This window comes from Geofilum sp. OHC36d9 (assembly GCF_052400685.1).
In the GTDB taxonomy this organism is placed as follows: Bacteria; Bacteroidota; Bacteroidia; order Bacteroidales; family Marinilabiliaceae; genus CAZHHH01.
On the sequence record NZ_JBQTGJ010000025.1, the window covers coordinates 1 to 52,766 of the forward strand.

38 protein-coding genes and 1 tRNA gene are annotated in these 52,766 nt (G+C 39.9%); 18 read left to right on the top strand and 21 right to left on the bottom strand.

The genetic code is table 11. The annotated features are described in order from the left end of the window. Positions 1-837: 837 nt before the first annotated feature. From ACT3CD_RS15885 to ACT3CD_RS15910, 6 genes are all read right to left on the bottom strand, one after another. Positions 838-1,017, bottom strand: a complete 180-nt coding sequence (locus ACT3CD_RS15885) for a hypothetical protein (protein ID WP_444646643.1) — start codon at positions 1,015-1,017, stop codon at positions 838-840. Positions 1,018-1,041: 24 nt separating this feature from the next. After that, entirely contained in the window at positions 1,042-1,218 is a 177-nt protein-coding gene (locus ACT3CD_RS15890; RefSeq protein ID WP_444646644.1) for a hypothetical protein, read from the bottom strand. Positions 1,219-1,371: 153 nt separating this feature from the next. Then, positions 1,372-3,534: a peptidase domain-containing ABC transporter gene (locus tag ACT3CD_RS15895; protein WP_444646645.1), complete on the bottom strand. Its 2,163-nt coding sequence runs from the start codon at positions 3,532-3,534 to the stop codon at positions 1,372-1,374. Position 3,535: 1 nt separating this feature from the next. Continuing rightward, on the bottom strand, positions 3,536-4,267 hold the full coding sequence (locus ACT3CD_RS15900; RefSeq protein ID WP_444646680.1) for an HlyD family secretion protein: 732 nt from the start codon (positions 4,265-4,267) through the stop codon (positions 3,536-3,538). Next, positions 4,215-4,679, bottom strand: coding sequence for a hypothetical protein (locus ACT3CD_RS15905; protein WP_444646646.1), 465 nt, complete (start codon positions 4,677-4,679; stop codon positions 4,215-4,217). Before ACT3CD_RS15905 ends, ACT3CD_RS15900 begins: the two co-directional genes overlap by 53 nt. A 96-nt stretch (positions 4,680-4,775) precedes the next feature. Beyond that, positions 4,776-5,096, bottom strand: coding sequence for a hypothetical protein (locus ACT3CD_RS15910; RefSeq protein WP_444646647.1), 321 nt, complete (start codon positions 5,094-5,096; stop codon positions 4,776-4,778). Positions 5,097-5,693: 597 nt separating this feature from the next. On the opposite strand from ACT3CD_RS15910, the gene ACT3CD_RS15915 reads away from it, so the two are divergent. The 3 genes from ACT3CD_RS15915 (at position 5,694) to ACT3CD_RS15925 (ending at position 6,633) form a co-directional block, all read left to right on the top strand. Beyond that, positions 5,694-5,873, top strand: coding sequence for a class IIb bacteriocin, lactobin A/cerein 7B family (locus ACT3CD_RS15915; protein WP_444646648.1), 180 nt, complete (start codon positions 5,694-5,696; stop codon positions 5,871-5,873). Positions 5,874-5,891: 18 nt separating this feature from the next. Beyond that, positions 5,892-6,059 (top strand): hypothetical protein, encoded by a 168-nt coding sequence (locus tag ACT3CD_RS15920; protein WP_444646649.1) that lies wholly within the window; start codon positions 5,892-5,894, stop codon positions 6,057-6,059. 394 nt (positions 6,060-6,453) lie between these two features. Further along, positions 6,454-6,633: a hypothetical protein gene (locus ACT3CD_RS15925; protein WP_444646650.1), complete on the top strand. Its 180-nt coding sequence runs from the start codon at positions 6,454-6,456 to the stop codon at positions 6,631-6,633. A gap of 269 nt (positions 6,634-6,902) precedes the next feature. On the opposite strand, the gene ACT3CD_RS15930 is transcribed toward ACT3CD_RS15925, so the two are convergent. From ACT3CD_RS15930 to ACT3CD_RS15975, 10 genes are all read right to left on the bottom strand, one after another. Beyond that, positions 6,903-7,571 (bottom strand): 3-keto-disaccharide hydrolase, encoded by a 669-nt coding sequence (locus tag ACT3CD_RS15930; protein WP_444646651.1) that lies wholly within the window; start codon positions 7,569-7,571, stop codon positions 6,903-6,905. Between the two features lie 205 nt (positions 7,572-7,776). Continuing rightward, complete coding sequence (gene xseB / locus ACT3CD_RS15935) at positions 7,777-7,977, bottom strand: exodeoxyribonuclease VII small subunit (RefSeq protein WP_444646652.1); 201 nt, start codon at positions 7,975-7,977, stop codon at positions 7,777-7,779. Between the two features lie 2 nt (positions 7,978-7,979). Then, positions 7,980-9,356, bottom strand: a complete 1,377-nt coding sequence (xseA, locus tag ACT3CD_RS15940; protein ID WP_444646653.1) for an exodeoxyribonuclease VII large subunit — start codon at positions 9,354-9,356, stop codon at positions 7,980-7,982. A 28-nt stretch (positions 9,357-9,384) separates the two neighbouring features. Next, positions 9,385-10,224 carry a toxin-antitoxin system YwqK family antitoxin gene (locus ACT3CD_RS15945; protein ID WP_444646654.1) on the bottom strand — a complete coding sequence of 280 codons (840 nt, stop codon included), beginning with the start codon at positions 10,222-10,224 and terminating at the stop codon, positions 9,385-9,387. Between the two features lie 777 nt (positions 10,225-11,001). Beyond that, positions 11,002-12,057 (bottom strand): ribosome small subunit-dependent GTPase A, encoded by a 1,056-nt coding sequence (gene rsgA / locus ACT3CD_RS15950; RefSeq protein WP_444646655.1) that lies wholly within the window; start codon positions 12,055-12,057, stop codon positions 11,002-11,004. Next, positions 12,054-12,833 carry a class I SAM-dependent methyltransferase gene (locus ACT3CD_RS15955; RefSeq protein WP_444646656.1) on the bottom strand — a complete coding sequence of 260 codons (780 nt, stop codon included), beginning with the start codon at positions 12,831-12,833 and terminating at the stop codon, positions 12,054-12,056. Before ACT3CD_RS15955 ends, rsgA begins: the two co-directional genes overlap by 4 nt. A 402-nt stretch (positions 12,834-13,235) precedes the next feature. Then, positions 13,236-15,146, bottom strand: coding sequence for a molecular chaperone DnaK (dnaK, locus tag ACT3CD_RS15960; RefSeq protein WP_444646657.1), 1,911 nt, complete (start codon positions 15,144-15,146; stop codon positions 13,236-13,238). 295 nt (positions 15,147-15,441) lie between these two features. After that, positions 15,442-16,692, bottom strand: a complete 1,251-nt coding sequence (locus ACT3CD_RS15965) for a bifunctional 3,4-dihydroxy-2-butanone-4-phosphate synthase/GTP cyclohydrolase II (RefSeq protein WP_444646658.1) — start codon at positions 16,690-16,692, stop codon at positions 15,442-15,444. A gap of 42 nt (positions 16,693-16,734) precedes the next feature. Then, a complete protein-coding gene (locus ACT3CD_RS15970) occupies positions 16,735-18,201 on the bottom strand; it encodes an LptF/LptG family permease (protein ID WP_444646659.1) in 1,467 nt (488 codons plus the stop codon). A 110-nt stretch (positions 18,202-18,311) separates the two neighbouring features. Further along, a complete protein-coding gene (locus ACT3CD_RS15975) occupies positions 18,312-18,704 on the bottom strand; it encodes an START-like domain-containing protein (RefSeq protein ID WP_444646660.1) in 393 nt (130 codons plus the stop codon). A gap of 384 nt (positions 18,705-19,088) precedes the next feature. Here ACT3CD_RS15975 and ACT3CD_RS15980 point away from each other — a divergent pair, with 384 nt between their 5' ends. The 6 genes from ACT3CD_RS15980 (at position 19,089) to ACT3CD_RS16005 (ending at position 29,674) form a co-directional block, all read left to right on the top strand. Further along, entirely contained in the window at positions 19,089-19,736 is a 648-nt protein-coding gene (locus ACT3CD_RS15980) for an HAD family hydrolase (RefSeq protein ID WP_444646661.1), read from the top strand. A 333-nt stretch (positions 19,737-20,069) separates the two neighbouring features. After that, a complete protein-coding gene (locus ACT3CD_RS15985) occupies positions 20,070-23,339 on the top strand; it encodes a SusC/RagA family TonB-linked outer membrane protein (RefSeq protein WP_444646662.1) in 3,270 nt (1,089 codons plus the stop codon). Between the two features lie 140 nt (positions 23,340-23,479). Further along, the gene (locus tag ACT3CD_RS15990; RefSeq protein WP_444646663.1) at positions 23,480-25,447 is read left to right on the top strand and encodes a RagB/SusD family nutrient uptake outer membrane protein; all 1,968 of its coding nucleotides are present in this window, start codon (positions 23,480-23,482) and stop codon (positions 25,445-25,447) included. A gap of 94 nt (positions 25,448-25,541) precedes the next feature. Beyond that, positions 25,542-27,155, top strand: a complete 1,614-nt coding sequence (locus ACT3CD_RS15995; RefSeq protein ID WP_444646664.1) for a DUF5123 domain-containing protein — start codon at positions 25,542-25,544, stop codon at positions 27,153-27,155. A 365-nt stretch (positions 27,156-27,520) separates the two neighbouring features. Then, on the top strand, positions 27,521-27,727 hold the full coding sequence (locus ACT3CD_RS16000; protein WP_444646665.1) for a hypothetical protein: 207 nt from the start codon (positions 27,521-27,523) through the stop codon (positions 27,725-27,727). A 195-nt stretch (positions 27,728-27,922) separates the two neighbouring features. Then, on the top strand, positions 27,923-29,674 hold the full coding sequence (locus ACT3CD_RS16005; RefSeq protein WP_444646666.1) for a pectate lyase family protein: 1,752 nt from the start codon (positions 27,923-27,925) through the stop codon (positions 29,672-29,674). 64 nt (positions 29,675-29,738) lie between these two features. On the opposite strand, the gene ACT3CD_RS16010 is transcribed toward ACT3CD_RS16005, so the two are convergent. After that, positions 29,739-29,812: transfer RNA gene (locus ACT3CD_RS16010), tRNA-Met, on the bottom strand. Positions 29,813-30,535: 723 nt separating this feature from the next. On the opposite strand from ACT3CD_RS16010, the gene galE reads away from it, so the two are divergent. Next, positions 30,536-31,564: a UDP-glucose 4-epimerase GalE gene (gene galE, locus ACT3CD_RS16015; protein ID WP_444646667.1), complete on the top strand. Its 1,029-nt coding sequence runs from the start codon at positions 30,536-30,538 to the stop codon at positions 31,562-31,564. Positions 31,565-31,969: 405 nt separating this feature from the next. Next, a complete protein-coding gene (rfbB, locus tag ACT3CD_RS16020; RefSeq protein ID WP_444646668.1) occupies positions 31,970-33,019 on the top strand; it encodes a dTDP-glucose 4,6-dehydratase in 1,050 nt (349 codons plus the stop codon). 126 nt (positions 33,020-33,145) lie between these two features. Here the strand turns inward: rfbB and glmS are convergent, their stop codons facing one another. The 3 genes from glmS to ACT3CD_RS16035 all read right to left on the bottom strand — a co-directional run bounded on the left by glmS (position 33,146) and on the right by ACT3CD_RS16035 (position 38,053). After that, the gene (glmS, locus tag ACT3CD_RS16025) at positions 33,146-34,981 is read right to left on the bottom strand and encodes a glutamine--fructose-6-phosphate transaminase (isomerizing) (RefSeq protein WP_444646669.1); all 1,836 of its coding nucleotides are present in this window, start codon (positions 34,979-34,981) and stop codon (positions 33,146-33,148) included. Between the two features lie 201 nt (positions 34,982-35,182). Continuing rightward, on the bottom strand, positions 35,183-37,171 hold the full coding sequence (locus tag ACT3CD_RS16030; RefSeq protein WP_444646670.1) for a DUF4954 family protein: 1,989 nt from the start codon (positions 37,169-37,171) through the stop codon (positions 35,183-35,185). Between the two features lie 429 nt (positions 37,172-37,600). Next, positions 37,601-38,053 carry a GNAT family N-acetyltransferase gene (locus tag ACT3CD_RS16035; RefSeq protein ID WP_444646671.1) on the bottom strand — a complete coding sequence of 151 codons (453 nt, stop codon included), beginning with the start codon at positions 38,051-38,053 and terminating at the stop codon, positions 37,601-37,603. A 318-nt stretch (positions 38,054-38,371) separates the two neighbouring features. Here ACT3CD_RS16035 and ACT3CD_RS16040 point away from each other — a divergent pair, with 318 nt between their 5' ends. Beyond that, positions 38,372-38,719 (top strand): DUF5684 domain-containing protein, encoded by a 348-nt coding sequence (locus tag ACT3CD_RS16040; RefSeq protein WP_444646672.1) that lies wholly within the window; start codon positions 38,372-38,374, stop codon positions 38,717-38,719. A 135-nt stretch (positions 38,720-38,854) separates the two neighbouring features. On the opposite strand, the gene ACT3CD_RS16045 is transcribed toward ACT3CD_RS16040, so the two are convergent. Beyond that, the gene (locus ACT3CD_RS16045) at positions 38,855-40,864 is read right to left on the bottom strand and encodes a cation:proton antiporter domain-containing protein (protein WP_444646673.1); all 2,010 of its coding nucleotides are present in this window, start codon (positions 40,862-40,864) and stop codon (positions 38,855-38,857) included. A gap of 580 nt (positions 40,865-41,444) precedes the next feature. Between ACT3CD_RS16045 and ACT3CD_RS16050 the strand changes: the two genes are divergently transcribed. From ACT3CD_RS16050 to ACT3CD_RS16075, 6 genes are all read left to right on the top strand, one after another. Beyond that, the gene (locus ACT3CD_RS16050) at positions 41,445-45,887 is read left to right on the top strand and encodes a two-component regulator propeller domain-containing protein (protein ID WP_444646674.1); all 4,443 of its coding nucleotides are present in this window, start codon (positions 41,445-41,447) and stop codon (positions 45,885-45,887) included. Positions 45,888-45,926: 39 nt separating this feature from the next. After that, the gene (locus tag ACT3CD_RS16055) at positions 45,927-47,534 is read left to right on the top strand and encodes a glycoside hydrolase family 43 protein (protein ID WP_444646675.1); all 1,608 of its coding nucleotides are present in this window, start codon (positions 45,927-45,929) and stop codon (positions 47,532-47,534) included. Between the two features lie 602 nt (positions 47,535-48,136). Continuing rightward, positions 48,137-49,054 (top strand): HU domain-containing protein, encoded by a 918-nt coding sequence (locus ACT3CD_RS16060; protein ID WP_444646676.1) that lies wholly within the window; start codon positions 48,137-48,139, stop codon positions 49,052-49,054. Positions 49,055-49,849: 795 nt separating this feature from the next. Continuing rightward, on the top strand, positions 49,850-50,548 hold the full coding sequence (locus ACT3CD_RS16065; protein ID WP_444646677.1) for a type 1 glutamine amidotransferase: 699 nt from the start codon (positions 49,850-49,852) through the stop codon (positions 50,546-50,548). Between the two features lie 69 nt (positions 50,549-50,617). After that, positions 50,618-51,943: a cysteate synthase gene (locus ACT3CD_RS16070; RefSeq protein WP_444646678.1), complete on the top strand. Its 1,326-nt coding sequence runs from the start codon at positions 50,618-50,620 to the stop codon at positions 51,941-51,943. 511 nt (positions 51,944-52,454) lie between these two features. Continuing rightward, a complete protein-coding gene (locus tag ACT3CD_RS16075) occupies positions 52,455-52,610 on the top strand; it encodes a hypothetical protein (protein ID WP_444646679.1) in 156 nt (51 codons plus the stop codon). Positions 52,611-52,766 lie beyond the last annotated feature (156 nt).

Here is a 52,766-nt window from a genome sequence, read left to right on the forward strand (position 1 = left end):
TCTTGCTCATGTTTTTTTTGATGCAAAAATATTCCCGATCATCTAATTATGAAATATGCACGCAATGGGGTGGATACATTTTTCTCTTTAAATTTGCGATACTAAAGGAATAGTGTGAACCATCCCTTTAGTATTGTTATTGGAACTAAATTTAGACGGCAACCCCAATTATTATACACAATAGAAAACTTATTCCTAATAAAACATAATTTAGAAATGGTTTTTTAATGAAATTTGACTGAGAACCCCAACAATTGTCAGTATTAATCCGTCTACTGTAAGAATATGTTTTTTTTATCTCATAAATTTTAAATGTATTCAATATATTCGTTTCCAATCTGTTTCGTCATATAAGTAAGAAGGAAATTTTAAGAAGCAGGCGATTTTTAAAAAACAGGTGTAGTGACTTATACAACACAATAGAAATAAATATTCCAATACAAATCCCTACAATATCATAAATATCTATAGGTATATCTTTAGCATAAAATCTATAGAATTCATTGAATATATTGGAAAAAAATGAAATAAAGATTGTTGCTGTATATTTACTTGTTGATTTTTTAAAACAAGCTAAAAGGAAAGTACTACCTATTGCTGCTAATAAGCTGGGAAGATTCTGTAAAATTACTAAACTACTATGAGGTCTAATCTCGTCTTGTATTTGCACGGTATATTTGATACACAAATAATTTATAAAAATGCATACGGCAAGTAAACACACCTTCACTACTGCATTTGATTTCTTTTTCATGCAAATAAGTTATTGACACAATTTACTACAATTTTATGCTAAAAGAGGTCACTTTATAAATTATAGAGTGACCTCTGAATTATTTAACCTGCACTATATCCTTTTTTAAAGCCCTCCACAAATCCATCCCTGTCATCCCAACAGCATATTAGAAGAGCAATGGCAGCCCCAATTAAAACTCCATGAGCACCACCATTCGTTTCTTTTAATTCAGTGTCTTCCAAACATACTACATTACATCTGTTTAATGCAAAATTTTTCATAATGTATATTTTTAGTTACTATAATTACCCAGCAGCCCAAGGATTATTAAGTTCGCTTGTAGAATTCATAAATTTGACAAATTTTTTCACTACAAATCCAACAGCATAACCTATATCTTCAGCTACTTGTCCTCCTCCATTTTTTTTTAGTGATTCTTCAAAGCTCAATTCTGTTACATCAAATTCAATTAAATTTACCATAGTGTTACAATTTAAAAAATTTGCAGATGTCAACCTTTCCCGGGCGTTGACTACCTCCCAATCATAGAAAGATTCTATTAGCCGGCATGTTGAATATATCTAATCATATTGCTAAAATAGTCCTGTCCCGTGCATAAAAAAAGCACGGAAAAATTAAATTTCAGAAAAAACGGGCGGTATTTGTTTTTGCCACATTTGATAATATTTCCCCTGACTTTTATACAGATCAAAGTGGGAGCCCTCCTCTATCAACTGGCCATTTTCGAGTACCACAATTTTATCCGCCTCCATGACAGTACTCAATCGGTGGGCAATGACTATGATGGTTTTTCCTTCGGATTTCAACTGTTCGATGGTACTTTGTACAAAACTTTCTGATTTCGAATCAAGAGAGGAAGTGGCCTCGTCGAGCAACAGAATTTCCGGGTTTTTGTAAAGTGCTCTGGCTATCGCAAGACGCTGTTTCTGTCCGCCGGAGACAGAGGCCCCGTTTTCTCCCAAATAGGATTCAAATCCGGCAGGGAGTTTTTCAATAAAACTCAGTATCCCCAATTGTTTGCAAATTGATAAGATTCGTTCCATATCGGGATGGAACTCTCCAACAGCAATGTTTTCAACCACATTCCCGGCAAACAAATCCAGTTTTTGTGGTACGCTGGCAACCAGACTTCGTAAACTGTGATTGGTAAAATAATTAATATTGTGCTCTCCAATGTAGATGCTTCCATCACTTATGGGATACAATTTTTGTAATAAGGAAGCCAGGGTCGTTTTCCCCGAGCCACTCTCCCCAATAACAGCTGTGATTTTTCCTTTGGGGATCAACAGACTGAAATTATCAAAGACATCCACCCGGGTACCATAGCTGAATTTTATTTTTTCAAAACGTATGTCTCCAATTAAATCTTTCCTAAGTTCAATTTTGTCATTATCGGCTTCTCTTTCCAGATCCATTATCTCAAATAGACGATCGGAAGCTATGAGCGCATTCTGAATAGTTTTATTCATCCCCACTAACTGCGCTGCCGGTGAGGTAAAATAGCCCAGAATAGCATAAAAGGAAAGTAATTCTCCAGGTGTAATAGATTGATCTAATACAAAATAAGAGCCGGTCCACAGCAAAATGATTACAAACGCTCTGTTCAGCAACTCAGATGAATTTCCAGCAAAAATCGAGTTAATTCCAGACTTATATACTGTTTTCAGGAGCGTAATAAAACGCGTTTCAGTTTTGATATTAGCAAAATTCTCCAGCCCAAATTGCTTTATGGTTTTAACCGAATTAAGCGACTCCACCAGCTGACTTTCAAGATCAGCAGCATGTTCCATCAGCTTACGTTCTTGTTTTTTATTCAAATAATTCACGAGAAAGTAAATTACAGAATACAGTGGAATTACAATAGCCATAATCAATGCCAATTTCCAGCTATAAATGAACATGAGTGTAAAAGAGAAAAAAACAATAAAAACATTTACCACTAAATTAACAGCTGTATCATTGATAAAAGCACGGATTTTAACAGCATCGTTAATTCGTGAAACAATTTCCCCCACCCTCATGGTATCAAAAAAACGTTGAGGTAATCTTAATAAGTGTTTGTAATATCCAAGAATCAGTTGGGCATCTATCTTTTGCCCTGTTCGAAGCATTAAAATACTTTTGGATATCCCAATAAATAATTGGAAAATTAGCAACACAACCATTCCTATACTTAGGATATTCAGCAAATTTACATTACCATTAATTAGAACATTATCTGTAATTTTTTGAATATAGACCGACGTGGACAACCCTAATATTGTATAAATAACAGCTCCTAAAAGAGCCTGAATCAAAATGCTTTTATGAGGTTTTAGTAAAAAGACAAATCTCTTTAGGTTAGAAATTTTTTCATTAGCTTCAATGAAATCAGCCCCGGGCGCCATCAATAATAAAACACCTGTCCATATTTCGGCAAATTCAGTGACTGATACTTTATGCATTTGCCCATCTCCCGGATCCATGTATTCCACCTGACTATTTTTGACTTTATAGATCACTACAAAATGATGTAATACTTTATTTACCACTACGTGGGCAATGGATGGTAAAGGAATTTTTGGAAGTGAATCAACTCCACCTTTTACCCCTTTCGCCGTAAATCCCATCTTTTCGGAAGCTTTGAGTAGCCCCAGTACATTGGTTCCTTTTTTGTCTGTTCCGGCCATTTGCCGGATTCTTGACACCGGCAGCTTTAACTTATAATGAGCTGCCACAGAAGCAAGACATGCAGCTCCACAATCAGTAATATCTCGTTGTTTAATTTTTATAAACATTTTACATTATTTTAGGGTTAAGCCAATCATCTACTTCATCAAAGATTAACTGAAACAAGGTGCGCCGAGTCATCACAAATCGCCCGGTCAGAGTCATCCCTTTTTTCAAAAAGCCTTTTTGGCCGGTTTTGAGTTGAAGATAATTGGATGACAATTCGCATCGAACCCTAAAAACAGGTTGATTTTTAATAACGATTATATCATCCGGGATATTAATGACTTTCCCTTCCATGAGTCCCCATTGGTTATAATCAAATGCATCAAACTGAAAGCGAACTTTCTGACCATTTCTTAAGTAACCAATATCTGATGAATTTACATAACACTCTGCCACAAGGGATTCGTCAGGTGATATTTCGGCGAGTTTCTGTCCGGGACTGACAAAACTGCCTGCTTGTATTCCCTCAACACCTAATAATGAGCCAGACATAGGAGCCGTTATAATATATTGATTTTTTTCTTCTTTCAATTGCCTGATTGAAGATTTAATATCCTCATTTTCCATTTGAAGCCGGGATATTTCAAATTGCCAACTATTTTTTGTCTTCTGTTTGAATAATTCTAATTGCGACTGCAAAGTCTCAAGGTTATTCTTACTTTTCAAAAAGTCTTTTTGCGCAATTACTTTCTCTGAATAAAGATATTTTTGTTGGTCATAGTCCTCCTGCAGTAACTCCAGTTTAATGAGAAATTCTTTTAATCCTGCGGTGTACTGAATTCCATTCGTTTTTATATTTAAGTGTTTTTATATGCTGATATTGATCCCTGTATAAATTTCCCAGATCTTTCAAAAAAAGAAGATTCGTTTCAAGCTGCTTCATGAAATTTTCCAACTGAGCACTTATATGTTCTGATTCAAGTATTACAAGAGTATCTCCATTTTTAATATGACGATCCTCTTCTAAAAAAGTTTTCGTAACCCGACCATATAAAGCTGGAATAATGGAGCTATTCTCATTTTTTGTGCGAATAACCCCTCGACTTTGTGAGGTAACATCCACAGAGATGACAGGAAGTAATGACAGTCCGGATGTGACTAATAATAAAATGCTTAAGTATATCCAATGAAAAGATTTATTGTTCCGGTAAAAGAGAGTTTCAGTTGTGTTTTCAATAATCTCGGGGGGAAAAAGTTGTTGGGACATGGTGTTTGTTTTTTGTAAAATAAAATACAAAGTCACAAAATGATATTCATCTGTCGGTGCTATACAAAATGCAGGGTATTTAAATTAAATAGCTTTTCAGATATTGCAAAATGAAGGCAAATAGAACTTTGAAGCAAAAAGGTGATATCCTCCGGCAAATTGCGTCCCTTTGCTTTTCTCAATTTCTTCACAATTAAAATAGACCCTTAGTCTCCTATTGTTTTTATACCCAAAGCTCTGGCATATTCGCGAATAGCATACGTCGACGCCATAACTTCTTAACTCATCAAGATAGTTATATAATTGTCGACGACTAATACCAACTTTCTGCGCAAATTCATCCGGAGTTCCTGTTCTTCGTTCACGTATTAGTTTGTCAATTTTTTCGAGGTGCTCAATCTGTTTTATTAACATCATGGGAATGGGGTTTAAAATGTTATATTAATGGAGAATTAAAGGATTTAATTAATCGGGAAGAAGAGAGATCCCAATTAGAATTCTAAAGGAAAGTAACATTTTTGCATAATTTTAGGGTTTTTGGTTTTGAATCAAAACAAATATATGAAATAAATCACAAAATGGAAATACTTTAAATTGCCAAAGTCATGTCATAAAATTGGAAGTGATGCTATTAATGATATGCTTGCAGCGGCAACATATAACTTTCAAAGGAGAGCTATGAATGTTCTTTGGTTTGATATTATTTTTCCTTTTGTTGAGCTGTTTTTTCAGAAGAAATCTGACTACTCAAAAAAATAGTATCCGTATAAAATATAAAATCAGAAAAAGTCTCTTTTCGCCGAATTAATGATTTTTACTGGGATATTTGTTATTTTTTTGTCTAAAAAAGAAAAATCGAGAAACTAATGTCTTCCGTTTTTTCTGAAATTTAATTTTTCCGTGTTTTTTTTGTGCACGGAACAAGACTATTTTAGTACTCTGATAATTTAATTTAGCTGTAAGGTATAAAAATATCCGTACCCAAAGTTATTAACAATTTAAAATTCTACAATTATGAAAACAACATTGGATTTGAAAGAATCAGGCATTGCGTTTTTAGACAAAAACGAACTGAAGAAAACGAATGGTGGTTTTTGGGTAACAATTGGGATTATTGCTTCATTTATCGCTGTAGGAGCTGCAATTGATTATGTGGCTGGAGAATTCATAGAAGGTTGGCAAAATCCAAAATAATTTTATAAAATTTGAATAATGGAAAAATTTAAGATTTTGGAAGTAAAAGAATTAGAAGTTAGTGACTTATACGACATTAACGGAGGTGGTCCAATAAAAGATGCAATATCTTGGTATTATCAAACAATGGGTAGTTTTTTCCATGGTCTTTATGATGGGTTAGTCGGTAATGACTCCGCAGTATAAAACAATATGACTATCCGTATCATTACCCAAATGGCGGGTTAAGCAATTGATTTCATGTGGTATATGTCTTGGTTGTTTTTTGTGAAATTCAAATATTCAACAGATTTCAATTGTTTTAAGGTATATATCCGGTTATCCATATAATACAATTATCTAAATGGAAAAATTTAAGCTTATTAAATTTTTGTTCTTCGGATTAGGAATAGCATGTTTAGTTTTTTTCTTTGATACAATTATATCAGAAAGAAATCACTATTACAGCTTTTTATCAATTCCTACTACTAAGAATGTGAATCTAATTATACTCTTAGTATTAGCTCTTATATTAATTCTTAGTGGATTAAAAATTAAGTCAAAATAGATATATGTTTTTCAAATAATAAACATCAAAGCAATGAAATATATACAATACAATGGTTTAAGACCGTTAAGCATAAAAGAAAGTTTTCAAATTAACGGTGGTGAAGCTGCCGAGGGATCGTATAGTTTAGGTTATAAAATAGGGAGTTCGATTAGAAATGTTTGGATTTTATTTTGGACGCATGACACTATGGGTGCGGAAATGTGTTGTTAATTTAAACTAAACGTAAGCATAAAATTTCAATTTCATAAGCATAGAATTGAAACCATTATTGTCCGGTAAAATATATTTTTCATTTAAGAGAACAAGTCGTACGGATTTTTACCGAAGTTTTGATTGTGAATCGGGTATTTTGATTATGGAGGTAACGAAAAAAAGGACAGAGTGAAATCTCTGTCCTTTGCTGTTTTTAAACTATAAAATAGTCTTTGAGAAACGATGCGGCGCTGTTTGATGCTTAAACAGGGACATCTCCGCCTGTGTTATAGTTTTGTGATTTCTACTTTACGAAAATCAATGGGATAGCCTTCATATTGCAAAAGGATACGTCCTTTCAACACCGAGGAATCACTTCCTTCGTTTACCAGCGTTCCGTTAAGTTCTTGTTTAACCGTCCCGTTTTCGCAGGTAATAACAGCTGTGTTCCATTCTCCTATCTGTTTTGCCGCATCTGCAAAACGTTTTGCATTTACGCTGCGTCCGGCTTCTGTTTTCACCCCATTAATTTGTAGCGTTACGTTTTGGAGAAGAATGAAATCTCCGGTAGCACCTTCTTTTACCTGAAATTGAATGCCTTGAGGCCATAGTGTGTCAGGCGTTTTGCGTGGTACCAGATACATTATTCCACTATTTTTTTTGTTGTTTTTTCTTGTGAAAGTTGAATCGGTATTCCATCGGAATTCAACTGTTAACCGGAAATTTTTGTACGAATGCTTCGACATTAAATAACCGGCTTTTGGACCATATAAGCGAATCATTTGCTGGTCGGCATAAAACAGTTCAGAGGCATCCTTATGCTTCCCTGATTCAGGTTCATAGGCGTACCAGCCATCTAAATTTTTATGGTTGAACAGCTCAGTGGTTGATTGAGCATTACTCTGAAATGGAATTGTTAGTAACAATAAGACTAAATAACGAAATGCAAAATTCATAATAGTATGTTTAATGTTTATATATGTTCTGTTTCCTGACCTGATTAGGAGTCGTTGGTGCAGCTTGTTAGTTTGTAATCTGTTTTTTTCAAAACAGGCAATTGGTGACAGTTCACAATATACCGATGGGGTAAAGTTTTTAATTGGATCGGGTTTTTGATAGACAGTTGCTAATATGGCGACTGCCGTCTGCCGGCGACTTAATTTATTCGCTTATTTCCTTTAGTATTTTTTCAACGTCTTCTTCAGTTTGGGTGAGTTTTTTGCGGCATTTTAATATCAGCTGACTCACTCTTTTTACTTTTTCCGAAAGGTCGTCTACATCCATTTCTTCATTTTCCATTTGTTCCAGAATTTCTTCTATTTCGCTGATTGCTTCGTTGTATGATAATTCTTTCTTTGCCATGGTTACTGTTTTTTATTGATTGTACTGTTTACGCTGCCGTCTCTGAAACGTGTTGTGATTTCCATTTCCGGGGTTAATGCTGCGGCATCCTTGGTCAGTTTGCCATTGTAATAGGTTAAGGTAAAGCCTTTGTTGAGGATGTTGACAGGGTCGTTGAGACGGTTGTTTTTTTCAATGAAGTTGATTTTTTCGGTTTGGTGTGTGAATATTCTGGTCAACGAATGACGCAGTTTGGTAACCTGTTCTTGCAGGTTGCGTCGTTCCTGTCTGATGATTGTTTGCGGCAGAAGTCCCATCTGTTTGGAATATTGGTCGAGATGCTGATGTTGTTCGCGTATCACTGTCTGACTGACGTGTGGTACTTTCCCGGCCAAACGTAAGAGATGGTTGTGTTGTGCTGACATGACACGTCGTGCGGCGGGTTTAAGCTGTATCCATAAACGATCGTTTTTTTGACGATGTTTGGCGAGCCGCTCGCGAACCAGATTTTTTAGCTCCAACGCATAGCTATTGATGGCTGCGAGTACTTCTCCGGCTCCGGTGATGAGAAATTCGGCGACAGCCGTCGGGGTTTTCAGGTTTGAATGCGCCACCATATCGGCCACGGAACGGTCCCGCTCGTGTCCGATGCCCGTGAGAACAGGAAGCGGAAACTGTGTGATGTTATAGCACAGCCAGTAATCGTCAAAGCACAGCAGGTCTAACGATGCCCCGCCACCACGTATCAGCACTACCACGTCGAAAAGTTCTATATGTTCATATATTTTGTCGAAAGCTGCAGTGATCGATTCAGGTGCCTGTTGCCCCTGCACTATGGCGGGAAATAGTTTGTGATAAAATTTTATGCCGTACGAGTTATTTTCCAGTTGATGAACAAAGTCGCCATAGCCGGCGGCTGTGGGTGACGAAATGATGGCTATTTTTTGTGGTACAAGGGGAAGGGGCAGCTCTTTGTTCATATTTATGACGCCTTCACTTTCGAGGCGACGAATCACCTCCAGCCGGCGGCGTTCTATATCGCCCAGTGTGTAAGCCGGATCAATATCGCGGATGGTGAAGCTGAGACCATATACTTCCTGAAACTCAACAATGCCTTGAATAAGGACTTTAATACCCTGCGTGAATGGTTGTCCTGTGGTTGTCTCAAAAAAAGGTTTGAGCATTCGGTAGGTGTAGTTCCAGATCATGGCCCGCATACGGGCTATTACCTGATCGGTAGCTTCGTCTTTTTCCACCAGATCAAGGTAGCAGTGGCCATTACGGTTCTCGCGTAGCTCGGCAATTTCGGCCCGCACCCATACTGAGCCGGGAAAAGCATCTTGAAGGGCCCCCTTGACCTGTTGATTTAGTTCGTAAAGCGAAAGTGTTGTCTTTGACACTGTTTGTTTTTTTATCGATAAAGTCTGTTTATCGCCCCATCATGTAACTATCCGGATCGTTGATGTAGTCTTGCGGGTCGCGTAGCTTACCCTTGTTTTTTTCAAAGGTTTTAAATCGTTCAATTTGTATTTGTTCCAGTTGATCTGTCTCCCGGGCTGTGCCGTTATCGTAATGCAAGCGGTAATCTTCTTTGCCGTTGGACAGGTAAAACACCCAAATGCCGTCCATCCTGCCATTGAGGTAGGCGCCGTTGATCTCCCGGAATCCGTTTTCGAAATATACCGTGTATTCGCCATCTAACACCCCTTTGTTGTAGTGGGCTGTTAAACGGACGCGCCCACTGGGATAATAAGCTGTTTCAATTCCCTGCTTCTGGTTATTCCGCCAGTTTGTGGTGGAGGCGGTGTCACCGCTCTGGAAGAAGTTAACGGACAATCCTTCGCGTTTGTTATTTACAAAGGTTTCGTGTGATAACAGATGTTTTTTGCCGTCGAAAAATTTCCACAGACCTTCTTTATTGGTTTCCAAAAAACGACCTTCACCAATCAGTTGCCCTTTGTCGTTGAAAAGTTGTCCATCGCCCCATTCACCTTTTTTGTCATAGATTATCTTGGCCATCATTTTGCCGTTGGCATGATAGCGAATCATTTCGCCCACGGGTTTATTGTCTACAAAAGTGGCCTTATACATCAGTTGACCATTGTTGTACCGGCGTTGCCATAAGCCCTGTTTTTGTCCGTTGGCATCTGTAATGTTTTTGGCCATGGGTTCGGCTTTCCCTTTTCCAAAAAGGGACCTGTCCTGCGCTGAAACGGTAAGCGATATGGCGATAAATACAATGAAGGATAAATAGATGTTTTTTTTCATTTTCTTGTTCTTTTGCTGTAACAGGTTTTTATTTGGAGTCAACAATATTTTTTTGTTGCGCTCGTTTTCAAAATGGTCATTTACACCAGTCAATTTAATTCTTTAAGACTTCGCATGCCTCGAAACTGATTTTTTCTTTTTAAGCATCTGGGTCTTCTTGCCGATGTTATTTCACGAACGGATGCGTTTGTGATGGTTTTTAAAGGGTTTTGGGTGGGTTGCCCCGGTTGCTTCCACGTACCATTGTTGTTAGCTAAAAAAGGTTGTTTCATCACTGTTTTTCTCAATGGTTTGAAAGCTGGTCGCGGATGATTGCATAAAATAGTATTAACCACAATTGTGATGATTCTTTTTTCTTTTCAAAAGTATAAAAAAGCAGTTGATAAGCGAAATGTTTAGGCCGGGTTGAACAATTTGAGATGGACCAACTTTGTTCGTTTAACAAATATGATGGGGGATCCCTTCTGTAAAAATAGATTCTAAATAGTGTTTGTCTAAAAAGTCAACTTCTGCGTTACGCTTGTCATAAAACCAGTCATTTACGAAAAGTAAACTTCTTGATTTTTATGACTTCACAAGCCTTGAATTTGAACTTTATATTTCAAACACTTAGTTTATGGACAGACTCTAAACAGAGTCCGTCCGGAAAGTTCAATTTATGCGTTACGCTCGCTCTTTAAATGGTTATTTATACCTGTAAACTCACATTTTTGAGTTACGTAAGCCTCGTATTTGAACTTTCCAGTCAAACTCCCTCCTTTACGGACAGACAGTAACTTAGATCTTTTTTTTACGTTTCTTTATTTCGTCTATGAGTTTTGAAAAGGATTTATCTTTTTTGCGTTTTTCATGTTCGGAAGTAGAGAAATGCCATGCTTCCCGTTTCAGTTTTAAATAGCTTTCATAAACTTTACGATCCAATGTACCATTATTTATAGCTTCTAAAACGGCACAGCCAGGTTCGTTGATATGCTCACAATTTTTGAAACGGCACGATTCTGCATAGTCAGAAATATCTAACAGTTCGGCAAGTGAATCTGTATCGTTAATAGTCAATCCGAATTCCCGAACGCCCGGGGTATCAATTAAGATACCTGAACCGTTCATCAACACCATTTCCCTGCGGGTGGAAGTGTGTCGCCCTTTTCCTGTCGATTGGCTTATTTCGGAGGTCTGCAATACCGGTTTTTCGCAAAGTGCATTTACCAGAGAGCTTTTTCCTACACCTGAAGACCCCAGAAATACAACCGTTTCGCCTGCCGTTATCGATTCGCGTAATTCCGATATCGTTTGTGGTTGGTGAATACTTGTAAAAACGATTGGCATCTGACGGGCAATGTGTTTAACCTGCGTTTCAATTTTTTGTTTTTCAAAATTTAAATCGGCTTTATTGAGTACTAAGATGGGTGTGATGTTAGCCTCTAATATCTGAGCAATGAAACGTTCGGCCCTGCGAACATTGAAATTATCGTCAAGGCTTTGCACGATAAAAGCCTTATCGACATACGAAGCAATGGCTTGTTTATCTGCAACTGTGTCATTTTTCTTGCGATACAAGGTTCGTTCACGAGGCAATAAATCAACAATAATACCTTTGCTTTCATCAAATGATTGAAAAATTACCCAATCGCCTGTGCAAGGTAATTCATAATCCGCTTTGCCGAATTTCATATTTCCTGTTAGTTCACATTGAAAGGGGCCATTTTCGGAAATAACTTCATAGCACGTGCGATGCACGATGGTTATCCGTCCATGGGATAATGCTTTATGCTCCGACTCTTGTTTTAGTTGGTGCAATTTGTCGTTCCACCCATACGTATTTAGATTAATCATAGCTCTGTTTTTTTTGCAATGAAAAATACATAACCATAGAATTCTTTATACTGGCGGTATAATTCTGCTTCATAACGTTGAAGGGCAATGAATTCTTTTGCGGCTTTATTCCCTGCGTATTTCTTCAGGAACGTTTTCTGAACTGTAATTTGTGGCGCGTAATATTGTTCTGTCCAGCAATTTTCCGGTAGCATAAATGTAGCAACAGGAATGTATCCCGCTTTTTGTATCTGGGATATCTTATTGGGAATAGTATCTATTTCCGGATAATTTTCCATCCAAAAATTATGAATCTCAGCCGGACGTTCTTTGGTAAACCATGAGCATTCCGAAACAGCAATATAGCCCCCGGTTTTCAAATACTTACGCCACTCGTTCAGCCCTCGTTCGAAACCGATATTATAAATGGCTCCTTCCGACCAGATCAGGTCTAATTCTTTTTCCCGAAAAGGAAGATTATCCATTGATCCTACAATTCCTTTTATCCGGTTTTGCAAGCCTAATTGCGTTGCATTGTGATTGAAGATATTGATAAAGACGGGAAACAAGTCGAGGCCGGTAATTTGTCCCGGTGTATACTGTGCCAGCACCATTGTCTGACCTCCAGTTCCGCAGCCAATGTCGGCAATAAGGGATTGGCTGGTAAGGTTATCTATAAAATTCAATGCCTGGAGTGTTACTTCGGGACTCCCCGGTCCCTGACGTTTCATATTGGCGAAATATTCGCAGATTAAATTAAATTCGAATTCGTGAATTGTATTATTTTCGTTGTTCATTATCTTTTTGTGTAAAGCATACACGCGAAGGCATAATAATACCATCAACATTGTACGCAGATAAAAACTGTAATTATAATAATAGAGATATACACCCGAAAGGAATATCCGGGAGCAAACGAAATAACAATCTGTGTAGAAGAGACAGATTGTTTATAACACCAAATCCGATTTAAATAAAGTAGTAAACATTCAATTGTTTTATTACTACGAAGGTAGGCAAATTTTTGTTGGGTGGAAGAATTTTATTCTTTTTTGTTTAAGGCTTGCGCAGCCCGAAAAATGTGGGTTTACTTATGTGAATCATTCTTTTGAGATGAAGTGAGAAACCTAAAAAGCCACTGTAAATTAAATGTTTACAGTGGCTTTTGTGGTGGATTTATAATCCTTATTATATGGTGTTTACTTTACTTCTTCAAAGTCAACATCGGTAACTTCATCGTCCTTGCTGCCTGGATCAGATGATTGTGCTTGTCCGGCGTTATCCTGCGGCTGTGCGCCACCTTGTGCCTGACTGGCATTGTACATATCCTGAGACGCGGCCTGGAAAACGGTGTTTAGCTCATTGGTGGCAGCGTCGATTGCGGCAATATCCTGAGCTTTGTGCGCGTCTTTCAGTTTTTGAAGGGCAGCTTCAATTGGTGCCTTTTTGTCAGCCGGGATTTTGTCACCAAATTCTTTCAACTGTTTTTCAGTTTGGAAGATGAGGCTGTCGGCCATATTCATCTTTTCGATGCGTTCTTTGGCTTGTTTGTCGGCTTCGGCATTGGCTTCGGCTTCGGTTTTCATTCGTTTGATTTCTTCATCTGACAAACCTGAAGAAGCTTCAATACGGATGCTTTGTTCTTTGCCGGTTCCTTTATCCTTGGCTTTCACATGCAGAATACCATTGGCATCGATATCGAATGTTACTTCAATTTGAGGAACGCCTCGCGGAGCCGGTGGTATACTGTCGAGGTGGAAACGACCGATGGTTTTATTGTCTTTAGCCATGGGACGCTCGCCTTGCAGTACATGAATTTCTACCGACGGTTGATTGTCAGACGCTGTTGTAAAGACTTCTGATTTTTTGGTCGGAATGGTCGTGTTTGATTCAATTAATTTGGTCATAACACCACCCATCGTTTCAATACCCAGTGAAAGCGGCGTAACATCGAGCAACAAAACATCTTTTACCTCGCCGGTGAGAACACCACCCTGAATGGCAGCACCAAGCGCCACTACTTCATCGGGGTTAACACCTTTAGATGGTTTTCTGTTGAAGAAATCCTCAACCAGTTTCTGGATGGCCGGAATACGGGTTGATCCACCTACCAAAATTACTTCATCTACGTCGGAAGCTGTCATGCCGGCATCTTTCAATGCTGCTTTACAAGGCTCCAGTGCACGTTGAATCAGTCGGTCAGACAGTTGTTCAAATTGTGAACGGCTCAATGTTTTTACAAGGTGCTTGGGCACGCCGTCAACGGGCATGATGTATGGCAGGTTGATTTCGGTGCTGGTACCGCTGGACAGCTCAATTTTTGCTTTCTCGGCAGCGTCTTTAAGGCGCTGTAATGCCATTGGGTCTTTACGCAGGTCTAAGCCTTCGTCTTTTTTGAATTCGTCGGCCAGCCAATTAATAATAACATCGTCAAAGTCGTCACCTCCAAGGTGGGTGTCGCCGTTGGTCGATTTTACTTCAAAAACACCATCGCCTAATTCCAGTATACTGATATCAAAAGTACCACCACCCAGGTCAAAAACTGCGACTTTCATGTCACGGTGCATTTTGTCCAGACCGTATGCCAATGATGCAGCCGTGGGTTCGTTGATGATACGACGAACTTTCAATCCGGCAATTTCGCCTGCTTCTTTGGTGGCCTGACGTTGGGCATCGTTAAAGTAAGCTGGTACGGTAATTACGGCTTCGGTCACTTCCTGACCCAGATAGTCTTCAGCGGTTTTCTTCATTTTTTGAAGAACCATGGCTGAAATTTCCTGAGGTGAATATTTCCGGTCGTCGATTTCTACACGTGGGGTGTTGTTATCGCCTTTTATGACTTTATAAGGTATACGTGTTATTTCGTTGGGAATATCATTATACATGGTTCCCATAAATCTTTTAATAGAATAGATGGTCTTGCTGGGGTTTGTGATTGCCTGACGTTTAGCCGGATCACCTACCTTACGTTCGCCATTGTCAACAAATGCTACTATTGAAGGGGTTGTTCTTTTTCCCTCGCTGTTAGGGATTACAACCGCCTCGTTACCTTCCATCACGGCAACGCAGGAGTTAGTTGTTCCCAGGTCGATACCTATAATTTTTCCCATTGTAAATGTTAGTTTATAATGTTTTAATGATTTCTTTAATTAATTGCGGTTTCTCTTAAACAAAGGCTGTGCCATTTGTCAATGGTTCATCATTAGTGAAATAATGACACAAAAAACAGGAAAACTTTCAGAGAGATGTCAGTTTTTGGTGACATTTAGTCAGGCGGTTTCATGTCTGCCTTGAGCCGGCATCCTTTTGTGTTTTAAAGGTTATTTGTTTGATTGCCTGGTTGTCTGTATGCAAAAAAAAATAACCCCGTCATTTTTGGCGGGGTTATTTTTTGATTCTGATTATTTATTTTTGATTCTTTTTATCTTCATATTTAAAGAAATGGAGGTTATGTCCCATCTTGGTTTTTTTTGTGTGCATATAGAACTCGTTGTATTTATTGGGTTCTATTTCAATGGGAATGTTCTCAACTATTTCAAGACCATAGCCTTCCAAACCAATGCGTTTAACCGGGTTGTTGGTCATCAGACGCATTTTGCAGACGCCTAATTCCCGCAGTATTTGTGCTCCTACGCCGTAGTCTCTTTCATCAGGGGCAAATCCCAGTTCGGTGTTGGCATCTACTGTATCGTAGCCTTCCTCCTGAAGTTTGTAGGCTTTAATTTTGCCCATTAGTCCAATGCCTCTGCCTTCCTGATTCATGTATACGATAACGCCTTTTCCCTCTTTTTCGATGGTTTCCATGGCTTTGTGTAGCTGTTCACCACATTCGCAACGCAGTGATCCAAAAATATCACCGGTGGCACAACTCGAATGAACACGCACCAGAATGGGTTCATCGGGCTTCCATGTTCCTTTAATCAGTGCCATGTGTTCCTGTCCGGTAGATAATTGTTTAAAGGGAATAAAGTGAAAATTACCATGTGCCGTTGGTAGATTTACTTCTACGCCTTTCTCAACGAGTGTCTCATTTTTTAACCGGTAAGCGATCAGGTCCTTGATGGATATCAGTTTTAAGTTAAATTTTTGAGCAATTTCAGCCAGTTGTGGCAGACGTGCCATGGTGCCATCTTCATTCATGATTTCGACCAGCACTCCGGCAGGTGTTAGTCCAGCCATGCGTGCAAGATCAACAGTCGCTTCAGTATGCCCGGAACGACGTAGTACCCCTCTGCTTTTGGCTTTAAGGGGAAAGATATGTCCCGGACGCCCCAGATCTTCCGGTTTGGTGTTGGGGTCGCATAATGCACGCAGTGTTTTGGCCCGGTCAGAAGTCGAAATACCGGTGGTGCACCCTTGACCTATTAGGTCAACAGATACTGTGAAGGGGGTGGCATGCAGTGACGTGTTTTGTCCCACCATTAAATGTAGGTCCAGCTCTTCGCAGCGTTCTTCGGTTATGGGAGCACAAATAAGTCCACGACCATGTGCCGCCATAAAATTAACTTTTTCGGGCGTAATGAGTTCGGCAGAGGTGATAAAATCACCTTCGTTTTCACGATCTTCATCGTCAACTGTTATAACCAATTCTCCATTTTTGAAAGCGGCGATGGCTTCTTCTATTGTGTTTAATTTGATCTCGTTTTTATCCAACATGTTTTTGTGTAATGAAAAGTTATTTTTTCAATAAGGGATTCCTTAATCTTTCTTCCTGAATGACTTCATCCTTTTTTTGAATTTATGAATGGCAATAAAATAGGCGTCGGAGTTAAGGAGGGGGGAATCGGTTGCTGATTTGTAGGTGAGAAATATCCCAATGGGCAGTAAAACAAATGATGAGAGCCACATGCCCTGGTACACTTCCCAAACTCCTTCGCGGGCAAATTTAGCCCCCATGGTATCAACGATATAATATATAATGAAAAAGAAAATGGAGATGACAACGGGCATTCCAAGCCCCCCCTTACGGATGATGGCTCCCAATGGTGCTCCGATAAAAAAGAATATCAGACAGGCAAATGAAAGTGTGAATTTTCGGTGTAGCTCCATTAAGTGGCGTCGGATACGTGTGTCTTCGCGATCGATAAAACGCATTTGGTCTTCAAGAACTTGCTTTTGATCGCGTGAGATACGGGAGGCATTTTGCAGTATGAGTAATTTTGATTCGCCGTTTAGCCCGAGATATAACGAATCGAGGTTGAAAACGGTTGCACTGTCAATAGCCGGAAGTCTTTTGTCACGCGGCTGTTGTACTTTGTTAAAGTAAAACAGGCTTGATCGTGTTTTTAATGAATTGATGAAAACCTGACGTTCACCCCGGATCGAATCCAGATCGTGACTTAGCTGACTGAGATTTTTCATCCGGTCGCCTTGTTTGAAAAGGCTCTCGTTGGTTTTTGAGAAATCAAAGCCTTCGAGCTGAATGATGGCTTTCTCTGAGCCAAATACGTCGGTTCGGAATTGACTTTTATCGCGTGAAGAGTTTTTTGAATTCTTCCCGAAACCTATTTTTTCGTCATAGCGAACGCCATCATAGAGGGTTAACACCAGGTTGCGTTTGTCTTTTGACATTTGCAGTTTCCCCGAATCGGCTAGTGTGACATTGCTGTTACTGGCCTGACGGTCGCGGTGATCATATATCATTACATCGTGAAGCATGCTGCCGTCACGATTTTTTCTCTCTACTTTAATAGTGAAATCTTCGACACCCTGATAAAAGACGCGTTCTTTTATGTCAAGCTCCAGCCGTGTTTGTCTGATGCCATGAAGAATAGAAACCAGCTTGAGGTTGGCAACCGGCAACACATTGTTTGAAAAGGCATAAGCTAACAGTGATATGGTGACCGTAAGAACGGTGATGGGTTTCATTATTTTCAGAAGTGACACCCCGGCCGATTTTAAGGCTATCAATTCATAGTTTTCACCCATATTTCCAAACGACATTAGTGACGCCAGTAATATGGCCAGAGGTAACGCCATCGGAACGACTTGTAATGAGGCGTAGAAAAGCAACTCGCCCATAACATGCCATTCCAGACCTTTGCCAACCAAATCGTCAACATAACGCCACAAAAACTGCATCACCAATATAAACATGGAGATGAAGAATGTCATTATTAAAGGACCTGAATAGCTTTTTAATATGAAAAGGTTCAGTCGCTTCATGTTTGCATTTATTGTCCCGTTTGGCATAAATAAAAATGCATCCGCCAACGGATTGTTGTTTTACGGATGCAAATTTAACGATAAGAAATTAAATTATGGGTTATAATCTTTTAAGATGAGCCTAAACCTCGTTTTAATATTTCTATTTGCCGATTCCAAAGTTCGATGGTGTCTTCAATTTCATCTTTATCAACATGGTCAACGATGACCAGAGCAACATCGCCGGTCAAATCATCTACATTAATACTAAATTCAAACCAAATGCCTTCCAACTCTTCGTCTTCAACCCATGTGTATCGTACCAGTTTATTCTCTCTACGCATCGACTGCAGGGCTTTTTGCTCGCTAACATCCCATTTAAAAGTGAACGTATTGCCATGTACTTTAACGTCATCGGCAAACCACTCGCTTAAACCACTCGCCGTGCTTAACCGGTTAAAAAGAATACCGGGAGTGGTATTGATTACATATTCCAACTCAATCGCATCTTTTGTTTTTGTCATTTTGCGTGCCGTTAAGGTATTTTTCCGTTTGGCAATATAGTGGTTTTAACTATAAAAAAAAATTTGAACTGTTAAAAGTGAATAAAAGAGACGGTTTTTTGTTTTGTGTTGTTTAAGTGGTATTTATAGTCTGATTTTTTATCTTCGCATGCCGGGTTTTGCGGGCATATTGTATGCTAATTTGAAATCACGGAATGAATGGTTGTGACTGATTTTTTTCTAAATTAAGTGCTTGCTTATAAAGTCGGGAGTTTGGCTGTAAAGTTCAAATTTAAGGCTGCGAGTTCGGCAAATGTGAGTTTACTATGGTCAATAATTATTTTGAGGATGAGCATGACACAGAAGTTGGACTATTCTTGCGAGCGCTAAATAAATTATTTTCGTGTGAAAAAGTTGATTGTTTTTGATTTGGATGGAACTTTGATAGATACCGTGGCCGATTTGGCAAAGAGTACAAATTATGCATTGGGTCAGTTGGGCTTTCCGCAACATGCAACTGAAGCCTATCGCTTTTTTGTGGGTAATGGTATTAATAAATTGTTTGAAAGGGCTTTGCCTGATGGTTTTAAAGATACTTCCAATGTGTTGGCAGTGCGACACTTGTTTTTGAAGCATTATGAGTTACATTGTGCTGATGCCAGCCGTCCTTATCGCGGCATTCCAGAACTACTGGAGGCTTCTGTTTCTGCTGGCTTCCAACTGGCGGTGGCATCCAATAAATATCATGCGGCAACGGTTCGGTTGGTTGAGAATTTTTTTCCCGGTGTGCCTTTTCGTATTGTGTTGGGCCAGCGTGAACAAATACCGGCTAAACCCGATCCTTATATTGTCAATGAAATTCTGACCTATTGCAAAATTGCTGCCGATGATACTTTGTTTGTGGGCGACTCTGGTGTTGATATGCAAACTGCTATCAATAGTGGCGTAGAAGCTTGTGGCGTGACTTGGGGGTTCAGACCCCGGGCAGAACTGGCTGACTTGAATCCGGCTCATATTGTGGATCGCCCCGATGAGATTATGAAGTTATTATAGGCGGCACATTAGAACTGTTTTTTTTCCTTTATCTTTTTTGTTCTCATCTCCATGATTTAACATTTTTTTTGATTGTTGGAATGAGGGGTAAATTGATCGAAAATAGATTACTTTTTTCGTATTGATCTCTAATTACTTGTTTTCCAATGTTTTAACATTTGTCTTTTTTAGTGCGTATTTACTTATAGTTCAAAATTTGTAATGCTAAGAACAAATATTCCACATCCGTAAATTAACGTATGGGTAACTTTATATCATAAAATTAACAATTGCTTAGGTTGTTGATTTAGTTTAATCAATGGCCATTTAATATTAATTTAAATATTTATAAGGATGTGGAACAACAGAAGAAGGCTGTGTAGCTTACTATTGATGCTGTTTTTAGTATTTAGCAGTAGTGTGTTTGCACAAAAGTCGACCGTTACTGGTACGGTAAAAGATTCGTTTGGTGACCCTGTTATTGGTGCCACAGTGGTTGTTAAGGGAACAACGAATGGTACAGTTGCCGATGTCAATGGAAAATGGTCGTTAATTGTAAATGACAATGCGACCTTGGTTTTTTCTTTTATAGGAATGAAAACCCGGGAAATTGTATTTAATGGCCAGACTGTAATCGATTTAGTAATGGAAGATGCGGCTATGACTCTTGACGAATTGGTCGTAATTGGCTATGGAACCACTATGAAGAAAGATTTAACCGGTTCGGTATCGTCTGTGCAGGGTGAAACGATTGCCAAAGTTCCCGTTACCAGTGTGGCTCAGGCATTGACAGGTCGTATGGCCGGGGTTCAGATTACCACTGCCGACGGTTCGCCTGATGCAGAGATGATTATCAGGGTGCGGGGCGGCGGTTCTGTGACCGGCGATAATTCGCCTCTTTATATTGTAGATGGGTTTCCGGTTTCGAGTATCAATGACGTGGCACCCGGAGATATTCAGTCAATCGATGTTTTGAAAGATGCTTCATCAACGGCTATTTATGGCTCTCAGGGCGCAAATGGGGTCGTTATTATTACCACCAAGAGCGCTAAAGGTGGTAAAACGCAGGTGTCTTATAACGGTTTTATGCAGGTGAAAAAATTGTCGAAACGTTTGGATGTGCTTGATCCATATGAATACGTAATGCGTAATTACGAATTGGCCGCTTTCGACGGAGAAGACGGAATTAAAAGTTTTGAAAGAAAATTTGGAGTTTATCAAGACCTGGATCTTTATAAATATCAGGATGCTATAGATTGGCAGGATGATATGTTTGGTGCTGATGTGATTTCGCAACAGCACAACGTGAGTATTAGCGGCGGTTCTGAAAAAACCAAATATTCATTAAGCAGCACCTATAATAAGGATGGAGGCTTAATGAAGAATAACGATTATGAGCGTTTTAATTTCAATTTTAAGCTGAGTCATAACTTGGCTGATAATGTTCGATTTAATTTGAACGCTCGGGTTTCAGATACAGGCATAAATGGATCGGGGACTTCTGGCGGTACTTATAAAATTCGTACGACGCAGGCGGTAACTTCGCCTGCAGTACGTGGGTTAGAGGAGTTTACAATCGTGAACCCAGGTACCATGACCGACGAGGAATATGAACAGTATATTCGTAGTAATTTGTCATTGTCGGAGCAGGCAGACCAATATTGGCGTTTGCGCAACCAGAGAACGTTTAATTTTACCGGTAGTTTAGACTGGGATATTGTTGATAATTTAACGTATCGAATTGAAGGAGGATACGAATATGGCTTCTACGAAACAAAACAGTATTGGGGTGAATATACAACCAATGCTTCCTATGTTGACGGAAATCCGTTGGTAGATTGGACGAAAGAAAATAGGCGTAAAATACGAGCGGCTCAGACGCTTACTTATAAATTTAGACTGGCGAATATTCATCGGTTTGATGTGATGGTGGGACAAGAGGTTGTTTCTTCTCAAGGCGACAATAATTATATGTATGCTACAGGATACAGTCCAGATCTTGAACCTGAAAAGATTTTTGCTAATATGGGATTGAGCAGCAGCAACCTAAAAGTAACCAGTAAAGTAAATACGGATAATAATTTAGCTTCTTTCTTCGGCCGTTTTGGATATAATTTCGATGAACGTTATCTGTTAACATTAACCGCTCGGGCAGATGGCTCTTCAAAGTTTGCTGACGGAAAACGTTGGGGCTTTTTTCCTGCAGCAGCCGTTGCTTGGCGTATTTCCGAAGAACAATTCATGGAGTCGACAAGTTATTGGTTGTCAAATTTGAAATTACGACTGAGCTATGGCGAGGCCGGGAATAATAGAATTGGCTCATCCTTGTATAAACTTGAATATTCTATTCGTAATACTAAAACTTATGGGGTCGGAGACACACCTAGTAACTATTATTCTGCAACAAATTCACAATTAGCAAATCCAGATTTAAGGTGGGAAAGCACTATTACGAGAAATGTTGGATTAGATTTTGGCTTTTTTAATGAACGTTTGTCAGGAAGCATCGAAGGATATTATAATTCAGCGGTAGATTTACTGATTGAACGTAACATTGTTGCACCGGGGTATGACAAAACTTTTGAAAATGTAGGAGAGACTTCTAATAAAGGATTGGAACTCTCGCTTAATGCTTTCATTATTGAGAAGAGAGATTTTACTTTTAACGCCAACTTTAATATTGGTTATAATAAATCAAATGTAGAGTATCTTGCTGACGGAATCAAACTTCAGGAATACGCTTCAGGATGGGCTGGCACCGACTTAAAAGGGTACTATGATTATCGTGTGGAAGTGGGGCGTCCTCTGGGTGTTATATATGGTTGGAAAACCGATGGTTACTATACGACCGAAGACTTTGAAAGATACGATGAAGGTACCGGTCAGTATATTCTTAAAGATGGCGAGCCAACAACCGGGTTACTTGGTGGAAAGATAGGCATCCGTCCCGGAACCATCAAGTTTAAAGACATGCAAAAAGAAGGAGAAGAAGGTTATGGGGTGGTCGATGAAGACGATCGTACCGTCATCGGTAACGCGACGCCCGATTTTACTGGTGGCTTTGGATTTAATGCGACTTACAAAGGGTTTGATGCTTCTGTTATGTTTAATTTTGTGTATGGCAACGATATTTATAATGCAAACAAAATTGCGTCTTCACAACAGTATCGTACCAGTTATCCCAATTTGCTGTCTTTTATGAGCGCCGATAACAGCTATTCTTATTTGAACCGTGAAACCGGCGAACTTGTTACTGATTTGGCTACCCTGGCAACCATGAACGAAGGCGAAAATGCAAAAGAATACTGGTCACCATACTCATTTGGAAATGCGACAGCTCTGCCTCATTCCTGGGCTATTGAAGATGGTTCTTTCCTGCGTCTGCAAAATATTACGATCGGTTACACCTTGCCGCAAAGCATTTCTCAGAGAATTGGAAGCGAAAATTTGCGTATTTATGGTACGTTGAATAATGTTTGGGTATGGACCAACTATTCCGGTTACGACCCTGAAGTTAGTTCTCCCGTTAGGGGAAGTTCCTCGTCTGGACTGACGCCGGGTGTTGACTACTCTTCTTATCCCAAAAGCTTTTCGTGGACTTTAGGGGTTAATTTGACTTTCTAATATTTGTTATGACAAAAATTGGAGAACTTTTTTTGAGTCATGAATAAGATTACTTGCATAGATGAATCAAAAATTGACTAAGGAAATGGTTTTCTATGGAAAGTTTCATGTTCCAAATTAAAAACACAAATTATAAACATATGAAATTGAATAAATATATTCTTGGAATATTTTGCCTCGCGACAGTTTTCACTTCGTGTGAAGATTTTCTCGATGTTGAAGCCCCGTCTTCTTTCGATACGGATTATGTCTTTTCGAATACCGAAGATGCGAAAAAAATGTTATTTGGTGTTTATCAGCTGTTTGCAACAGATTCGTACACTTCGCGTATGTCGAACGTTTGGATGCAGAACACTGATGTTGAAGTAATGCAACCCAGTGCTAACCCCGATGGTTCTCGACGTGATGTTTGGTCTCTGCAGGGTGGTTTGTTAACAGGCTTTAAGGATATCTACAATGCCTGGCAGGATAATTATCTTGCAATAGACCGTGCCAATCAGGTGATTGAGGGTATTAAAAGTAGCGATATATCAAGTGATCCTGATATGCGGATGATGTTAGGTGAAGCCTATGTCCTGAGGGCTTATCGCTATTTTTTATTAATAAATATTTTTGGTGATGTCCCTTATTTTACTGAAGCGGCTAAAGCCGGGATGGAATTAGATATCCCTAAAACCGACAAAAATATTATCTATTCAGGATGTATTCAGGATTTGGTGAACATTGAAGAAGAAATGTTTTTTGCAGATGAATATGCCGACGGTATTGAACGCATGAACCGTGAGTTTGCTATCGGTATGATCAGTCGTCTGGCTCTGTTCCGTGCTGGTTACGGGATGACCTTTGACGGAACGATGAAACGAGCTGATGATTACCTGGACGTAACTGGCGATGAGAGCCTCGCTGTTACTTATACTGCCATGGATGGAAGCGAAAGAGTGGCTCGGACTTATGAAGATTATTACCTGTTGGCTAAAGATTATGCACAGAAACTGATGGCATTGAAAGATCGCGAGTTGAATAGCGATTTTGCTCAAATATTTCGCAATCAGTGTGAATGGATTACTCCTGAAAATGATGATGTATTGTTTGAAGTGGCATTTATGGCTGCCAATGGAGGTGATGTAGGCTGGTGCGTTGGAACGACCGTTACCAGTAGCTCAAAGGGTTCAACAACCATTCAGGTGAACCTTGCTCCGACTTATTATTTTTCGTTTGACGATGACGACACCCGTAGGGATGCAACGGTATCTCGCGTCCAATATGTGGGCGACACGGACGAGGAGGTTTCTCGTATTACAAATCTCTCGGTAGCTAAATGGAATCGTTTGTGGTTAACGTCCTCGCCCGGAGCCTCTTCTTCAAAAGGGACAGGGATTAACTGGCCTTTAATGCGATACTCAGATGTGTTATTGATGTTTGCTGAAGCGGAGAATGCTTTGAATGGCCCATCGACTGATGCCAAGAACGCACTGAAACGTGTTCGTCGAAGAGCTTTTCCGGCCGATGTTCAAGCCACTAAAGTTGAGGCTTATGTTGATAACCTTAGTTCGAAGGAGGATTTTTTTGATGCCATTGTAAATGAGAGGGCCTGGGAATTTGGTGGAGAGGGTTTGCGTAAATTTGATTTGGTACGTTGGAATAACTATGGTGAAAAAATTGTTGAAACGAAACAGGTGATTAATAATATTGGGAAAGCTTCCAACGGGTTGGAACTTTCCAATCCGGAAGTTGCGAAGTATAGTGATTTGGCCGATTATCTTTATTATCAGGTTGATAACGGTGAAGTGAGTTTTTATAATACCAAGTACGACCCGGAGGTGATCCCGGAGGTTATTGTTGATGTTGCAGATTTGGGTAACGAAGGAAATGAAAATGCTTATGCAAGGGCGTCTTGGGGACGTAGTTTATACCAATCTGCCACTGACGATGATACTGGAGTAACAACTTACATGGAGGCCGATTATACTTTACGCTGTTGGCGGGGGTATAAAGACGAAACTGGTTTGTCGGCTGTGCCATATCTTTTGCCTATCTCAACTCAAACCATTGAGTCGAGTGAAGTTTTAACCAACGAAGGATATGGTCACGTTTCTAGTGCCAATTAAGTTTTTTTATCGGCTGCATTAAATTATGTATCTGATGCAATCATTTATAGAGGAAGAGTTTTGATAATATGTTTTTTTTAAGAAAATGAATATTATGAATAATTTGTTTAAAATAGGTCTGTTTTGGCTGCTGACAATTTCTTTGTCAGGTGCTTTAACCAGTTGCGACGACGACGAAGAGTTGGGATCGCCCGATCGTCTGTTTCGTCCTGTTGTTAATGAGACGTCAAGCGGAGGAACTTGGATTCGTGCGGAGTGGAACCGCTATCAAGGGGCCATAGAGTTTAATCTTCAACTTTCCGCTGATTCTTTTGTTACCATCTTACGTGATATTAATGTGGATACAACATTTTATCAGTTTGATGATTTGGCTTACGATACGGAATACCAAATGCGCATTCGTTCAATTGGAGTAGAGTTGGAGTCCGAATTTTTTGTTAATGAAAATATTAGAACCTCTGATTATCCTACAAAATTGATGACACCAGGCGCCGAGGATGTGATCGATAATCGCGCCAGAATCAAGTGGTCCGAAGTTGAATACGATAGTTTAGTGGTATTTAGAAATGATACTGCTGTTTCGACTGTTGTTTTAACCGAGGAGCAAAATGCATCTAAAGAGGCTGTGATAACAAAATTGACGCCAGAAAACTCATACGTCGTAAGAGCTTATTTAGATGGTGAATATATGGGTAAGAAAAGCTTTACAACTGTGGCTTCCCAGGTCTTTAGCGGCGAAGTGATTGACCTGCGCGAATATTCGGATGAGGAAAGTCTGAATTTGTTATCCTCCGATTCAATTGTGGCCTGGTCGGCATTGTATCCCGCAGGCTTTACGGTTGTGTTGTCAGGTGGTACGGTTTATGAATTAACCTCTACCTTGGCTTTTTCGACCAATGTTCATTTTGTGACAGGTTTGAGTCTTAATGGGTTTGCTGTATTTTCAGTTAAAAATAATTTTGATGCTGAACCCGATGCGCTTATTGACTCCCTAAAATTTGAGAAGATTGTGTTTACCGATCATCCTGACGCTCCAAGAACGGCCTCTAATTTTGGTTCGACTTATGTTTTTAATTTTGGGCAGGGCGGTGCTGTTATTGACAAAATAAGTTTTGAAAGTTGTGATATTCGTTATAAACGTGGTGTTTTGAGAGCTAAAACGGCTACCACTATTAACTCTATTTTGATGAATAACTGTTTTGTGGATTCGATTGCCGGGTATGGTGTCTTAAATTTTGATAATAGTGCAGTTGTTGCGGGCGATATTGTTATCACCAATTCTACATTTGCTTATGTTGAAAAGTTTATTGTTGCTTCAAAGGCATTGTCTCTTAATTCTTTAACGCTGGATCAAGTCACAACTTATAAAGTGCCTAAAGGTACTGGCAATTATTTTTTCGACCTTGATGGTAAAGTAGTGCCAGGTGGGGTTACTATTAGTAATTCTATTTTTGGTGCGCCTGAAAGCGATTCGGCTAATGGGATCAGAAGTGATGGTGCAAATCTTACTTTGAACAAGGCCTATCGCACAAGCGATTTGAGTTGGACCACCGTGGATGGGACTCCATCAACGGCCGAAAAGTATCCTATGGATCTGGAAAATATAGGGGCAACTTCAGTGGAGACTTTTGTTAATCCCGAGGTCAATGATTTTACGTTGATTGATAAAGATTTAAAAGGAAAAGTAGGCGACTCACGTTGGTGGTAATTTCTTGTTTTTGGATTGAAAAAAAGGGCTTTTCATATTTTGAATAGCCCTTTTTTATAAATAATAAGTTTTGCACGAAATTCACAATGCAGATAAGGATGTTTTCTTAGTTCGAAAATAGGAGAAAATAGGAGTTTACTTTGGTAAATGGCTCTCTTGAGAGAAAGCATAATGCAGAAGTTGGGCTTTTCTTATAAGCATTATTTACTTGGTGAATTATTCTTTTGCTTTTTAAAATGGAAAGTAATGATCTCTTAATATTTTGTTTTAGGCTAATTTTTGTATTTGTTTGACCAATATTTAAACATTAATTAATGCTGTTTTTTGTTTATTTACGAATACTTGTTATCTAATGTCGTGAATTAATGGAATACACCTTTCTGATTTTTTTCTGTTTTTATTTTGGATATTCGTTCCCGATATTTGGAACTTATATAGACGCTTCGCCTGTTAATTTTACGAATGTGCTATCAGCTACTGCCGATGGCGATGTTATCTTGCTTGAAGCCGAAAATTATGATGATCTTATTTCTTTCCTTGACGGGAAATTTATTTCAATTAAAAATGCCTGATTTTTTTTTATTAATGGAGATGAGGGCGATATCAATACTATATTATTTTTAAACTGTATTATTTAAGAATATAAATAGTTGCTTGTTACGCATCGATGATACTAAAGCTACGATACACCTGATAAGATTTGATAATGCAATTCTCACAAAGGAGGGGGATTCTTTTGGCGAGTCTAAAACAAAACTATAAACAATATGAAAAAATTTCAACTATTGATTTTAATGATGGTGATTACTATGTCCGCATGGGCGCAAGTGCCGGCTTTCCCAGGTGCTGAAGGGCATGGTAGATATGTTACTGGTGGCCGAGGAGGAGCGGTGGTTAAGGTAACGTCACTCAACGATGATATTTATGAAGTAGGTACTCTTAGATGGGCTCTTAATCAGCCTTCGCCCAAAACAATTGTGTTTGAAGTTTCCGGAACTATTTTTTTGAACAGCGCATTGAAGATTAATAAGGGAAATGTTACCATTGCAGGACAATCAGCGCCCGGTTATGGTATTTGCATTGCCGAATTTCCCGTAACCGTTAATGCAGATAATGTTATTGTCCGTTTTTTACGTTTCCGTATGGGGGATGACAATGTTGCCAATGCAGATGGTGCTGATGCCTTTGGCGGTCGTGATTATGGAAATGTGATTATTGATCATTGTTCCGTCTCCTGGAGTACTGATGAGTGTGCTTCTTTTTATGGTATGACGAATTTTACCATGCAATGGTGTCTCATTGCGGAAAGTTTACGCTTGTCTCAACATTCCAAAGGAGCTCATGGTTATGGAGGTATTTGGGGCGGAAATGAAGCTTCGTTTCATCATAACCTGATGGCTCATCATGACAGTCGAACGCCACGGTTTGGACCTGCCGTTAGCACGCAGGGTAATGATTTTGTCGATTATCGTAATAATGTAATTTACAACTGGAGTGGCAATGGTTGTTATGGCGGAGAAGCAATGAATATTAATTTGGTTGCAAATTATTATAAACCTGGACCGGCAACACCTACCGGTACTAAACGGGGGCGTCTGCTGGCTTTCGATAAAAAAACGGGTTTGCCCGAATCCGACGGTTTTTATCCGATTAATGATGTGTGGGGGACGCTTTACATTGAGGGAAATAAGATTGATCACTCAACCAGTTCGGGCAGTGACGTAACCGTTTGTGAAAACGCAACGGCCGACAACTGGAGTTATGGCGTTTATAATCAGATCCATTCAAAGTACAATGTGACAATGGCTGAAAAGGAGGCCATGAAGCGAACAACCTCGCTGGATGCTGGCGAAGTAACGACCCATGACCCCGATCAGGCTTATGATTTTGTTTTACAATTTGTTGGCGCCTCCTTGAAACGAGATGCGCTTGATAAACGAATTGTTGAGGAAACCCGTAATGGAACTGCTGCTTTTAAAGGTGCTTCTACCGATAAGTGGGGTATTATTGATTCTCCCTATGATTTGATGCCCGAAACGGCTGGAGAAGATTGGTCGCCCTGGCCAGAATTTTCATCTGCAATAGCAGAGCCAGACTCTGACAACGATGGGATGCCTGATAGCTGGGAACTTCAACAGGGGTTGAACCCGGATGTTGTGGATCACAATCTATATACATTGAGTTCTGATTATACAAACCTGGAGGTATACCTTAACAGTTTGGTGGATCATGTAATGGTGTCAGAAGTAGATGATGTTTCAACCGGGATTGATGCAGTTGATTATAACGACTTTCATGTGACGCCTAATCCTGTTGGCGAAAGTGCCATTGTCTATTGTGCTTCGCCATTGAGAATGTTGCGCATTTATAATGAGGCTGGAAATCTTTGCCTTCAGGTTGATATGGGTGGTCAATTATCCGCTGTTGTCGATGTTAGTGGGCTTACGTCCGGATTTTATATCTTTTCCGTTGAAACGGTGATGGGAAAGATGTTTAATTATAAAGTCATGAAGTTGTGAATATGCTCATGGTTGAGGATTAACAAAAAAAGAGGTTACGATATTTATCGTAACCTCTTTTTTGTACCGAGAGACGGACTTGAACCGTCGACCTCATGATTATGAATCATGCGCTCTAACCAGCTGAGCTACCTCGGCATCTCTTGTTCTTGCATTAAACATTTCTGTTTTGCGGTTGCAAATGTAGCAGTTTGTCTCATATTTTCAAATCTTACCGCTGCTTTTTTTGTGAGTTTTTGTGCGTATTCTGTTAAATCCCTTATTGTCAATTACTATTGTTTTGGGTTTCGTGTTATTTGTGTTCGTAGTCCAGTATATTCTGGAGGATCAAAACGGCGTTTTTTGTTGCGGGCATTGTTATTTATGGATGAATCGCTGAAATGTTGTAACAGGCATTTTTTTGCTGTAGCTGTAGCGAAGCGGATCATGAATACCATGAAAAAATAATACCTAATGAATAAAAAAGTAAAAGCCTGTGCGGCTTGAGCACTTAAATGGAGAATATATTTTTTACCGGACAATCGTGATATGGTTATTATGGTACGATATAAATCCCTATTTTTACGGTTTCATAAAAAATACAGTGTTGAAGCGAACATTTTTGCAAAAAACACAAACATTCATGTGAAGTGTATTTGTGGCGTTATATTCAATCTGACAAATAGATTATTTAAGGATATAACGACTATGGTAAAGGAACTCTCACAATGGGGATGATAATTTTTACGGGAGTTTCATGTGGCAACTAAGAAACAAATTATAGAATAAACAGAAAACGAGCCATGGGAATTATTTCACATATAAAGAGGATGATTAATTCCGGCGAGCTTCATGTGGCAAAAACAAACAAATTATAAACACATGCAGAAACAAATATTAGTAACGGGAGGCACAGGTTACATTGGCTCTCACACAGTTGTTGAACTTCAAAAAGCGGGTTTTGAAGTGGTTATTGTTGATAATCTCTCTAATTCGAAAATTGAAGTTCTCGATGCGATAGAAAAAATATCAGGTGTGAAACCAATTTTTGAGAAAATTGATTTGGATGATAAAAAGGCGACCGATCATTTTTTCGATCAGTATACGAAGATTGATGCCATTATTCATTTTGCCGCTTTTAAGGCAGTTGGCGAGTCGGTTCAAAAACCGTTGGAGTATTACCGCAATAACCTGAATTCATTGATGAATTTGTTGGATAATATGCGCAGACATGCGATCTCTAATTTGGTCTTCAGCTCCAGTTGTACTGTTTATGGTCAGCCCGATAAATTACCTGTAACCGAACAAACGCCGCGTAAACCGGCCGAGTCGCCTTATGGTAATACCAAAGCCATTAGCGAGGATATTATGAACGATTTTTGTAAGGTTAATGCGTCTGTTAACTGCCTTGCCCTGCGTTATTTTAATCCTATCGGTGCGCATCCTTCAGCATTAATAGGAGAGCTGCCTGTTGGTGTGCCCGGTAATCTGGTGCCTTTTATTACTCAAACGGCGGCTGGCTTACGTAAGGAATTGAGCATTTTTGGTGATGATTATAATACTCCCGATGGTACGGCAGTACGTGATTATATTAATGTGGTGGATTTGGCCGGAGCTCATGTAGTTGCTATTAATCGTTTACTGAATAAAAAGAACAAACGCAATTTTGAGTTTTTTAATATCGGAACCGGAAACGGCGTTTCTGTGTTGGAGTTGGTTAAAACTTTTATTGAGGTGACAGGTGTTAATTTACCTTATAAAATAGCACCGCGAAGGGCAGGTGATATCGAAAAAATATGGGCTGATACATCATTGGCCAACACCGAACTCGGATGGAAAGCGGAAAAATCAGTGGCGGAAACGTTGCTCTCTGCCTGGAATTGGGAGAAAAGTGTGAGGGGTATCAAATAATATATGTGGGTGCATGAAACAACTATGTTTGCAGAAAGACGCCTCTAATTAGTGTTTGTCTATAATGTCAACTACTTCGTTATGCTTGCCATAAAAACAGTTATTTACGAAAAGTAAACTCCTTGATTTTTATGACTTCACAAGCCTTGTATTTGAACTTTATATTTTAAACCCTTAGTTTATGGACAGGCTCTAATTGGTACCAGCAAGTAAACGAAAGTGTGGCAGATAAGAATGTTTCATTTTTGAGGCTTGTGAAGACTGGTGAATACGGGTTTACTGGTGTAAATGGACATTTTTTGAAACAAGCATAACGCAGAAGCTGTAGTTTTCTTGTAATCACTTTTAGGATAATAGCCAAGCATGGTGTTCGGTTTTGACAATAAATAATTAAATACTATTTGAATGAAAACAATTCTTATAACTGGTGGTGCAGGCTTTATAGGCTCTCACGTCGTTCGGCTTTTTGTTAATAAATACCCACAATACAAAATAGTGAACCTTGACGCACTTACTTATGCAGGGAATCTCGAAAATCTGAAGGATTTGGAATTTAAACCTAATTATGAGTTTGTAAAGGGTGATATTACCGATCTTAAGGTTGTTAACCGATTGTTTGCCAACTATCATTTTGATGGGGTTATCCATCTGGCTGCCGAATCGCATGTGGACAGATCTATCAGTAATCCGTTGGAATTTTTTAATACCAATATACTGGGAACTGTTACATTGCTGAATGCGGCACGTATGGAGTGGCAGGGCCACTTTGAAGGAAAGCGGTTTTATCATATCTCCACCGATGAGGTGTATGGCTCGTTGGGAAGTACTGGACTTTTTACTGAGTCGACCGCCTATGACCCTCGTAGCCCATATTCGGCATCCAAAGCCAGTAGTGATCATTTGGTGAGGGCTTACTTTCACACTTATGGTTTGCCAGTGGTTATTAGTAATTGTTCAAATAATTATGGCCCCAATCAATTTCCTGAGAAATTATTACCTCTGTCTATTAATAATATTTTAAACAATCGGCCCATTCCTATTTATGGGAAAGGCGATAATATCAGAGATTGGTTATATGTGGAAGATCACGCTGCCGCCATAGATCTTATTTTTCATGAAGGGAAGAATGGTGATACCTATAATATTGGTGGTATCAACGAATGGAAAAATATTGATCTTATTTATTTGCTTTGTGGCGTGATGGATGCTGAATTAGGGCGCGCAGCCGGAACATCTGAAAAACTCATTACTTTTGTAAAAGACAGGGCCGGACACGACCGTCGTTATGCCATCGATTCATCTAAATTGATGCGTGAGTTAGGATGGAAGCCTTCTTTGCAATTTGAAGAGGGATTGCGTAAAACGGTTAAATGGTATCTCGCTAATCAGGAATGGATGCGACACATTTTGTCGGGCGAGTATGAAGATTATTATCATAAGCAATATGGGGAATAAAAAAAAGGGAGCTAAGCTCCCTTTTTTTTGTTCCATTTATTATAATATATAGCTCATTTTTAAAGTTTTATAGACTTGTTAGTCGTCGTTCGAAGGATGAGCTTCTATACGGTTTATATCAATACTTTATTCTACCGTAACCGATTTGGCCAGGTTTCTGGGTTGATCAACGTTACAGCCCCGCATCACGGCAATATGATAGGATAGTATCTGCAGTGGAATGACTGCCAGCAACGGAGATACAGCTTCGTGGCATTCAGGAATTTCAATTACATGGTCGGCCATTTTGCGGATAGATTTATCCCCTCGGGTAACAATGGCTACCACTTTCCCTTTTCGGGCTTTAACTTCCTGAATGTTACTAATCATTTTTTCGTACGAGGTGTCGTTGGCAGCCAGAGCAAATACCGGCATATTTTCGTCGATGAGTGCAATGGGACCATGCTTCATTTCAGCAGCCGGATAGCCTTCTGCGTGTATGTAGCTGATTTCTTTAAGCTTCAGAGCGCCCTCGAGTGCCACCGGGTAAAGAAGTCCTCGACCCATGTAAAGCGCATTGGATACATCTTTGTAAACCGATGCGATTTTTTTAATTTTTTCTTCTTCTTTTAAAATTTCTTCTATTTTTTCGGGCACACTAATCAGTTCATGTATTAGTGTTGAATATTCTGCCTGTGGCAATGTTTTACGTTTGCTACCCAACAGCATCGCCATCATAAGCAGGACGGTTATTTGTGAAGTAAATGCCTTGGTTGATGCAACACCGATTTCGATCCCGGCATGTGTGTAAACACCGGCATCTGTCTCGCGCGAAATGGTTGAACCGGCCACATTGCAAATGCCTAAAACAGTGGCCCCGGCTTCTTTGACCTTACGTATGGCGGCCAGCGTGTCTGCGGTTTCGCCGCTTTGCGAAATGGCGATGACTAAATCGTCTTCAAAAATGATCGGATGACGATAGCGAAATTCAGAGCCATATTCAACTTCAACAGGAATACGGGCGTATTTTTCAAACAGGTATTCGCCAACCAGGCCGGCATGCCAGGATGTTCCACAAGCTACAATAATGATGCGCTTGGCGTTGATTAATTTGGGCATCACATCCAGTACTCCGCCTAGAAATATTTTGCTTCCATCCATGGCCACACGCCCACGAAAGGTGTCGGTTATTGTTGCAGGCTGTTCATGAATCTCTTTGAGCATAAAATGCTCATAGCCGTTTTTATCAATGTGATCGATCGATAGCGTAATTTTTTTGACGTCGGGCGTGAGGTTGTCGTTGCTTAAGCTTTTAAGTTCCAGTTTCTCACGGGTAATGATGGCTACTTCTTCGTCGTTGAGGTACATCACCTGATCGGTATACTCAATAATGGGCGTGGCATCTGATGCCAAAAAATATTCCTGGTTTCCTACTCCAATGACCAGCGGACTTCCTTTGCGGGCTGCGATGAGCTGTCCTGGTTCATCTTCACAATAAATAACAAGACCATAGGCCCCTACCACTCGCGACAGGGCCAGTCTGACGGCTAATTCGGCGCTGATGTTTTGCTCCAGGTAGATGTTTTCTATTAAATTGGCCAGAACTTCGGTGTCGGTATCACTTTCAAAGGAATAGCCGCGGTTGGAGAGTTCTTTTTTTAGGTGGGTATAATTTTCGATAATGCCATTGTGGACAACGGAAAATTTACCTTTCATCGATTGATGCGGATGCGCGTTACGGTCGCTGGGTTCTCCATGTGTTGCCCAGCGGGTGTGCCCCATTCCAACCGTACCTGAAATATCCTTATCTTTAACAAGATTCTCTAAGTCTTTTACTTTTCCTTTGCATTTATACACATGCGAAGTTCCATTGTGTAAGGCAATACCTGCCGAGTCGTAACCCCGGTATTCCAGTCTTTGTAACCCTTTAATTAATATCGGAAACGCAGTACGATCCCCAACATAAGCAACAATTCCACACATAAACGGTTTAATTTATGAGATTATGAAGTTTCAATCAGCTGATTGTCTTTCTAAATAGTTTGTATCTGTTTATATAATGGCACAAGTTATAAAAATAATGTATCTGTTTTTTGAGTCGTGCCATTAGTTTTTCGCTTTCCCTGTTCTCTATGGTGTCAAAACAGCATTCTTTTGACCTTGCATTGCTCCCCCATAGCTATTTTATTGACAGATGTTTTTAAGCTTATTTGATACGTGCTTCGCCACATTGTTTTTTTGTTCTATATGTTCCATGATTTCCATTACGGCAGGGTGTGACTTAAATTCTCCCCGTACGTTTTCGAAGTCGAGAATCTTAATATCATCACCTCCATCAATCCCGAAACTGGTTTGTGCCTGTGATAAAAATTCTTTTTTGGCATCTTCGTATATCATTTTGTCCAGACTTATAACTGCCGTCTTCCATTCTTCTACAAAGGCTATAATCGCTTGCACCGATGCCGATTTTACGTCGAGGCCAACCTCTGTCCGTAAATGCAGAACGATCCAGTTCCAGGCCCAGTCGAAGTAATGGTTCTTCCATTCTTTAAAGATGTCATTGAGTTCGTCAAGTCCTTTAATAGTGCCATTCTCTATCTCCTCCACCAGTTGTTCTACTTTTTCTTTTGGAGCAAGTAATCCGGCCATATCGATCCAGTCATTATTTCCTTCGTTGCCGGAGCTATTTAAAACCGCATACATTTCGCTTTGGTTTGAAAATTGACCGGTCTCCAGCTTTTTCACCAACGCATTGCCCATGAATTTTATCAGAGCCAGATGGTATAGGTTAAGCGCCCGGGTGCGGGCCTTGGCTTCAATTTTAACGCCATTATACATAAAATGATTTGATGCTGACCCGCAGGTGTTGGCTAAATCATTTAATATGCGAATTCCACGTATTATTTTTTGAATGGAATAAGGACTTAATAGGTTAAATATGATTTGATCCAGCTGGTTGTCCGATTTGCGGCGGTCGCGTTTGGGCCATTTGCGGGCATCACGAATGGTCCCGATGCTGCGTAAATTGACCGCCGGCGCCAGATAGCTTTCGTCTGAATTTTCGATGAGATAGGAGAAGGGTAAATCTGACGTGTCGGGATTGTGATAATGACGTCCCATAACCAGAGAGAAAGCGCCAATTCTTGCCGGCCATAGAATATACGAATCGCTGGTGGTTTTACTGCCTCGTTCTACAATGCCTTGATGAATAGGACCCAGTTTATACATGTGGTTACTCTGGTTGGAGCCGCTGCCCGCATTCAGAAACGAATAATATCCTGCAATAAGTAAGGAGGATTTGTGGTGTGAAACCGTGAAAGGACCTGCAAAGATGGAACAGGCTTCCCCGTGAAATCCCTGGCAGTTTGCAAAAAAAACCGAGTTTTCTGCCGAATATTGTTTGCCAAGCACGCAACCTTGTCCTACAAAGCATTTGGATACCATAACGGACTCGCTGACATGGCTCCCTTCCAGAAAGATGAAATCTTCGGCGATGACGCCTGGCCCGACAAAAGTGGGGTCGTTTTGGCAACTGTTAATACTTCCGTTGTTTAACCGGTATATACCTTCCACTTTAGCATGCGCACCGATGTAAACATTCTCGATGGTTTGACAATTTAATATATGCGCATTTTCATCAATCGTACCCATCTCTGAAATTATTGAAGCGGTATATTCGTCGGCCATGGCCATCAGACGATCAATCATAATTGGCCGGTGGCGGTAAAAAGCCATCAGATAAGCCGTGTGAGACGATAAGTTGTTGGTGATGGCGATTTCTCTTCCGCCGGTTTCATTTAAAACGGCGACCCTTATTCCATTTCCAAAACTTGTTTTTTGCGTCACAACCAGCGAATCCACATTCTCTATTCTGACTTCTTTTTTTATGTGGTAATTGGCCAGATGATTTTTTATCTGATTAATGTATACGTCATCGTCAATACGGCAGTTGTGAATCGTTGCGTTAAAGATCCCTGAAGTTTTGGGAACTCCGCCTTCTAAAAAGAATTGTTTTTTTAAGGTCCCTATATATATGTCGCCCGAAAAAGTAACGTTGCGTATATTGTCGGCAGTAAAGTCTGCTTTTACTTTAACACGGCTCCAATCGCTGCATAAACAGAGGTTTTGTTTCAGTTGAAGGATTTCAGATGTGGTGAGATCTCTGTATTTCATATGTTTATAATTTGTCTCTCAGTTGCCATATGGAACTCGCCAGAATAATTATACTTCTGTGTGTGAATCAATTCCCATGGCTCGTTTCATCTGTTTATAATTTGTTTTTAGTTGCCTGTTGAAACTCCTCTGAAATAATTATCCCCGTTGGTGGTAAATCTTTCATCATGGTTGTTTCTTGTGACTATAATCATAATTTAGTTGACTGCATGCGCCTGCTTAGCATAATCAGTCTGTTGTCGATAAAGTATAAATTATGTTCTGATTCAGCATTTTGTGTTTCCAGATTATATTCCTGTTTCGGACATGCCGATATGCGTATAAGCTACGGTGTCGTTTTAAATGGTTTGATACATTAGAACAGGACGATTCTAATCTCCAAAAATAGGATAAAATAGCACAGTGGCCAATATTTTTTTCAGCTGATGGTCATTCGTTGGCTATCACATCATTCCATTCCGGGTGACGCTGAAGGTAGCTGACGACGAACGAACATTCAGGAATTATTTTTATGTTTTTTTGCCGGCAATAAGTCAGTAGTGTTTTTGCCAAATGAGATGCAATTCCTTGTCCTTCCAAAATGGCAGGGACTTTGGTGTGTGATATTATCCATACCTGAGGTGATACGGGTTGGTAATCTATTACAGCCGTTTGTGAATCAATTGTAATTTCAAAACGGCTGAGTGCTGGGTTGTGAATAATAGTATTGGTTTTCATATTATTACGAATGTGCGGTTCGAAACAGTATCTGCCCCCAAAGCCGGGCGTATGAGCAATAAAGTTCAGATTCCAGATTTGTGTCGCTCGGGTAATGTGAATCTTTTGCTGTAAATGAGCTTTTTGAGACATACCTGACAAAGTAGTTGACTTTATAGACAACATTAGTTAGACATTTAGAGCAGTCCTAACACTTATTTAGAGTCTGTCCATAAACTAAGAGTTTGAAATATAAAGTTCAAATTCAAGGCCTGTGAAGTCATAAAAATCAAGGAGTTTACTTTTCGTAAATGACTGTTTTTATGACAAGCATAACGCAGAAGTTGACTTTATAGACAAACACTATTTAGTGCTTACTGAAATTTTATTTTGCTGACACTATCAATCGTTTTGTTTAAGTTCTGTATAATTATCGAATGGGTTGTCGTAAAATTTTAATATTATTGTGTTAATAAACGATTTTACTTTAACCAAACAATTTTAATGATGGAAAATTTTGGCGCTTTTGGGGGCATTATTTATATGGCCCTGGTTATTTTGATGATTGTGGCACAATGGAAAATTTATGAAAAAGCCGGACAGCCGGGTTGGGCATGTATCATTCCTATTTATCAGATTATTGTATTGTTACGGATTGTAGGTAAGCCTTGGTGGTGGATCTTTTTAATTGCTTTTCTGCCATTTATATTTGGAATCTGGACTGTCAATCTTTTGTCAAAGAGTTTTGGCCATGGCGTAGGATTTACACTCGGATTATTATTTCTGCCGTTTATCTTCTTCCCAATACTAGGGTTGGGCGATTCAACATACCAGGGTGCTGCTGGTAAGTAGTATCAGCGTGTGCAGCGCGGATGTTGGATTTTTATAACCTGACTTTAAGCAGCGCCTGCTCATAAACTAAGAGTTTGACTTTATAGACAAACGTCTTGTAATCTGCAGTTAAAAATCGAATCCTTGCAAATGCCATTAGGTATTTTGTGAGGATTCGTTGTTTTTAGTGATTTCACCGGCAAAAATGCGGGCTGTAAGGGCTATTTTGTCGGGTTGTCCCAACACAAAGACTATGTCGCGGTGCTTTAACGTTGTGGTTGCACCCGGATTTTCCAGTATCTCTTCGTCTCGTTTGACGGCTACAACGGTGACACCTATTTTATTCCTGAAGTCCATTTCTAGCAGTGTCTTGTTGATCACGGCTGAGTTTTTACGCACTTTTAGTGCCGATACATCAATGTTGGGTAATTCTTTGAGAATTGAACCTGAGGAAGGTTTGGCTGTGTCACGTATAACGCCGTAGTTGTTTTTTCGAATACGGCCAACAATTTGTCGTATTTCACCTTGTGGTACCAGGTACTTGTTCAGAACCCGTTCAAACATTTCTATCGCTGTCTCAAATTCTTCAGGTATGACTTGTGATGCCCCTACCCGGTAAAGGTCTTCTATGTCGCTAAGGTGCTTGGCCCGGACTAGAATAAAGGCCCTTGCATTCATGTTTCGTACATGTTCAACCACCGATAATGATGTGACGACATCGCCCACCGATACCACAACGACTTCGGCGGTATTGACGTAGGCTGTTTTTAAGACGGGTTCGTTGACCGCATCACCATAAACAACTTTTTCGCCTTCGGCTTGTCGGCGTTTTACATCGGCCGGATCGAAGACGATTGATACATGATCCAGTTTTATGTGGTTGGCCATTAAGGCCAGACTTTTTGATCGGGAGTCTTTACCAATTAGAACCAGATGGTTTTTCATGGTCGGAATGTCCATTTGTTGTAAAGGGAACAGACCTTTTATCATGACTTCTGGTAAGGGCAGTGTGTACAACCAGTTCGACAATGGACGTGATAACATAATCAGAAAGGGCGTCAAGGCCATTGTTACGACGGCAACGGCTAAAAACATCTGATAGTAGTATCTGGATATGATATTTTGATCTACGCCAATCTTTGCCAGTATGAAAGAGAACTCACCCACCTGAGCCAGTGCCAGACCCACTAAAATGAATCCTCTGAAGGTATGCCCCAGAAAAAAACCTGTAAATCCGGCGACTGTCATTTTTATAATAATAACCATTAAAACGGTTGAAAATACTACGATCCAATGGTCATAAACGAAGTTAAGGTCGAGTAACATCCCGATGGATACAAAAAAGAAACTTGTAAAGGTGTCTTTAAAGGGAATGATATTTCCGAAGGCATTATGGCTGTATTCCGATTCAGAGATCATAAGACCGGCCAGAAAGGCCCCGAATGCCAGTGACATGCCCAGCTGATAGGTCAGAAAAGCAATGGAGAAACACATTAGCAGAATACTCATGAAAAACAGTTCCTGGTTGCGGGTCATGACAATGGCATGCAATACTCGTGGCATAACCCATTTGGAACCAATGATGACGACGGCTACTATTAGTAACGATTTTAGTCCCATCCATAGCAGGGCAGAACCCAGTCCGGCCATCCCTCCTCCCATTAGTGGGGTAAACAAAAGAAGTGGCACGAGCATTAAATCCTGAAAAATAAGAATCCCTAAAACCGTACGGCCATAATTGGAGGTTAACTCTGATCGATCCTGAAGAACTTTTAAAACGACCGCTGTACTGCTCAGGGCTGTTAAGAATCCCACAAACAGACTGGCGGGATAGGACATTCCGAAGTCCCCCGAAAGCAGCATTACCATGCCGGTTGTTACGGCGAATTGCATAAAGCCTCCGAAGAAAACTATTTTTCTGATTTTGATGAGGTGGTTAATCGAAAATTCCAATCCTATTGAGAACAGAAGAAGTATGACGCCTATTTCGGCCAGCATCTCAATGCTCGTCTCTGAATGAATTAATCCTGAGAGGTGGGGCCCGGCAACAATACCTGTTAACAAATAGCCCAATATCGTCGGCAGTTTTATACGTGTAAATATAAAATTAACAAAGGTGGATAACGCGAAGATGATGAGTATCTCTTTTAATAATGTAAATTCCATGTAAGGGGTTGTTTGCTTGCAATAAATGGTTCAATGAAGGTGGTTTTTCGACACAATGAATGGGCCTCCAAATCCGCTTTGAAATTTATTTCCAAAGGTAATTTAATTAGAAATTATTATGCCCGCCGGCTCTTTTTATTTCTGTTTTTTGTATTCTGTTAAAATGGACTGATTTAATCATACGGTGCCCGTTGTTGACTGACTTATAATGTATTTAAGTCAGTTGTTTTCATTATTTGTTCGCTGGCTGTATCAGTTCTGCTAATGGTTGTTAACGATTTTTACGTGTTTTTCAAAAAATGTTTTTGGCAAATAAAATGGCTTGCCTTTCAAAGCTTACGTCGCTGGTCAAATGGGCACTTACTGGTTTTTATGACCGGTTTGGGAGTAGGCCAAACGTAAAACCTGTGCTTTATAGACAACGTCGAAACCCATTCAATTATGTGGATGAGTTGGTTTTTTAGGGGTAATATTTGTTTTTATTTGATTAGTCAATTAAATAGATTACCCTTATTTGTTAATTTTTGTGCATTTTTGGAGACTTGTGAAATGTTGATCCCCAAAAAGTAAAAGCAGTGGAATGAAAAAAGCAGGATTTAGTGCTGGTGCGATCAAGTATCTCTGGGTTATCCTTTTGTTAACTGTTACGCAGGTTAAGGCATTTAACAATTACATCTGGCATCATTATACAGCTGAAGATGGCCTTGCGCAAAATACGGTGATGAGTATTTTGCAGGATAAAAAGGGCTATCTGTGGATGGGAACCTGGGATGGGTTGAGCCGTTTTGATGGGTATTCATTTACCTCCTATAAAATTCGTCCCGGTGATGATGTTGAGATTTCAAGTAGCCGGATTGATTATATTACGCAAGATAAATATGGGTTTATATGGCTGCTTGACTATGGGAAAAATGTTTGTCGGTTTGATCCCAGAACTGAGACTTTTATCAATGTTCCAAAGGGGGAAGAGTCCTTTAATATTTCAGTATCCAATATCATTTCACTTTCAAATGGTGTAACTTGGCTGGTGAGTGATGAAGAGGGGGCGATCAGGGTGACCACTGATACTGCTACCTTTGATGTGACTTCCAAACTCTATTTCCAAAAAAATCAACATTTGGCCGGAAATAGTATTTCTGGTATTGTGAATGATGAGGACGGAAATGAGTGGGTATTGACCGATAATGGATTACTATTTATCGGAAACGAGGATGGTATTTCTGTCCCTTATTTTACTGAGAATGACGAAACGTCTCGTGATAGACAACCTTTTTTTTGCTTTTTGGATAAAGGTGACGAATTGTGGTTTGGATCGGTTAATGGTCGTATCTGGAAATATCGTAAACACGAGGGGCTGTTTGTTTTGTTACAATTGTCAACCGATGCTGATATTGTTAGTTTTCATAAGTTTAAGTCCGGAAAGGTGTTTATTGCTACCCGAACCGATGGGGTGTTTGTATATGACGACTCAAGCGCAACTCCCATGCATTTTACACACCAAAATAGTCCAGGTTTAAGTGATGTGTTTATTCAGAAAACGTTTAAAGATAGCGAAGATAATATTTGGATTCAGCAAAATATACGAAGTATTACTCAATTTAATCCAAATAACATGAGTTTTACAAAGCATCATTTACCCCCTATTTCTTTTGACAGTCTCGATGCTGTACCTTTTATGATTCTGGAGGATATTAACAAGGTGCTTTGGATTCATCCAATGGGCGGTGGCCTGTCTTATTTTGACAGGGAGACTCAGTCTGTTGTGCCGTTTTTTAACAAGTTGGATAAATTATGGCAGTTTTCTGAAAAATTGCATCGTATGTACTCCGATCGACAAGGAAATTTATGGGTATGTACCAGGTCTAAAGGGTTGGAAAGGTTTACTTTTTTAAAAACAAAATTTGGTATCTTGCAGGTTGACTCTCAATCAAATGTGTTTAATGAGAACAGTGTGAGAAGTGTTTTTGAAGATCATATGAATCGAATCTGGCTGGCCGATAAAACAGGGCGTTTGGTCTTATTCGATAAAAACAGACGGCGCCTGGGGTTTCTGAATAAAAATGGAAAATTATCCTCTGATAGTAAATTCTCATTTGCAAGCATTTATTCAATTACGCAGGATGATGATGAAAATATTTGGTTAGGAACGAAAGGTGCGGGAATTATTAAACTAACTCCCAATAAAAGTGACCTTTCTTCATTCGATGTTGAGAATTTTAGGTTTGATCAGACAGACCTTTACAGCCTCAGTAACGACAATGTTTATGATATTCATAAGGATTATAAAGGGCGTTTGTGGATTGCTACTTATGGCGGTGGAATAAACCTTTTACAGCGTGACAACAATGGAAGGGTTTATTTTTTGAACCATAGAAATCATCTTGTAGGCTATCCTGTTAATAAATCACAGCGTGTCAGAATGATTACCTCTGATCGTGATGGAACTATTTTTGTCGCCACAACCAATGGGTTGATCCTTTTTAATGGTAATTTTAATGACCCCGAAAAAATACAGTTTACGCATTTTACATATCTTGCAAATGATTCTACTTGCTTGAGTAATAATGATGTACATGATGTTGTGGTGACTTCCAAAGGGGAGGTGTTTGTTGCCACTTTTGGAGGCGGATTAAATAAATTGGTGAAAGTAAATGACCGGCCAGCCCATTTCCGTTTTGAGTATTTTAACAAAGAGGATGGTTTGGCCTCCGATGTATTACTCAGTATTGTGGAGGACGATAAGGGTTTTTTGTGGCTGTCATCCGAAAATAGTATTGCAAAGTTTAATTCTGAAACAAAGGAGTTTATCAATTTTGATAAAAAGGATTATTTGCGGTATCTGAGCTTCTCTGAGGCTGCTAATTGTATCGATAAATCTGGAAAGTTGTGGTTTGGAACCAGTCAGGGTGTGCTGTTCTTTCATCCGGACTCCATTCAAAAAGATGGGTTTGTGCCGCCTTTGGTTTTTACCGACCTGAGACTGTTTAACCGCAAAGTTAAAGTTGATCCCGGCTCTGTTCTTTCCCAGCATCTTGATATGCAGAACGAGATTGTTCTGAAACATAATCAAAATATTTTTTCTGTTGGATTTGCGGCGCTCGACCTTAAATTTCCTGAATCGGTTAAATATGCTGCTATTCTGGAAGGGGTTGATAGCGAATGGAAGTTTTTGGACCACCAGCGGTTGGTACATTATACCAAATTGCCGCATGGCAAATATCTTTTAAGGGTTAAATCGACCAATGGAGATGGCACCTGGGTTGACAATGAAAGACAGTTGAGTATTGTTATTCTGCCCTCTTTTTGGGAAACTCCCTGGGCTTATCTTATCTATTTTTTGTTTGTGGCATCAATTACTTCTGTTTCAATTTATATCTTTTTTACAATTTATCGGTTGCGTAATAAGGTTGAAATGGAACATAAATTGGCCGAAATGAAGTTTAATTTTTTTACCGATATCTCGCATGAACTGAGAACTCCGCTGACTCTTATTACCGGGCCGCTTGAACAGGTGATGAAAATTAATTCGTTGCCCGAAGTGGTCAGAAATAAGCTTTCGATGGTGGCTAAAAATAGTACGCGGTTGCTTGAGATGGTTAATCAGGTCCTCGATTTTGTCAAACTACAGCAGATACCCGCTAAATTGAAAATAGAAAATATTGAAATTGTTTCATTTGTTTCCAGAGTCATGGATAACTTCAGGTTGACGGCGATGGAAAGAAACGTCGAGTTTTCACTGGAGTGTAGTTGCGATGAACTCCGACTTTGGGTCGATGTTGATAAGCTGGAGAAGATAATATTCAATTTGTTGTCGAATGCTTTTAAGTATCTGGATGCAGGGCTGTTTGTGAAATTGTATATTTTGGATGCCGGTAATTGGGTACGGATCGATATTTCGGATGACGGAATCGGAATAGCAGATGATTTTGTTGAATCGGCTTTTTTACGATTCGAAAACCTTAGCGATTGTAATAGACCCAAAAAGGATAGCTCTGGTATTGGATTGTCAATAGTGAAAAAGCTGGTGGAGTTGCATCATGGTAAGGTAACAGTTGCCAAAGGTGAAACGAGAGGTACTACTTTTTCGATTTTACTACCCAAGGGGAGGGATCATTTTGAGCCAGGTACTGAAATTGTCGAGCCGGTTATTGAATTGGAGAGTCAGACTTGCCTTGCAGATGACGCTAGTGTAGATGCGACCAACTCGCCGCTCGATGATGATGGTCTGACGGCCCGTCATTCTCTGCTGATAGTTGAAGATAATGAGGATGTCCGCTTGTTTATTAGAGAATCGCTGCAGGATGAATTTGAGATTTTTGAGGCTGCCAATGGAAAGGAAGGAATGGAACTGGCTCTTAAAATGACGCCCGATTTTATTATCAGCGACGTTATGATGCCCCTGATGGATGGCATTGAATTCCTTAAACTCATTCGATCCAATATCGAAACTTCACATATCCCGTTTGTCCTTCTGTCGGCAAAAGTAAACCTTGAGAGCCGGCTCGAAGGAATTGATAAAGGGGCTGATGATTATATTACCAAGCCGTTTAGTATGGTTTATTTACAATCGCGTATCCGTAATTTGTTGGACCAGCGTAAAAAATTACAACTTGCTAATCACAACTTTAGTTTTACTGAGTATTTGAATCCTTCAATTCCGGAGGTCACCAGACTCGATGAGAAGTTTTTGTCTGATTTAAAGGCTGTGATGGAAAAAAATATTGATAATGGTGCATTGGTTGTTGAAGATTTGGTCTCTGAAATGAATGTGAGTCGTTCGGTGTTTTTTAAGAAATTGAAGTCGTTGACAGGACTGGCTCCCATCGAATATATTAGGGAAATGAGATTGAAACGTGCTGCACAACTCATTGAAACGGGTCAGTATAATATGACTCAAATATCCTACATGGTAGGCATTAACGATCCGAGGTATTTTAGCAAATGTTTTAAACAACTTTTTGGCGAAGCACCTTCAGTGTATAAGGCTCGAAAAATTTCCGTTTCTAATGACGGAAAACAATAATTGGTATTTTGATATTCACAGTTTTAAGTAAGTAACGACATGAAGAAAACAATTATTTTTATTGCCGGACTAACCTTGATCATGGTGGGACTTAGTGCTCAATCTGAAAACCATGGTGTTTGGACCCCCGATAATGGTGACGGAACCTATAAAAACCCGGTTATTTATCAGGATTTTTCTGATCCCGATGTTGTGAAGGTAGGCGATGATTTTTATTTAACCGCTTCTTCGTTTAACTGTTTCCCTGGTTTGCCTGTTTTGCATTCAAAGGATTTGGTAAACTGGCAGTTGGTCAATTATGCGTTGCCCCGATTCCCCGATAACGCTTTTGATAAGCCTCAACATGGCAATGGCGTGTGGGCCCCTTCTATTCGGTGGCACAATGGCGTATTTTATATTTATTGGGGCGATCCTGATAGGGGCATTTATATGATTAAGACCACCAACCCCGAGGGAGAGTGGAGTGACCCGGTGCTGGTAAAAAAGGCAATGGGTAACATTGATGCATGTCCACTATGGGATGAAGATGGCAAAATGTATCTGGTTCATGCCTTCGCTCGCAGTCGGGCAGGGGTGAAGCATTTGCTGCAAATTCATGAACTGTCGCCCGAAGGCGATAAAGTGATTGATGACGGTACCATTGTGTTCGATGGTAAACCGAAACATCCTACAATGGAAGGCCCTAAATTGTATAAACGTAATGGTTATTACTATATCTTTGCCCCGGCTGGAGGTGTTTCAACCGGTTGGCAGGTGGTTATGCGGTCCAGAAATATTTTTGGCCCTTACGAAGACCGAATTGTGATGGCGCAGGGTAATACTAATATTAATGGGCCCCACCAGGGAGGATATGTAGAACTTGATAATGGCGACGGCTGGTTTATGCATTTTCAGGATCAGGGTGTTTACGGACGGGTGGTTTACTTACAACCTGTTAAATGGGTCAAAGACTGGCCTGTGATAGGTTCTGATGATGATAAGGATGGTGTTGGAGAACCTGTTTTAGTGCATAAAAAACCGAAGATTAAAGGTGATTTCAAAATTACATCTCTGCCTGTCAACGATGACTTTAACGATGGCTACGGTTTACAATGGCAGTGGCATGCTAATTTCTATAATAATTGGTATTCAACCACCGATAGAGAAGGGTACTTGAGACTTAAAAGTCTGTTTGTGCGTGAATATATGCTTAATCTTTGGGAGGCACCTAACTTGTTCCTTCAGAAATTCCCTGCTCCCGTTTTTACGGCCACTGCCAAAGTGGATTTTGCCGGATTGCGTGAAAATGAGAGGGCTGGCTTAGTGGTCATGGGATACAATATTTTTACTTTGGAAGTGGAGAAAAGAAAAGGTCAGTATCGTATTAAAAATACTGCTTCAATTGAGGCGCGTCGTAGTAATCCCGAAAAAGTGGTTGAAACAGCCGGGGTGAATGTGAGCGAAATTTATTTACGTGTGGCTGTCAAGAATGGTGGTGAAAGTTCTTTTTACTACAGTATTGATGGCGAGACCTTTTTACCATTGGGTGAAAGTGTGATGGCTAGTGAAGGCATGTGGATAGGTGCTAAAGTGGGGCTTTTTGCCATCGCTGAAAAAGAGTTGGGACTCAAAGGGTACATTGATGTGGATGAATTTATCGTTGAGTAATTTATTTAACTTTTAAATGAAGTAACAGCAATAAGAAACTTCGATGACAAATTCGTTTATTTTTTAGGTTTTAGAAATTCGGATGAGATATCTTTTTTGTTGTGAATGAGTTTCTTTAGTGCTGGCGTAACATAGTGTTTTAGCTTTCTGGCAAACTCTGGGTTACTATAATTTTGATAATTGAGGGGGTGACCTTAAGTCACCCCCTCAATCATTAGTACCTGTTCATAAAGTCGCGATTTTAACTTTGGTATTTCACACATACAAGAAAATGATTAATTCCGGTGAGTTCCATGTGACCGTAAAAATCAAATTATAAACACTCGATAAAGATTATCATCAACTGTTTGGTTTCGCCGGTTTATGATTTTTATAAATGGGGGTGATTATTACATGAGTGTTGAGTGTGGCTGTAAGAAATAAAATACAACCAAAAGGAGAGTCTTTTCCGGGGAGCGTACTGAACAATGGTTTGATTTTTAGTTTTTAGTGTTTTGGGTGGTCAGGAAGACGTAAAAGTTGTCAACAATTTATCAACGGTTGTTAACAAATTGAGTATGCATGGGCCATTAAATTTTCTTACATTTGCAAATATGACCATTATGATTGACTATATATCGCATCTATTGCATTACCATGACTGTGTAATTGTTCCCGGTTTGGGAGGCTTTGTGGCCAACCAGAAGAGTGCTGCCGTGGATGAGGAAAAGCATTTGTTTTTGCCGCCGGTCAAGGAGATAGGATTTAATCGCAGTCTCTTGCATAACGACGGGTTGCTCACCAATCATATAGCACGCTACGAAGAGATCAGTTATGCCTCTGCTGCCGAAAAAATTAAAAATTTTGTCGCCGATTTGAAGGTTCGTATTTTTAATGGCGAAGCGGTTGAATTGGGCGAGATTGGAACGCTGCGTGGTGATGCCATCGGTAATTTGTTATTTACGCCAAAAGAGGTAAATGCTTTTTTGCCGGATGCTTTCGGGTTGTCTTCCTTCCATTTTGAACCCGTTGATTATCGTTATGTCGTGCGCATGGATCGTGAGGTGAAGGTGTCTGCTTTATTGCGTAGCCGATCACCACGTCATTGGGCCGCAGTGGCTGCATTAATGGCTTGTTTCTTTTTGCTGACAACCACTGAGTTGAAAATGCCCCAAATGGAACAGGCCGGATTTGCAACAACGTTTATTCCTTCGGTAGTTGCTGAGATGCCTGCCGTGCAACCTGATGTGTCTGATGTCCCCCTTGTGATGAAGGAGGCTCAGCCAATTGTTGCTGAACCGAAGGCTAAGGCCCGTTATCATATTATTGCTGCAAGCCTTAAACAAAGCGCAAAGGCCCGGGCGGTCTCTTCTGCATTGATGAACCAGGGCTTCGATAGTGTTAAAGTTTTAAATGATGGAAAAGGCCATTTCAGGGTGGCACTTGAGTCGTTTGAGGATTTCGATCAGGCTGTTAAAGTGATGAATAATTATCGCCGCCAGAGTCGTTTTAGCTCTGTATGGGTGTATAAATCGAAATAATGATTTTCTGTTAGTATTCTTGAAAGGCCGTCTCTGTTAGGGATGGCTTTTTTTGATACCTCTGATCATGTGCGAAGCGGATCACGAATTCCTTTGAAATAAAAAACTTCAATGAGTAAAAAAAGTAAAAGCCCGTGCGGCTTGAGCACATAAATGAAAAATTTACTTTTACCGGATAATAGCCATTACATATGAAACGAGCCATGGGAATGGATTTACACACAGGAGGATGATTAATTGTGGCGAGTTCCATATGGCTTTTGAAAATTTAATTTAATCATACATTGGTGTCCGGTAAAAATTTAGAGAAATGATTAGAACCCAGATCCAATGTGATAGTCAGAGATTTTAGGAGATATTGGGGTTGCTTTCCGCCTCAAGAAATTTCCGTTAAGAAAATCAATTTTATTGGCGTAAAGAAATCCGGGCTGTTTGAGCGAAGCGAGTTCCCGGATTTTAGACAATGAAATTGATTTTTAGGAAATTACTTGCAGCGGCGGCATTTTTTGTTTACTTTTTTTTGCTGTTGAAAAAAAGTAAAAGCCCGTGCGGCTTGAGCACTTAAATAGAGAATCTATTTTTTACCGGACAATAGTGTTAATCATATGAAACGAACATGAATTTTAGCATTCTAAAATACACACAGGAGAATGATTAAAATTCATCGAGAGTTCCATATGACCATTGAAAGATAAATTTAATCATATGAAACGAGCCATGGGAATGGATTCACACACAGAAGTATGATTATCCTGACGAGTTTCATATGACAACTGAAAAACAAATTACACTCAGATGAAAAAATTAAGGATTCATTGTATTCAGCATGTTCCTTACGAAGGGCCTGGCGCTGTGCTTGATTGGGCAGAGGTCAACGGTGCAGCCGTTTCTTATAGCCATTTGTACAAAGGCCATGCGCTGCCCGATTTACAGACTTTGGATATGCTTTTGGTGATGGGCGGACCCATGGGCATTTATGATGTGAAAGATTTTCCATGGCTCCCTGACGAAAAAATATTTATTCGTCAATGTATCGATCACGGAAAAATTGTCCTCGGAATCTGTCTCGGCGCTCAGCTGATTGCCGACGTTTTGGGCGCCCGCGTTTTTCCCAATGCGCAGAAGGAAATAGGTTGGTTTCCCATACAGTTGGATGATACTATGCAGCAGATATTGGAACTCAATGAGGCTTCAGCGGTCGTTTTTCACTGGCATGGCGATACCTTTGATTTGCCCCTGGGGGCCATTCATTTGGCAAAATCGGAGGCCTGCCAAAATCAGGCTTTTTTGTTTGCCGAAAAGGTCATGGGGCTTCAGTTTCATCTCGAAACAACACCCGATAGTTTGCGTTTGATGATTAACAATGGCCTGGATGAGCTTAAAACAGCCGGTGAATTTGTTGATTCTGAGACGCAAATGTTTAATGGCGTTAAGTATGTACATGGTAATAATCTCATTTTGTTCCGCGTTTTGGATTATCTAAGTCGTCTCTAAATGGGTATTTATACCTAAAAATCATTGCGCATAATACATTATTTTTGGCATAGTAAAATGTTATGTATTATGGATATTGATTTTCGACCTACTCAGTACTTATTGCAATCGGTGAAGACCGGACAACAATTTAGCGACAAGGGATGGACTCTGGATGCCCCCGGAGAAGATGACCCTACGTTGATTCGTGCTGTTTATGAAGAAGTGCAACTGAATGTGAGAGATGAGTCGATGGGTATTTTTCGTTTTGCTGACTGGCTGCCCGTTCAGCGTTATCTGGCCGGTTCTTCGGCACCGGTGACTTATAAAAGTGAAGGTTTGGCTGCCCATTTAGGGCTTGATAATTTATATATTACTTTTAGTGGATACTGGCCTGAAAAAGGCGCTAATATGCGTACTTGTTCCTTCAAGGAAACCGAAGCGTTTGCCGTGGGAGGCCGGTTGGAAGATAATCATAAAGGTGTTTTGGTCGTGGCTTCTGCCGGTAATACGGCTCGGGCCTTTGCACGTGTATGCTCCGATAATAATATCCCTTTGCTATTGTGCGTCCCCGAAGATAATCTGGATGCCATGTGGTTCGATAGTCCCATTAAACCGCATGTCCGGTTAGTGGCAACCCGTACTGGAAGCGATTATTTTGATGCCATTGCCTTATCAAATACGGCATGTAATATTCCCGGTTTCTTTGGTGAAGGTGGCGCTAAAAATGTTGCCCGGCGCGACGGCATGGGCACGACTGTTCTGTCGGCGGCTCATTTTATTGGGCGAATTCCCGACTATTATTTTCAGGCTGTGGGAAGTGGTACTGGTGCCATCTCTGCCTGGGAGGCCAATGAACGTTTGATTGTTGATGGCCGCTTTGGCCGTCATAAAATGCAGCTGATGGTGTCGCAAAATGCGCCTTTCCTGCCTATTCATGATGCCTGGAAGGCCGGATCTCGTGAAATGTTACCACTCGATCCCGATTTGGCACGTCGGCAGGTTGAAGAAATTTTGGGTAAAGTACTTTCAAACCGAAAGCCGCCATATCCTGTGACGGGTGGCTTATACGATGCCTTAAACGATGCCGGGGGGGATGTGTTGGCCGTTACAAACCAGGAACTCGAAGCTGCTGCTGATTTGTTCCTTTCCTTAGAAGGTAATGACGTGCATCAAGCCGCAGCTGTGGCTGTGGCTTCATTAATAAGTGAAGTTAAAGCAGGTCGTGTTGCCAAAGACGCGGTCATTATGTTGAATATTACAGGCGGCGGTGAAAAACGTTTTTTGCGTGAGAAAGAAGTGACTTACATGAAGCCCGATCATATTTTTGATATCAATCCTGCTGAAGATGAAGTGAAAGACGTCCTGACAAAATTGTTTAAACCTCAATATCAGGATGCGCGTTTGTTGGCGTAAATGGCATACGAACAGACGTTGACTTCGATTGGTGTACTGTTTAACATGAACGATATTTTATGCTATTGATAGTTAAAATGACTGTCAATAGCATTTAATTTTTATTTTCTCTCGTGTAGAGGTGCCTGTTATCCATAAAGGCGTCTGTTTACGCTGGTAAGTTTATGTTTAAGGCTTGCGAAGTCCCGGGAAAATATGAGTTTCCTATGGTACAGACACTTTTTTAGTACAAGCATAATGCAGTCGTTTTATCTTCTTTGCTTACTCTGACTATCAGACCTGTTCCTGTCGCATTCCGGATAATGGATATCCTAATCGCTATTTACTTGGTAAAAGGGCCTCAATCCGTTTGGGCTACTCAGCCCGTCTTTTTTCCTGGAATAAATCCGATTAATCCAAAATTTATACACTTGAGCGCATTAACGCACAGAGAATTGTGAATGCTCCCGTGTTATACGCGCCGTAAAAGATGTAACAGACATCGTCAACGGTGTAATAAGCTTCGTAAAAGTTGGAACAGACACCCGAAAAGTTAGAGCAGCTAACCGAAAAGTTGGAACGGACACCCGAAAAGTTGGAACAGCTAACCGAAAAGTTGGAACAGCTAACCGAAAAGTTGGAACAAGTAACCGAAAAATTGGAAGAGACGACCGATAAGTTGGAATAGACACCTGAAAAGTTGGAACAGATAACCGAAAAGTTAGAACAGACACCCGAAAAATTGGAACAGGTAACCGAAAAGTTGCAATGTAATATCCTAAATTAGCTTGACAGATTTTACAACATTACTTGAATGGGATACAAACATAAAACATCATACTGG

Excerpts from the sequence above, each read along its gene's own strand:
- ACT3CD_RS16070 (WP_444646678.1), top strand. The coding sequence starts at position 50,618 with ATGGATATTGATTTTCGACCTACTCAGTACTTATTGCAATCGGTGAAG.
- ACT3CD_RS15925 (WP_444646650.1), top strand. The coding sequence starts at position 6,454 with ATGAAATATATACAATACAATGGTTTAAGACCGTTAAGCATAAAAGAA.
- ACT3CD_RS15905 (WP_444646646.1), bottom strand. The coding sequence starts at position 4,679 with ATGTCCCAACAACTTTTTCCCCCCGAGATTATTGAAAACACAACTGAA.
- ACT3CD_RS16040 (WP_444646672.1), top strand. The coding sequence starts at position 38,372 with ATGATGGAAAATTTTGGCGCTTTTGGGGGCATTATTTATATGGCCCTG.
- rsgA (WP_444646655.1), bottom strand. The coding sequence starts at position 12,057 with ATGATTAATCTAAATACGTATGGGTGGAACGACAAATTGCACCAACTA.
- ACT3CD_RS16055 (WP_444646675.1), top strand. The coding sequence starts at position 45,927 with ATGAAGAAAACAATTATTTTTATTGCCGGACTAACCTTGATCATGGTG.
- ACT3CD_RS16050 (WP_444646674.1), top strand. The coding sequence starts at position 41,445 with ATGAAAAAAGCAGGATTTAGTGCTGGTGCGATCAAGTATCTCTGGGTT.
- ACT3CD_RS16060 (WP_444646676.1), top strand. The coding sequence starts at position 48,137 with ATGATTGACTATATATCGCATCTATTGCATTACCATGACTGTGTAATT.
- ACT3CD_RS15990 (WP_444646663.1), top strand. The coding sequence starts at position 23,480 with ATGAAATTGAATAAATATATTCTTGGAATATTTTGCCTCGCGACAGTT.
- xseB (WP_444646652.1), bottom strand. The coding sequence starts at position 7,977 with ATGGCAAAGAAAGAATTATCATACAACGAAGCAATCAGCGAAATAGAA.
- ACT3CD_RS15890 (WP_444646644.1), bottom strand. The coding sequence starts at position 1,218 with ATGGTAAATTTAATTGAATTTGATGTAACAGAATTGAGCTTTGAAGAA.
- ACT3CD_RS16045 (WP_444646673.1), bottom strand. The coding sequence starts at position 40,864 with ATGGAATTTACATTATTAAAAGAGATACTCATCATCTTCGCGTTATCC.
- ACT3CD_RS15920 (WP_444646649.1), top strand. The coding sequence starts at position 5,892 with ATGGAAAAATTTAAGATTTTGGAAGTAAAAGAATTAGAAGTTAGTGAC.
- ACT3CD_RS15895 (WP_444646645.1), bottom strand. The coding sequence starts at position 3,534 with ATGTTTATAAAAATTAAACAACGAGATATTACTGATTGTGGAGCTGCA.
- ACT3CD_RS15965 (WP_444646658.1), bottom strand. The coding sequence starts at position 16,692 with ATGTTGGATAAAAACGAGATCAAATTAAACACAATAGAAGAAGCCATC.
- ACT3CD_RS15955 (WP_444646656.1), bottom strand. The coding sequence starts at position 12,833 with ATGAACAACGAAAATAATACAATTCACGAATTCGAATTTAATTTAATC.
- ACT3CD_RS15915 (WP_444646648.1), top strand. The coding sequence starts at position 5,694 with ATGAAAACAACATTGGATTTGAAAGAATCAGGCATTGCGTTTTTAGAC.
- ACT3CD_RS16000 (WP_444646665.1), top strand. The coding sequence starts at position 27,521 with ATGGAATACACCTTTCTGATTTTTTTCTGTTTTTATTTTGGATATTCG.
- ACT3CD_RS15885 (WP_444646643.1), bottom strand. The coding sequence starts at position 1,017 with ATGAAAAATTTTGCATTAAACAGATGTAATGTAGTATGTTTGGAAGAC.
- ACT3CD_RS16005 (WP_444646666.1), top strand. The coding sequence starts at position 27,923 with ATGAAAAAATTTCAACTATTGATTTTAATGATGGTGATTACTATGTCC.
- ACT3CD_RS15910 (WP_444646647.1), bottom strand. The coding sequence starts at position 5,096 with ATGATGTTAATAAAACAGATTGAGCACCTCGAAAAAATTGACAAACTA.
- ACT3CD_RS15945 (WP_444646654.1), bottom strand. The coding sequence starts at position 10,224 with ATGAAAAAAAACATCTATTTATCCTTCATTGTATTTATCGCCATATCG.
- dnaK (WP_444646657.1), bottom strand. The coding sequence starts at position 15,146 with ATGGGAAAAATTATAGGTATCGACCTGGGAACAACTAACTCCTGCGTT.
- galE (WP_444646667.1), top strand. The coding sequence starts at position 30,536 with ATGCAGAAACAAATATTAGTAACGGGAGGCACAGGTTACATTGGCTCT.
- ACT3CD_RS15970 (WP_444646659.1), bottom strand. The coding sequence starts at position 18,201 with ATGAAGCGACTGAACCTTTTCATATTAAAAAGCTATTCAGGTCCTTTA.
- ACT3CD_RS16035 (WP_444646671.1), bottom strand. The coding sequence starts at position 38,053 with ATGTTGTCTATAAAGTCAACTACTTTGTCAGGTATGTCTCAAAAAGCT.
- ACT3CD_RS16030 (WP_444646670.1), bottom strand. The coding sequence starts at position 37,171 with ATGAAATACAGAGATCTCACCACATCTGAAATCCTTCAACTGAAACAA.
- ACT3CD_RS15995 (WP_444646664.1), top strand. The coding sequence starts at position 25,542 with ATGAATAATTTGTTTAAAATAGGTCTGTTTTGGCTGCTGACAATTTCT.
- ACT3CD_RS15975 (WP_444646660.1), bottom strand. The coding sequence starts at position 18,704 with ATGACAAAAACAAAAGATGCGATTGAGTTGGAATATGTAATCAATACC.
- glmS (WP_444646669.1), bottom strand. The coding sequence starts at position 34,981 with ATGTGTGGAATTGTTGCTTATGTTGGGGATCGTACTGCGTTTCCGATA.
- rfbB (WP_444646668.1), top strand. The coding sequence starts at position 31,970 with ATGAAAACAATTCTTATAACTGGTGGTGCAGGCTTTATAGGCTCTCAC.
- ACT3CD_RS15985 (WP_444646662.1), top strand. The coding sequence starts at position 20,070 with ATGTGGAACAACAGAAGAAGGCTGTGTAGCTTACTATTGATGCTGTTT.
- ACT3CD_RS15930 (WP_444646651.1), bottom strand. The coding sequence starts at position 7,571 with ATGAATTTTGCATTTCGTTATTTAGTCTTATTGTTACTAACAATTCCA.
- ACT3CD_RS16065 (WP_444646677.1), top strand. The coding sequence starts at position 49,850 with ATGAAAAAATTAAGGATTCATTGTATTCAGCATGTTCCTTACGAAGGG.